A 55,369-nucleotide genomic window follows, 5' to 3' on the forward strand; every position below is an offset into this window, starting at 1 on the left:
GCCAAACCGGCTCCACGACCGGCTGTGCTATCAACGGCGGGCAGGAACGACCACTTGGAATATCCTCAGACTCTGTCCTTGAACAATAGCAAACTAGCAGATCAGAAAAGGCCAAACTTAATGTATTGATTTCTATTCAAAGCATAGAGCTCATGGGATTACCCATTAAGGATTGGCTAGGGGCGGGTTAAAAACATCTGGCTGGCGGAGTTTCTCAGATTTTGATGAGGCGGATTGACCTGGTGTAAATAACGACTGGGCCGAGTATGGAGATACAGGCTCAATTATTGCGGTAGCCAACCCAAGTTCCATCCATCTATCTGATAGGATTGAGGGGCCATAATCCAAAAGAAATGTTAATCTATACTACGCATCATTATTGAGAATTGAGATTTTGGTACTATTGCTCAATTTAGGATCAGGGCAGATCTAGCCGTGGCTATGTACATATCTCTTGACTGCTATCAAATTCTCGGACTTCCGATCCAGGCCACACCGGATCAACTAGAACAGGCCCATCACGATCGGCAACAGCAACAGCCCCATCATCACTTTTCCACAACGACCCTGAGTACCAGAGAAGAAATCATTACCCAGGCTTATCAAACTCTTCGTAATCCCATTAGTCGGAGCCATTACGATCAAGCAGTGATCAGCTATGCCCAAAGCCTGAAGTCCCAGCCTCAGCCCGAAGAACCACCTCCAGGGATTCAGATCGAAGATAGTCAATTTGCGGGTGCCTTACTGCTGCTCTATGAACTAGGAGCCTATAGTCAGGTTGTGGAACTGGGAGAACCCCATGTGGGGGGGGGCAGATTTGACTTACGCCGACCCTATATGGGATCAGCCCTAGCAGAGTCAGATATTTTGCTAACGGTGGCTCTGGCTTACCTAGAACTGGGCCGAGAACAATGGCAACAGGGACATTATGAGCCAGCCGCCTACTATCTTCAGGGTGGGCTGAATATTCTAGTTTCGGAAAACCAATTTACAGATGTGCAAACCCAACTGAAAACCGAGCTTTATCGGTTGCGTCCCTACCGAGTCTTAGAACTGGTTGCCCACCCAGACCTAGAGAGTAATGAACGGCAGCGGGGGTTAATGCTTCTCAAGGATATGTTGTTGGAGCGGGAGGGTATTGATGGCAATCGCAATGATCACTCCGGCCTGGGTATTGATGACTTCCTCAAATTCATTCAGCAGTTACGGGCCTATTTAAGCACCGCTGAACAACAGGAATTATTTGAGGCAGAAGCCCGCCGTCCCTCTGCCGTAGGCACCTATTTAGCCAGTTATGCCCTGATTGCCCGTGGGGTGAGCCAACATCAACCTGCCTTAATTCGCCGGGCCAAGTCCATGCTGAAGCGGCTCCTGCCCCATCAAGATGTTTATTTAGAAATTGCCAGTGCGGCCTTGTTACTGGGGCAAACCCATGAAGCCCTGCAAACCCTCAGTTTGACCCAAGATGTTGATGCCCTTAGCTTTATCAAGGACTATTCCCTTAGTTCTCCCGATCTTCTCCCAGGCCTATATCACTACACGGATCAATGGTTAACTGAGGAGGTTTATCCAGCCTTTCGGGATTTAGTTGGGCAACCTGTGGGCCTGGAGGCCTATTTCGCAGATGACCAAATTCAAGCCTATGCGGATGCCTTAGCTGCAGAAACTGCCACCCGTCCACAGCCAGCAACGGTTACTACAGCCCTTAGCCCCCCTAGCACCGATTCCACCTTCAGTGCTCCATCCTTACCTGCACCATCTCCAACAGTTGATCCCCTCGCAACCCCAACTGTGACCTCTCCTCCTCTCAAGCCCGATTATGCTTGGCCGAGCTTACCCACATTCTCGACAGACTCTGAAGCAACACCAAGTCCCTCACCACTTTCAACGCCAACCTCCTCCTTCCCCTCCCTCAGTGCCCCGACTCTCCCCTATGAACCCATAGCTAACCTTCCTAGCAGTCTGACATCTCCCCGCCCTGCCCATCATCTCAGCCAGCCTGACCTTGCCAGTCCCCCGGATGCGCCGCCGCTAGGGCCGGAAGATTGCCCCACCCCCAATCACAACGCTGTTCAAATTCTCCCCCACCGCCCCCAGGCCAATCCTCGCCGTCTCCGTCATGGCTTACGAATTGCCCAGCCTGGCCGCTTCGCCTCAGTTTGTCTGCTGCTGGGACTGGGTGTTGTTGGGATTGGGTTTGCTGTCCGGGGCCTATGGTTAGACAGGAGTAGCCCGCCCATTTTGACCCGTGAAACACCCTCAACTCCCCTGAGTTCTTCCGCGGGTATTAGTCCCAGCCCAAATCCAGTCCCCCTTAACTCTCCTACGAGTGAAGTAACCGCATCTCCTACTGCTCCAACCGCCAGGCCAGCCCCGATCAATTCTCCAATTCCTAGCCCAAATAATGAAATTCTGACTACGGAAATGGCCCAGGCCCGGATCGTGGATTGGCAAAAAGCGAAGGCCAGTGCCCTTGGTCAAGAATATAACATCGCTTACTTAGGGGACATCCTAGCTGAACCGGCCCTCTCACGTTGGAAAAGTACGGCCCAAACCAGTCAATTTGAACAGTCCCATTGGCAATTTGAACTCAGTTCGATTGAAATTGATAGCCTGCGTCCCTTAGGGAATGATCGCTTTGAGGTGATGGCCCGGATTCGCGAGGCAGCCAAACTCTATCAAGGCAACCAACTGCAAACCAACCAGTCCTATGAAGATGACTATCAGGTGCGGTATGTCTTCATTCGCCAAGGTAATACCTGGTTGATTCGCGAAATGAAAGTGGTTTCCTAACTCTTTCCCCCCAGGCCCCACCCAGAAAGTCAGACCAAACGTTAGGCTGAAAAAGGAGACTCCGCAATTCCTAGAGATTGGCCATGCCCCACTATCCAACATTTTGGCCCCAACCGGATCTGTCCCAGGCTGCCTTTGTTGCCGACACTGCGACCGTCATTGGCCAGCTTGAATTGGATACAGGCAGTAGTATCTGGTACGGGGCTGTTCTGCGGGCTGATGTGGAAAGGATTAAAATTGGTGCCCATACTAATGTCCAAGATGGGGCCGTACTCCACGGTGATCCGGGCCAGCCCACAATATTAGAAGATTATGTGACCATTGGGCATCAGGCTGTTATTCATGGTGCTTACATTGAGCGGGGCTGCTTGATTGGGATTGGGGCCATTGTCCTGAATGGTGTCAGGATCGGTGCTGGCAGCATTATTGGCGCTGGGGCAGTGGTGACTCAGAATGTTCCAGCCGGTTCCCTAGTGGTTGGGGTTCCCGGAAAAGTAGTCCGAGCCGTTTCTGAAACCGACCAGGCCGAGTTAATTACCCATGCCCAAAAGTACGAAAAACTAGCCCAAGTTCACAATAACCAAGGCACAGATTTGGGGTTTTAGATCCGAACCGATGATGTGACTGATTGAAGCTAAGACGGGGACAAGTCAGAAAATGCTTGATGGGCAGTATTTTAAAATTTCTACTCCCTCAGAACAGCCTACGTAACGCTATAGTTCGACATTGATTAGGGTTGAATTATACAGTCGGTCTAAATTACTAAAGATCTCTCGTCCTTTAGCGTCTTTGTAACAGCAGGCTCCCAAATTGACCAGTGGCGATCAGGTCAGGGCAATGGCCGGTTCATGACTGGGATCTCTAGGAGTTGTCAAAAAGCTTGTTTCTGCCAAGGTTTGCCGATGTCCCAGTTCCCGCAGAACAATAATTTGCCCATTCACCAGGCCTTGGAGAAGTTTTGCTAAAATTTGTCGATCCGCGGGGGTGAGTTCACTATTCCACAGGGCCTGGTTCAACTGATACTCCTGGGCAGGGGTGACTAGGCGGGTGGCGAGAATGCATCTAACCAAGTGGGATTGGGAAAAGTTGGGAGTTAAGCTTAACACGGGGAATAATTCCTCAAGCGAAATGCCTACATTCAATAGAGAGATTGAAGATCGATTTTCGAGCCTGAATTTAGGATGACAAACCGCCAATTTCCCAGTGGTGATCCGGTCAACAGCGGGGGGATGACGTTGATCACAGGGAACCATTGCCCGGCCCAAATCGACATATCTGCGGTCAGTCTTTGCGTAAAATAGAGCATCAGTTCACAATCCTGGCTCCTAAAAGTGCTTTTGCCTCGGAAGTAGCGAAGCTGACAGTGGGCTTAACAGTAAGAAATAAATTTTTGTGATTTGAGGAGACTCAGCGATGCTTAAACACCGGTTGCACAGCCTAGGATTACTCACACTCACCTGCTTAGGGTTGGGTTTTGGCTCAGGCCCGGCCTGGGGAAGTCAGTTTGGGCAAAAGGATGTGGATCAGACCAAATATGCTGTGATCGCTATGCCCATTGCCCGGGGCGGATACAAACTCTTGGTCGTCGAGCAGGTCAGTAATAAGCGGCCCTGTTGGGCGGAAAATGGCCTTCAACCCACTGTTATTGATCCCCTCCTAGCCACCTTTGACTTCACCGGAATTTGTGGCCGGAGCATGGATAGTAATGGCTACTCCATCCGGGTTGAACAACAAGATTTAGGGATGGAATATCGGTTGAGTGTAGAGCAGCAGGAGAATGAACTGTATCTGGTGGGAGTCAGGAATCGGGGTGGAGCAGAAGCCAAAATGGTGATCGGCCGTACCAATGGCCTGGTTCCGGGAGCCTTCCTGAAAATTAATTTAGAACCCAATTGGCGGATCACTCGCCGTACCTTTGAAGAGCGCACCCTTGGCCATGTCTATTTCACCTCGGACTCCATGCAAGCGGCCTTTACTCCGGCAGCCATCCAAGCCAACCCAGCCCCCCCCGCAACCCCTGTGGTTTCCCAAACAGATGCCCCCACCAGCCCAAACACCCCTACTGTCCCAAAACCCCAGGCCCCACAACCCATTACCAACTAACCTTGCCTTCCTGGCCCAGCCAACTGACGGAATATGATGGGAACAAGTGGCAAAGGTACAGACATGGTAGTGCGGTTCCAAGATTATGATCCCGGACAATTTTACGACGAGTGGTTCATTGCCCCCGGCCAGGCCCGCCCTTTAGTTCAGCCCCTGATTGAACGGGTAGAATCTTTACCCCCTGGAGAAATGACTCGCCGCCAACAAACCGCCCAAACAGCCATGCTCAATCTTGGTGCCACGTTCAACGTCTATGGGGATGATCAAGGGGTTGAGCGGGCCATGCCCTTTGATATTATTCCCCGCGTTGTTTCTGCCACGGATTGGGCTAACTTAGAGCAGGGTCTCAAGCAACGCATCTACACCCTAAATTGCTTTTTAACCGATATTTATAGCGAACAGAAGATTATCAAAGACGGGATCATTCCGCGGGAGTTGATTGAATCTGCGAAGGGATTTTTGTCTCCCTGCATGGGACTCCTGCCCCCCCAAGGCATTTGGTGTCATGTGACGGGAACCGACCTAGTGCGGGATCGGGAAGGGAAATGGTACGTCCTTGAGGATAATCTCCGGTGTCCTTCGGGAATTTCTTACGTCCTTGAGAACCGGCGGGTGATGAAAAGCACCTTTCCCCTCGTCTTTAAGCAAATGGCGATCCAACCCGTGGATGAATATCCCGGCCATTTATTAGAAACTCTCCTCAACTTGGCCCCAGCCAACCTCCCAGATCCAACGGTGGTGGTGTTAACCCCAGGTATATATAACTCCGCCTATTTTGAACACTCTTTCTTGGCCCAACAAATGGGAGTCACCCTCGTGGAAGGGAGAGACTTGGTCGTGGCGGATGGATATGTCCAAATGCGGACAACGAAGGGACTCAAACGGGTAGATGTGATCTATCGGCGGATTGATGATGACTTTATTGACCCCGCTGCATTTCGGGCCGATTCTATGCTCGGAATTAAGGGGATTACGGAGGTCTATCGGCGGGGACGGGTAGCCTTGGCCAATGCCTTGGGAACTGGGGTGGCCGATGACAAGGTGATCTATGCCTACGTCCCGCAAATGATTAAGTACTATCTGGATGAAGAAATTCTCCTGGATAATGTCCCCACCTACCTCTGTTGGCAACCCCAAGACCTCAAGTATGTTTTGGCGCATTTAGATCAATTAGTTGTCAAAGCGGCAAATGAATCTGGTGGTTATGGAATGCTCATTGGTACCCAATCCACCCAGGCCCAACGGGAGGAATTTGCGGCCCGGATTAGGGCTAACCCCCGAAATTACATTGCCCAACCTACCCTCGCCTTATCCCGAGTGCCGACCATGATTGAGGGAGAACTAACTGGCTGCCATGTGGATTTACGTCCCTATATCCTCTATGGAGAAGAGATTTATGTGCATCCAGGGGGGCTAACACGGGTGGCCATGCGGAAAGGCTCCTTAGTGGTCAACTCCTCCCAAGGGGGTGGGAGCAAAGATACCTGGGTTCTCTGTGAATAGTGTTTAGCGGGCCGCTGGACTCATGGCCTGATTCAGCAAATCCACCGAAATCATATTGCACTCTAGAAGTCGGTTAATTAAGGGCGTACCCAGTTTACTGACTAAAATCCCTTGGAGATTAGGACTGTTTTTAACAGCAATCATCACTTGCCCGAGTAGCGAACTAGGGTCGGGGGGAGTTTGGGGCGTATTGCCAATTTGCTGAATCAGGGTGGCTAAGTCTTGACAGGAGCTAGTGGATATTCTGTTAGCGAGGGAATCACTCAGTTGTGTCACCATGGGGGTTAAACTGCTTTCAGAAAATCCGGGTTGGGCCAGGCCTGGGGCTGTCATGCCTAAACTCAGGCCCAAGGCAGTTAAATAACCCAAGTAGGGTAAAGGATAAGCAGGCATAGGGAAAACTTTGTCAAAACTCTCAGATTGCCCTTATTTTACACATAGCCTAGGGACTTTCCTTCACTAGCTGCCCGGAGAGTTGCTTCCAGGCCTCTGCCCTCAGTACAGTCTCCAAATTGTCCGGCGGCCGGATGGGCAACTGTCACAGTTTTGCATGGGTCTTGGGGTTTTGGCGTAGGGTATTTGGTTGTGAATTTTACTGCTGTTGACCCAAGATCAAGCTGGTGATTGTCCTATGCCTACCTCGGTGCTATTGTCTTCCCCTTTCCGCCTGAAGTTATCCGCCTCTCTATTGGGGCTAGGGCTAGGATTGGGCCTCTGGACAGTTGTGGCTCCCCAGGCCTGGAGTCAAACCACATTGCCAGGCATTGATCAGCGGGTATCTGGAGAAGCGACCTTGACCTTACCGGATGGCACAACCTACAAAGGAGAGGTCTTTAATGGGCGTTTCAATGGCCAGGGTGTCTTGAGTATGTCCAATGGAACCCGTTACGAAGGCAATTTCAAGGATGGGAAGTATCAAGGCAACGGCATCTTAACCCAGGCCGATGGCACTCGCTATGAAGGAGAGTTTGCCGATGGGGTCTTTAATGGTAGTGGGGTGCTCACAAAAGCCGATGGGACACGCTATGAGGGGATGTTTAGCAAAGGGGTTTACGGTGGCCCCGGAATTTTAACCCTCCCCGATGGCACCCGCTATGAGGGTAACTTTGCCGCCGGTGAATTTAATGGCAAAGGGGTGATTAGCTATCCGGGTGGTGTGAGCTATAGCGGGGACTTTAGTAATGGCAAGTTCGAGGGGCCTGGGGTCTTATCCTTGCCCGATGGTTCACGGGTGATTGCAACTTGGCGCAATGGTCAACGATTGCCAAAATAATTTAAATCGAAAGAACAGTAATCAATTAGAAGCTACTACTTTAAATTCTTTCAAACCAATCTGTATCAACTTCCACCGACTCAAATATTGTGATTTTGACACCAAGCCCTAACTCTTTGATGCGTTGGACTAACTGTTCCCCGTCTATCAAATCAATGGGTGGTGCTCCATCTCGTAGTGCTTCCTTAATTGCATCTCTAGTAAATGTTCCAGTGGTAATAAATAGTCCCTTATCAGTATGTCCTTGCATAGCTCCTCGAAAATCTCGAATTTGACCGGATGTAACTGAACCTTGATAACGTTTGCATTGGAAAAGGATATGAAAACTTAAAAAACCATTAATACGGGCAATACCAACTCCATCAATACCACCGTCTCCGGATTTTCCGCTTACTTGAACTTGGATAAAACCAGACTCACGCAGAAGACGTTGCACTAACCGTTCAAATGCAGATGGCTCCATCTCTAAAAGTATTTCATGTAATTGCTGATGCCAGGCTAGTTCGTTAAGAGTCTCAAGTGATTCAGATGCTTTGGTCATGGGGACTGGAAGAATAACCTTGCTCTTACCTGCCTCTCGAACAGTCTTGACAATTTCTTTAGGATCTAGTTCATCATGATTGATAGCGGTTGATCCTAACGACCATACGCCGCGTGCTGAATTTTCCAAGATTCCGTATTTTTTCAAATAGGTACGACTCCAGGCAAGACGATACTCAACTTCGCTTTGTGAGCTATTGCCATGTGGGATTTCAAGCACTTTATCGGGCAAGTTAAGGATTTGTGCTACTTGGTCGTAAATCTCCTCAGTTGTACCCGATCCCCCCAAAATTTGAAGAGCTTGAATTGTAGGGATAAGCATTGAGTCAAATGTAGGTAATAAGGAGGTGAATCGCTTCATAACTAATGATTCCATTTACCTAAATACGCCTTTGTCAAATACTATTACTTTTGTCGCAGTAAGTCTAATCCTTTTAATTGCTCTGATTGCTCTTCTAAGCGATGGGTGAGACGTTCACAGGCTAATTCACACAGAGATCAAAGATTAGCGGATCCACAACCGAATAATAGACACTCACCCCTTGGGGTTGACATTGAATAATCCCGGCCTGGTGCAGTACCTTAAGATGTTTTGAGGCATTCGCTTGCACCAGGCCTGTGGCGGTCATAATTTCACCAACATTTATTGACCCGGATTTCACCATACAAGGCACTTGCAGGCGACTTAGTTCAGATAAGACCTTAAAGTATTCAGCAACTTGGTTGAGTGCCGTAATCGGTATATAGCAGTCCGTCTTCATTTGTGAGAATGACTGATCATCAGAAGCCTTGGTAAAGAATCCCCCCTCGTTAAACCTAGGATAAAACCAAAACTTTGCAGGGATAGATAATTCTGGGTTATTCTCACGAATCATTACTGTTTACCATGGCCGCCACACCTTGCGTTTATAGGCATTTGATTATATGGCATATCCGAATGGGCTGGGGCAATTTTGATAACTCGGGGATATGGCTTGCTGCATCAATGATTGCGCTGGTCTGGAGTTGTCCCCTCAAGTAATTTTATGAATAAGCAAAGACCAGAATTTGTTGCTTCCTTACAAGTGGTTTAAGGTCTTTTGAGTTGAAGATAAGAATAAAAAGAAGTATTACAACTTGCATGGGTCTCAAAGGTTAATGCTAGGATTAAAAGCCGTTATAAAATAATGAGCTTCCCGAACATCCATGGCATCCCTATCCCAGTTATTTAAGCCATATTCCCAACTTTTCAGTAAATTTCGCCTGTTCTTAATCTTCCTAGTCTTACTTCTGATCGGAAGCTCTTGTTGGCTCTTGCCGGCCCTATCTCAATCGAGTCAATGGCACTCCCTCTCAGGGGTGGTCTGGGGCAAAGATTTACCCGCCTTCAGTTACCCATTTCATCAAACCCCCCTCACCCTCTACGACGGCGGTACCACCAAGCAGGTCGGAACCTATAACTTTCCGGTGAGCAAGGGCATGGCGGGGGTTTACATGACCCTGGAACCAGGAGCAATTCGGGAACTTCACTGGCACGCTAATGCGGCGGAATGGGCCTATGTTATCTCTGGCCGGACTCGGATTACCTTGACTAGTCCCGATGGTAACGTCCAAATTGCGGATGTAGATCAAGGGGGGTTATGGTACTTTCCGCGGGGCTGGGGGCATAGCATTGAGGGTCTGGGGCCTGAGACTGCCAAATTCATTCTGGTCTTTAATGACGGCACATTTTCAGAAGGGGCTACGTTCAGCATTACGGATTGGGTCTCCCATATGCCCATTTCCTGGGTACAAGACGCGCTCGGTTTAACGGCGAGCCAAGTTCAAGGCTTACCGAATAAACAAGTCTATATCTCTCGTCGTCCGCCAGCCCCAGGCCCGCTTGCGACTACCCAACCCCGCAATCCCAACATCCCCCGTTTGGAAGTCACTCACGTTCACGACTTAGCGGCCCAACCCTTCTTTGCAGTTGAAGATAAAAATACAATTTTGTTGGCCAGTAATAAGGAGTTTCCGGCTAGTTTCAATATGGCTGGGGGAATTATTCATTTAGAACCGGGAGCGATTCGCCAACCCCACTGGCATCCTAACGCCGATGAATGGCAATATATTCTAGATGGAGAAATGGAACTGACTGTTTTCGCCTCTGAGGGTAAAGCCAGTATCAGCACGCTCAAAACTGGAGATGTGGGCTATATTCCCAAAGGCTATGGCCATGCGCTCCGTAATCCAAGTCATAAACCGATGGATGTGCTGCTAGTCTTTGATGCTGGGGAGTACGAAAGTATTGAACTGACGGGTTGGATTGCCAGTAATCCTGATTCAGTGGTTGGGAATACGTTTCAAGTCCCAGCTAATTTATTGTCACAGTTACCACGGCAGAAAAAACTCTTTGCCAGGCCTGGGAAGTAAAAGTGATTGGACTCACTCTGTTGCGAGATGTGATTTTAGAAGAGACCAAACAAGACTCGTCTCAATCTTTCAGCACTATTGCTACTTAACCGACTGAGCTCGTGGCCATAATATTTTTCGTGGCAATTCGTCATCATCCTGGTTATCCCATGGCCTCGCCAAGAAAAAAGTAACCTTGCCCTGGGGATACTATATGCTTATATTTCTTTAGAGAATTCATTTTCCAGACTGCAAACTACTACCCTTTATCCCTCAGACAGAACCCAGTAGTGCGGACGTTTTGGGCACATTCAGGCTCAGCCACCCGATCCTGGGAAAAATTGATTTGAAATATCTAGACAATCCAGGCCTGGATCACTTATAGTTAATGATTGCGGCCGAAATTAGATACTGAGTCATAACTTAGTCTTAATTTTATGGTTCAAGTCTAGGCTGCCCCTCTCTTCAAGCACAGTTAGTCTCTACTATTTTGATGGTTTTCGCCTCCTGTGTTTGGAAATAGCTTGATCACATAACTTTGGTCTCCAGGGCCTGGTTAACCGCCACCCTACCAAGTTAGCTCCGCAAAACAGACTCCTTAGACGCTTCCAGGCCCAAATTCCTTGGAAATGCCTATCCCTGTCTAAAAATTGCACCTGTGGTCATGAGTCGGGTAAACGGTAGCTGATAGAACGAGGTAAGGACAGTGGCCATTGGCATTTTAGGGACAAAACTGGGGATGACCCAAATATTTGATGACAGCGGCAAAGCCGTGCCAATCACGGTTGTCCAAGCTGGCCCCTGCCCTGTCACCCAAATTAAAACTAAAGCCACCGATGGTTACACAGCGATTCAATTGGGCTACGGTGAAACCAAGGAAAAAGCCCTCAGCAAACCAGAACTGGGGCATTTGGCTAAAAGTGAATCTAATCCCCTACGGCATCTCCAAGAATATCGGCTTGAGGATGTGAGTGGTTACCAACTAGGCCAACCAATTACCGTGGATATTTTTGAAGCCGGAAAATTGGTGGATGTAGTCGGCACCAGCATCGGGCGTGGTTTTGCTGGCTACCAAAAACGCCACAACTTCAAGCGGGGGCCGATGGCCCATGGTTCTAAAAATCACCGCCTTCCGGGTTCGACTGGGGCTGGAACCACACCGGGTCGTGTCTATCCAGGCAAACGGATGGCAGGACAAATGGGGAACTGCCGCGTCACCGTCCGTAAATTACAAATTGTCCAAGTTGATCCCACACGCAACTTGTTATTGATCAAAGGGGCCTTACCCGGCAAGCCCGGCGCTTTAGTGAACATCCTTCCCGCTACTATCGTTGGACAGAAATAGGCAGGCAGAATCATGGTTTCATGTGTTGTAAAAGACTGGCAAGGTACTTCAGCGGGAACGGCAGACCTAGAACTGGCCGTGGCCAAAGAAACAACCGCAAGCCACATTCTTCATCGAGCAGTTGTGCGTCAACTGGCCAATGCGCGCCAAGGGACTGTTTCCACCAAGACTCGGGCAGAAGTTAGTGGCGGTGGTCGCAAACCCTGGAAGCAAAAAGGGACAGGTCGGGCCAGAGCAGGCTCAAATCGCTCCCCCCTCTGGCGCGGCGGTGGTGTCATCTTTGGCCCCAAACCCCGTGACTATTCCCAAAAAATGAATCGGAAAGAGCGGCGGTTGGCTTTACGCACGGCCTTAATGAGTCGCAGTGAGGCATTAATTGTCGTCCAAGATTTTGCCGAGCAACTGCCTCGTCCCAAAACCAAGGAATTGATCAGTGCCCTAACTCGTTGGGGTGTTAAAGCCGGGGACAAGGTTCTTCTAATTACGACAGAGCGGCAAGAAAACATTTATCTCTCGGCTCGCAATGTTCCCCGCTTAAAACTGATTGCAGCGGATCAACTCAATGTCTTTGATCTGCTCCATGCCGACAACATTGTGGCCACCAGTGCAGCCATCGCCAAAATTCAGGAGGTTTATGGTGAGTAGAATTAACAACCCTCGCTCATTAGCAGATCTGGTTCGCCGCCCAATTGTCACCGAAAAGGCCACCATTGCCCTCGAAAACAATCAATACACCTTTGATGTGGATCCACGGGCCAACAAAATTCAAATCAAAGATGCCATTGAAGAGCTTTTTTCAGTCAAGGTAACAGCGGTTAATACCTATAACCCTCCCAAGAAAGCAAGGCGTGTGGGTAAATTTGCTGGCTTTCGGCCTCAGTACAAGCGGGCTATTGTCACCTTAGCTGCTGGCGACACTATTACCCTCTTCCCCGACGTTTAGGAGCGTAACAATTCATGGGCATTCGAGCTTACCGACCCTATACTCCCAGTACTCGCCAAAAGTCTGTCTCTGATTTTGCTGAAATTACGACAGACTCACCGGAGAAGTCTCTAACGGGTAGCAAACATCGCAAAAAAGGGCGCAACAACCGGGGTGTCATTACTAGCCGGCGGCGGGGTGGTGGCCACAAACGTCGCTATCGGGATGTGGACTTTCGCCGGAATAAAGTGGATGTGCCCGGAAAGGTGGCAACAGTGGAATATGACCCTAACCGGAATGCCCGGATTGCCTTAATTAACTATGAAGATGGGGAAAAACGTTACATCCTGCATCCTCGCAATTTGACCCCTGGCACCAAAATTATTGCCAGTGCCGAAGCTCCCATCGAGATTGGTAACGCCATGCCCTTAGGCAAAATTCCTTTGGGAACTTCTGTCCATAATGTGGAAATCACCCCAGGTCGGGGTGCGCAGATGGTACGGGCAGCCGGAGCGATGGCCCAAGTGGTTGCGAAGGAAGGGGATATGGTCACCCTGAAACTACCCTCGGGAGAAGTGCGCCTGTTCCGAAAAGAATGCTTTGCCACCATTGGTCAAGTCGGAAATGTCGATCACAGCAACCTCAGCATGGGGAAAGCGGGCCGGAATCGTTGGAAAGGGCGGCGACCGAAAGTCCGGGGTTCTGTGATGAATCCGGTGGATCACCCCCATGGTGGTGGTGAAGGACGCGCGCCCATTGGTCGCAGTGGCCCCGTCACACCTTGGGGTAAACCAACCCTGGGTTATAAGACCCGCAAGAAGAAAAAACTTAGCAATGCTCTGATTGTGCGGCGGCGGCGGAAGTCCTCTAAACGGGGTCGCGGTGGGCGGCAATCCTAACAGATGGTAACGATGACACAGGGAAATGCTTAGGGAGTAAAGATTATGGGACGTTCACTCAAAAAAGGGCCATTTGTTGCCGACCATCTCTTGCGGAAAGTCGAAGCTCTCAATGCTCGCAATGATAAGCAAGTGATTAAAACTTGGTCACGGGCCTCCACGATTTTGCCGGAGATGATTGGTCACACGATTGCAGTTCACAATGGCCGTCAACATGTCCCCGTCTTTGTTACGGAACAAATGGTGGGTCATAAGTTAGGTGAATTTGCCCCGACTCGCACCTTTCGCAGCCATGTCAAAGGCGATAAAAAAGCTCGCTACTAAATTTCTAAATACTGCTCGGAATTGACTCCCAGAGATTACATTATGTCAACACCAACCATCACTAAAATTGGCAGCAAGGCGATAGCCCGGTATGTGCGGATGTCTCCCCATAAGGTGCGTCGGGTTCTAGACCAACTGCGGGGGCGTACCTATCGGGAAGCTCTGATTATTCTCCGGTTTATGCCCTACCGGGCCTGCGAGCCAATTACCAAGGTTTTACGCTCAGCCGCTGCCAATTCTGAGCACAATCAAGGGATAAACCCGGCTGATTTGGTCGTTTATGAAGCGTATGCTGATCAAGGCCCAAGCTTGAAGCGGTTCCGGCCTCGGGCCCAGGGACGCGCCTATCAAATTCGCAAACCAACTTGCCACATTACAATCTCCGTGGCTGAAGCAAAGTCTGAAGAGTAATCCATCTTAGGTATTGAGTAGGTAATAAATCGTGGGACAAAAAATTAACCCTATTGGCTTTCGCCTTGGCATTACTCAGGATCACCGCTCCCGTTGGTATGCCGATGCGAGTCGCTATCCAGATCTCCTCCAAGAGGATCACCGCATTCGCCAGTATATTGAAAAAACCTTAGCGGGCGCGAGTATTGCCGATGTTCGCATTGAACGCAAGGCCGATCAGGTAGAGTTGCAGGTGCGTACCGCCCGGCCTGGTGTAGTAGTTGGGAAAGGTGGGGCTGGGATTGAAAATTTGCGCTTGAGCTTGAAAAAACTTTTGCCCCCAGGCCGCAGCGTCAAAGTCAATGTTGTTGAAGTGACTCGGGTGGATGCGGAGGCCGGCCTCTTGGCTGAATACATTACCCAGCAATTAGAACGACGGGTTGCGTTTCGGCGGGCAGTTCGCCAGGCCATTCAACGGGCCCAGCGTGCAGGTGTAGAGGGGATCAAAATCCAAGTTGCGGGTCGCCTAAACGGGGCAGAAATTGCTCGGACGGAATGGACTCGGGAGGGGCGTGTTCCTTTGCACACCCTGCGGGCCGATATTGACTACGCCTATCGGACTGCCAAGACTATTTACGGAATCCTCGGGGTAAAAGTGTGGATATTCAAGGGTGAAGTCCTCCCTGGCCAGCAGCCCGATCCCGACTTCGGCCGGGAACAACCCCGTCAACGTCCCCCACGGCAACGGCGTAACTTTGAAGATCGTTCTTCCCGTAATGAATCCTAAGGCCTCCTCCAGAATATTTAACCGTCAAGGATCGGAATCATGTTAAGTCCTAAGCGTACTAAATTTCGCAAACAACAACGGGGTCGGATGGCAGGCCTGGCAACTCGGGGCAGTGATATCAGCTTCGGTAAATTTGCCTTGCAAGCCCTCGAACCGGCCTGGATTACCTCTCGCCAAATCGAAGCAGGACGGCGAGCTATGACGCGCTACATCCGACGGGGTGGCAAAATTTGGATTCGCGTTTTCCCGGATAAGCCAGTCACAATGAGAGCTGCGGAAACTCGGATGGGTTCCGGTAAAGGCTCTCCTGAGTTCTGGGTAGCGGTGGTTAAACCCGGCCGGATCATGTACGAAATTGATGGGGTTCCGGAAGCAACGGCTCGAGAAGCCATGCGCCTAGCAGCCTTCAAAATGCCGATTAAAACCCGCTTTATTGTTCGCCCAGAGGTGGAGGCTTAAGAGATGGCACTAACTAAAATGTCAGAATTTGTCGATTTAAGTGACCAATCCCTAGATGAAAAAATTGCGGAAATTAAAAAGCAACTCTTTGATCTGCGGTTTGCCCAGGCCACCCGTCGGGAGGTTAAGCCCCACCAGTATAAACATTTGCGTCATACTCTGGCCCAACTCATGACCCTCGAACGTCAGCGGCAACTGGGTATCACTCATTCCAGCACAGGAGAAGGTTAATCATGGCAGTTAAAGAACGGGTTGGCGTTGTTGTGAGCGACAAAATGGAAAAAACTGTGGTGGTGGCGGTGGAAAATCGCTCCTCTCACCCCAAGTACGGCAAAATCGTCGTCAAAACCAACCGCTACAAAGCCCACGACGAAGAGAACCGCTGCAAAGTGGGTGATCGAGTCCGTATTCAAGAAACTCGTCCCTTGAGCCGTACCAAGCGGTGGACGGTGATCGAAATCCTGACAGCGACAATATCGGCTTAGGAGACAGTCATGATTCAACAGGAAACCTATCTCAACGTGGCGGACAACAGCGGAGCGAAAAAACTCCTCTGTATCCGTGTTCTTGGTGGTGGTAACCGTCGCTATGGCAGCGTCGGGGATGTAATTATCGCAACAGTCAAAGATGCCACACCTAACATGGCCGTGAAAAAATCTGATGTGGTGCGGGCGGTGATTGTCCGGACTCGGAAGACCATTCGGCGTGACAGTGGCATGAGTATTCGCTTTGATGACAATGCGGCTGTTTTGATCAACGCTGAAGGCAATCCTCGGGGGACTCGGGTTTTTGGCCCAGTGGCACGAGAATTACGGGATAAAAACTTTACTAAAATCGTTTCTCTGGCTCCGGAGGTACTCTAAATGGCTACGGCAAAACCACCGATCCGTTATCGGATGCATGTCAAAAAAGGAGATACCGTTCAAGTCATTGCTGGTGACGACAAGGCTAAGGTTGGAGAGGTGCTAGCAATTTTCCCAAAAAAAAGCCAAGTTGTTGTCAAGGGTGTCAACATTAAAACTAAGCACGTTAAACCCCAGCAAGAAGGTGAAGCAGGACAGATTATCAACAAAGAGTTTCCCATCCACAGTTCTAACGTCATGCTCTACTCCAACAAGCAGAACGTGGCCAGTCGGATTTGTTATACCTACACCGAAGCTGGCAAAAAAGTACGGATGCTAAAGAAAACCGGGGAAATTATTGATTAGTCTTTTGATTGAAATCTAAGTCTCTGACCCAGCCCAGAGCCTATTAAGGAGAGCCAGTTATGAGTTCACGCATGAAAACCCTATATCAAGAAACTGCTGTCCCCCAACTTCAGCAGCAATTTAAGTACAGCAATGTTCATCAAGTTCCCAAAGTGGTCAAAGTAACGGTCAACCGGGGCTTGGGAGAAGCAGCTCAAAACGCAAAATCCCTAGAAGCAACCTTAGCCGAAGTTGCTCGGATTACGGGGCAAAAGCCGGTTGTCACTCGGGCTAAAAAAGCAATTGCTGGCTTTAAGATCCGTCAAGGTATGCCGGTTGGGGTGATGGTTACACTGCGGGCTGATCGGATGTATGCCTTCTTAGATCGGCTGATAAACTTGGCTTTACCTCGAATTCGTGACTTTCGGGGTATCAATCCCAAAAGCTTTGACGGCCGCGGTAACTTTACTCTTGGCCTGCGGGAGCAACTCATCTTCCCAGAAGTTAACTATGACGATATCGATCAGATTCGCGGGATGGACATCTCAATCATCACTACCGCTAAAACTGATGAGGAAGGGAGAGCCTTACTTAAGGCGTTGGGTATGCCCTTTCGTGAGAATTAATCACCCCCAGGAGGTCAGAATCTTTTAGGAGTACCTATGGCAGTAAACGACACCATCAGCGATATGCTTACCCGGATCCGCAACGCGAACCTGGCCCGGCATCAAACGACAACTATCCCCGCCACTCGGATGACCCGTAACATTGCTCAAGTCCTTAAGGCTGAAGGGTTTATTGAAGACTTCAAAGTCGAAGGGGAAGGGATCAAGCAACAACTTGTGGTGGGACTCAAGTACCGTGGTAAGCAGCGGCAACCAATCATCACAGCCCTAAAACGAGTCAGCAAACCAGGCCTGCGGGTTTATGCGAATCGTCAGGAATTACCACGGGTTTTAGGTGGGATTGGGATCGCCATTATCTCAACTTCTAGTGGGATTATGACTGATCGAGAGGCTCGGAAGCAGGGCATCGGTGGTGAAGTCCTTTGTTATGTCTGGTAAACGTGGGAGTTAATTATGTCTCGTATTGGTAAACGGCCCATTCCTCTCCCCGACAAGGTTTCACTGGCATTAGCCGGGCAAGAGGTGACAGTGAAAGGCCCTAAGGGGCAGCTTAGTCGTGTGCTACCTGCTGAAGTTGAGGTGAGGCAGGAGGGCAGCACAATTCTGGTCAATCGGCGCGATGAATCCCGCCCCGCCCGCCAACGACATGGTCTTTGTCGCACCTTAGTGGCCAATATGGTTGAAGGTGTGGCTCAGGGTTTCAGCAAAAAACTGGAAATCCAAGGAATTGGCTATCGGGCCAACCTTCAGGGGACAAAACTAGTCCTGAGTGTTGGCTACAGTCATCCTGTGGAAATCGAGCCCCCCAGTGGCATTTCCTTTGAGTTGGAAGACAACACGGGTAAAAAGGTCACTCAAGGGACACTGATTCTCGTTTCCGGGATTGATAAAGAACAGGTGGGTAACTTGGCGGCCCAAATTCGGGGAGTTCGCCCGCCTGAGCCTTACAAAGGTAAGGGCATTCGGTATGTTGGGGAAGCCGTTCGTCGTAAGGTCGGAAAGACAGGGAAGAAATAGATGAAACAGTCACGCACAGAAGCAACTCACAGTCGGCATCGGCGGATTCGGCGCAAAGTCTCAGGAACTGCCGCTCGTCCTCGTTTAGCTGTTTTTCGTTCTCATCAGCATATCTATGCTCAGGTGATTGACGATAATCAACAGCACACTCTTGTTGCTGCTTCTACGGTTGAACCTGAACTCAAGGAACAATTTAGTCATGGTCGGAGTTGTCAAGCGGCGGTGTCCGTAGGCCAATCCCTCGCCAAACGGGCTTTAGCTGCTGGTATTAAGGAAGTCGTATTTGATCGGGGTGGCAATCTGTATCACGGACGGGTTCAGGCCCTAGCGGATGCAGCAAGGGAAGCAGGTCTGGAATTTTAGAGGATAAGTTGATGGCAAGTCGTCGCAAAGGTTCACGCAAAGCAGAGAAAGAAACAGACTGGCAAGAGCGGGTTGTCCAAATTCGTCGGGTCTCTAAGGTCGTTAAAGGCGGTAAAAAGCTTAGTTTCCGAGCCATTGTTGTTGTTGGCAATGAACGGGGTCAAGTTGGTGTGGGCGTGGGTAAAGCCGCTGATGTGATTGGGGCTGTCAAGAAAGGCGTAGCCGATGGTAAAAAGCACCTCGTAGAAATTCCAATTACTAAAGCCAATTCAATTCCCCACCCAACAACGGGGGAAGGGGGTGCAGCCCGTGTTTTGATTCGCCCAGCAGCCCCAGGAACAGGGGTAATTGCCGGTGGTGCCGTTCGTACCGTTTTAGAATTGGCCGGGGTTCGGAACGTGCTTGCCAAGCAACTCGGCTCCAGCAACCCTCTCAATAATGCCCGGGCTGCGATTGAAGCCTTAGCATCCCTGCGGACTTTGGCAGAAGTTGCGGAAGAGCGGGAAATTTCCATCCAACAACTCTATAGCCAATAACTTCGAGGAAAATCAACCATGCGACTTACGGATATTCAACCACAAGCTGGCTCTCGGAAACGGGGCAGACGGATTGGGCGGGGAATTGCAGCTGGGCAAGGGGCTAGCGGGGGCTTTGGCATGCGGGGGCAAAAATCTCGCTCCGGCCGGCCGACTCGCCCAGGTTTTGAAGGGGGCCAAAATCCTCTCTATCGGCGGGTTCCAAAACTGAAACACTTTACGGTCGTGAATCGCCAGGCCTACACTACGATCAATGTCGGTCGCCTCAATGACTTAGCTGCGAATAGTGTGATCACCCTTGATTCCCTAATGGAAGCTGGGATTGTCACTACTAATGATGGCCCCCTCAAGCTTTTGGGAGATGGTGAATTGTCTGTAGCCCTCCAGGTCACAGCCACAGCCTTTACCCAATCAGCCCAGGCCAAGATCGAGCAAGCAGGTGGTTCTTGTACGGTGACTGGATAATCCAAAGCAAAGCAAGTTAGGTGCAGAGGTAACAGGTATGGTTGTCAGTCGCGGTAAAACGCCATCAGCCCAAGAAACATTCATGCAAATGGCCCAGGCCGCGGGATTACGCAGTCGGGTCTTAGTCACACTAGGGTTATTGATCCTAGTTAGGCTAGGGATTTATCTACCTGTGCCGGGCATTGACCGACAAGTTTTTGCAGCAGCCGTACAAAATAACTCGGTAATTCGCTTTTTAGATATTTTTTCTGGGGGTGGCATCTCAGCTTTAGGTATTTTTGCTCTGGGGATTCTGCCCTATATCAATGCTTCGATCATCATGCAGTTGATGACTGCGGCTTTACCATCCTTAGAGCGATTACAAAAGGATGAAGGGGAAGCTGGACGGCGAAAAATTTCCCAAATCACCCGCTACGTGGCCTTGGGTTGGGCGATCATTCAAAGTACAGGAATTGCCATTTTTGTTAACTCCATCCCAGGCGCAGCCCTGACACCAGGTCCTCTATTCTTAGCGGAAACTGCCTTAGCCCTAACGGCTGGTTCCATGTTTGTGATGTGGGTTTCGGAACTGATCACTGAGCGAGGCATCGGTAACGGGGCTTCCTTGCTAATTTTCTTGAGCATTGTTGCCTATCTCCCCAGTTCTGTGGGACAAACCATCGCCTTGGCCGAAAGTGGCGGCAGCATTGGTGGGATCATTGTCCTAGCCTTGGTCTTCCTGGTCATGATTGTCGGAATTGTCTTTGTTCAGGAAGGTACCCGCCGAATTCCGATTGTGTCAGCCCGGCGACAAGTTGGACGGCGATTATATCGGGAGCAAACTAGCTATTTACCCTTGCGACTGAATCAAGGTGGGGTGATGCCGATTATTTTTGCGTCGGCAATGCTGATTTTACCCTCCACCCTAGCCCAATTTAGCCAAAACGCCGTTGTTGCCCAGATTGCCGCCTATCTCTCTCCAGGGGGGCCAACACCTTGGGTCTATGTGGTTTTTTATCTGGTTCTAATCCTTTTCTTTAGTTACTTCTATGCCTCCCTAGTGGTGAACCCCGTCGATATGTCCCAAAACTTGAAAAAAATGGGGGCCAGTATTCCGGGAATTCGCCCCGGAAAAGCCACATCAGATTACATCGAAAAAGTCTTAAATCGCTTGACATTGCTGGGGGCTATTTTCTTAGGGCTAGTGGCCATTGTGCCAACGGCTGTCGAAAGTGCAACCCGGGTAACAACCTTCCAAGGCCTGGGGGCAACCTCTTTGCTGATCTTGGTGGGTGTGGCTATTGATACGGCTAAACAGATTCAAACCTATGTGATCTCCCAACGCTATGAAGGGATGGTGAAACAGTAATGCGCTTGATTTTGTTTGGCGGCCCAGGTTCCGGGAAGGGAACACAGGCAACATTTTTAGTAGATCACTTCCAAATTCCCCATATTTCCACAGGGGATATTCTTCGAGCCGAGCGAGCTAACAACAGCGAACTGGGTCAACAGGCCCAAACCTATATGGACAGCGGCCAACTGGTTCCCGATCAACTGGTGGTGGATATGGTGGAAAAACGCTTGACCCAGGCCGATGCTCAGTCGGGTTGGCTCTTGGATGGATTCCCCCGTAATGCCAACCAAGCCACAGTTTTGGAAGAGATGCTCCAGCGGACTGAACAGGGCTATGACTATCTCCTATTTCTGGAAGTACCGCCGGAGATTCTCAGCCAACGCTTGCTGGGCCGTCAGCGTCAGGATGATGATCCCAAGGTGATTCAGGATCGTTTACGGGTCTATGCCGAAGAAACCTTACCGATGATTCTCAGCTACCAGGATCATCCAAAGTTTGTCCAGATTGATGGCATGGAACCCATTGGGACTGTAACAACGGCGATTAAAACAGCGATAACCTCATAATCATAAAAAGGAGATGGCTTGTCTAAACAGGATGCGATTGAAATTGAAGGCACCGTGACCGAGTCTTTGCCCAATGCGATGTTTCGGGTTGACTTAGATAACGGATTTAATGTCTTAGCCCATATTTCTGGCAAAATTCGCCGCAACTATATCAAAATCCTCCCTGGGGACCGGGTCAAGGTGGAACTCACTCCCTATGACCTCACAAAGGGGCGAATCACCTATCGTTTACGGAAAAAATAATCAAAACTGGGTTCACCGTTGATCCGTAGATCAGGGCTGTATCAGGGGGGAGTGACCCAATCCAAACTAAACTCTTGATATGACCTGTAATCTTTGCTACAATCCTATATTTGCGACTATATAAGCGATCATTATGAAAGTTAGAGCCTCTGTCCGCAAAATTTGTGAAAAGTGCCGTGTTATTCGCCGCCGCGGACGCGTCATGGTGATTTGTACCAACCCCAAGCATAAGCAACGGCAAGGTTAATTTTGTTTATTCATTCAGTTTAGGGAGAACGACTTGTGGCCCGGATTGCTGGCGTAGATTTGCCCCGTGACAAGCGGGTAGAAATTGCCCTCACCTATATTTATGGCATTGGCCTAACCCGTTCCCAGGAAATCTTGGCTAAGACGGGGGTCAATCCTGACACGCGGGTCAAAGACCTCGGGGATAGCGATGTTTTGTCTTTGCGGCAAGCAATTGACGAATACGATGTCGAAGGGGACTTACGGCGGATTGAGGCCATGAACATCAAACGATTGATGGATATTGGCACTTATCGGGGCCGGCGGCATCGGATGGGCTTACCCGTGCGGGGGCAGCGGACTCGGACTAATGCTCGGACAAGGCGGGGAGCCCGGCGGACTGTGGCCGGTAAGAAAAAAGCCGCCGCCAAGAAATAGGACTAGGGAGCAATTGATGTTCCCTTGGCCCAGTTTGATCCCCCTTTTGACCGTCAACTACTGCACATGATTCAGGTTTAAGTTATGGCTCCATCCCCCAAACGTTCCGGCCCGCGCAAGCAAAAGCGCAATGTTCCCAGCGGCGTGGCCCACATCCAATCCACCTTCAATAACACAATTATTTCGATTACGGACACCAACGGTGAGGTCATTTCTTGGGCCTCTGCCGGTTCCAGTGGCTTTAAGGGGGCCAAAAAAGGGACTCCCTTTGCGGCTCAAACTGCAGCGGACAGTGCGGCCCGGTGGGCGATTGACCAGGGAATGCGCCAGATTGAGGTGATGGTCAGTGGCCCAGGCTCGGGACGGGAAACTGCAATTCGCGCCCTCCAAGGCTCAGGCCTGGAAATTACCTTGATTCGGGATGTCACCCCCATTCCCCACAACGGTTGTCGGCCCCCCAAACGGCGACGAGTTTAGAGCTAACAGCAGGAGAATTTGGCTCAATGTCTTATCAGATTGAATGTGTAGAAACTCGGGTTAATCCCGATTCCAGCCATTATGGCCGCTTTGTCCTCCAACCCTTAGAACGGGGGCAGGGGATGACTGTTGGCAATGCCTTACGGCGTATCCTCTTGTCTAGCTTGGTGGGAACAGCAGTCACCGCCGTCCGAATTGCAGGTGTCACCCATGAATTTATGACCATTCCGGGGGTGCGGGAAGATGTCATGGATATTCTCCTGCAAATGAAGCAGCTTGTTTTGCGTAGTTATACCAATGAACCCCAAATTGGTCGCCTGCATATCCAAGGGCCTGCAACCGTCACAGCCGATGATATTCAACTGTCTTCCGATGTTGAAGTCATTAATCCAGGCCATTACATTGCCACCTTAATGCCGGAAGCGACCTTGGAAATGGAATTCAAGATTGAGCGGGGAACTGGCTACCGGAGCATTGATCGCAGTCGAGATGACCGTTTGGCCCTTGACTATTTGCAACTCGATGCGGTGTTTATGCCTGTCCAGAAGGTGAATTACACCGTTGATGATATTCGGGTTGGGGGGCCTGGAGAGGATGATCGCCCCTTCAAGGATCGTTTGACCTTGGAAATTTGGACGAATGGCAGTATCAGCCCCCAAGAAGCATTGAGCCAATCGGCAAGCATTTTGGTGGAATTATTTAATCCCCTCAAGGAAGCTCCCCTCCATACGGCGGAACTTACCCGTGGGGATGACAATGATGAAGCTGGTCAAATTCAAATTGAAAGTTTGAATTTATCGGTGCGGGCCTACAACTGCTTGAAGCGGGCCCAAATCAATTCGGTGGCCGATCTCCTGGAATATTCCCAGGAAGACTTGCTTGAAATTAAGAACTTTGGGCAAAAGTCAGCGGAAGAAGTGATCGAAGCCCTGCAAAAACACTTGGGGATTACCTTGCCACCCCAGAAACCAGCCCGTAATTAGTGGAGTCTTGGAGGTATTATTATGCGTCACCGTTGTCGTGTCCCCCAGTTAAGTTTGCCTGCGGATCAACGTAAGGCCCTGTTGCGGAGTTTAACCACGGAGTTAATTCGCCACGGTCGGATCACCACCACCAAAGTTCGAGCTAAAGCTGTTCAAGCCCATGCGGACAAAATGATCACCCTGGCTAAGGATGGATCACTAGCAGCGCGACGGCAGGCCTTGGGATACATTTTTGACAAGAACTTAGTCCATTCCCTCTTTGCCCAGGCCCCTGAACGCTATGGCCAACGGACTGGTGGTTATACCCGGATTATCCGCACCGTCCGCCGCCGGGGTGATAATGCGGAAATGGCTGTGATTGAGTTAGTTTAACGAGCAACTATCATGGCAGGCCTGGTCGGAGATACACAACAGCGAATCGCCTTGGTTATTCAATACCTGGGGACTCACTATCATGGCTGGCAATGGCAACCCCGACAACGGAGCATCCAGTCCGAAATTGAGTCGGCTATTAGTGGAGTGCTCGGTGAACCGGTTCGTTTACATGGGGCCGGTCGCACTGATACTGGGGTACACGCCGCTGCCCAAGTCGCCCATTTTGATACCAATGCTGTAATTCCTGCCCATCGCTGGCCAGCCATCCTCAATGGTCGGTTACCCAAGGACATTTTAGTTCGGGGGGCAGTGGCGGTTTCTTTGCCCTGGCACGCAAGGTTTTCGGCGATTTGGCGGCGGTATCGGTACACCCTCTATACGGATCCGCTGCCGAATTTGTTTTTAGCTCCCCTGGCCTGGCATTACTATCACCACGATCTTGATGTCAGTCAAATGCAGGCAGCTTTAGAGCCACTCCTTGGGCAGCAAAACCTGGCCACCTTTGAACGGGCTGGATCAAGTCGTCCCCATACTTGGGTGGAAGTTCAAGAAGTCTCCTGTCAACGGCGGGGGGCAGTAGTAGAAATTGAAGTCCAGGCCAGTGGCTTTCTTTACGGGATGATGCGGCTATTAGTTGGCCTATTGGTACAGGTTGGCTCTGGGCAGCGTTCTAGTTTAGACTTTACCCGGATTTGGCAGCAAAATTGTCGCGATGAAGTCAAGTATTCGGCTCCGGCCAAGGGACTTTGCTTATTGCGGGTTGGCTATCCAGATTTTCCTCTATCCCAGGAGGTGTGGTTTGATACCTTGCCTCGCTGGTGTCTATCCCCGGCTCATCCAGATTTGTCCATTGCTTGATCCCTTGCTTAGTCACTGCCTAATCACCATGAGAATAATCCTATGACCACAACGAATCTAAATAAAACCTATTTACCCCCTGTCGCGGAACTGGAACCCCAATGGTACGTCATTGATGCTGCCGATCAGCGGTTAGGGCGTTTGGCAACCGAAGCAGCCCGCGTGTTACGGGGAAAAAACAAACCCACCTACACCCCCCACATGGACACAGGTGACTTTTTAGTGATTATCAACGCGGAGAAAGTGGCGGTTACGGGGAAAAAACGGAGCCAAAAAGTGTATCGCCGCCATTCGGGTCGGCCCGGCGGGATGAAAACGGAGACCTTTACCCAACTCCAGGCCCGGATTCCTGAGCGGATTATTGAGCAAGCGATCAAAGGGATGCTGCCCAAAAATTCCTTGGGACGGAAACTGTTCACTAAACTGAAAGTCTATGCTGGCCCCAATCATCCCCACACGGCCCAAAAGCCAGAAACTCTAACCATTTCTACAATCCCAGGAGTGTAATTCCATGCAAATTGCCGAATCTAAGCGGGCTGTTTATCTTGGTACGGGCCGGCGGAAGTCTTCGATTGCCAGGGTGCGTCTTGTCCCCGGTACGGGTCAACTGATCATCAATGATCGCCCCGGTGAGCAGTATCTCAATTTCAACCCCGGCTATATTGCCCTCGCCAAAGCCCCCCTAGAAACCCTGGGGCTGGAAAGTAGCTACGATATTCTTGTGAATGCCCATGGCGGTGGTTTAACCGGCCAGGCCGACTCCATTCGCTTAGGTGTTGCCCGGGCCTTATGCCAGTTGGATGGGGAAAATCGTAAACCCCTGAAAGTGGAAGGCTATCTCACTCGGGATCCACGGGCTAAGGAACGGAAAAAATATGGATTGCGGAAAGCGCGCAAAGCCCCGCAATATTCCAAACGTTAATTTGGCAATTCGCAACCTTTTAAAAATCAGCCAATCTTTTCTTTCAGTACATCGGAGCCTAACTATGCCCAAAGCAAATATTCATCCTGAGTGGTATCCCGAAGCCAAAGTTTACTGCAACGGCGAACTAGTCATGACCGTTGGCTCAACCAAACCGGAACTCCATGTGGATGTCTGGTCAGGGAATCATCCCTTCTTTACTGGAACTCAGAAAATTCTCGATGCTGAAGGTCGGGTCGAGCGATTCCGCCGGAAATATAGTCGGGAAGGGGCGGTCAAGGGCAATCGGCCGACCAAAGCTAAAGCGAGTCAAGACAAAAAATAAGCCTTGCCAAAAACCTAAATTCCAGTCTGGCTGTCTTTAGGGATGAATTTGTTCGAGAATTCCCCGGAGGCGGTCATAGTCTTCTTTTAGGAGAGTATTTAAGTTACGGCCGGCTTGGATTAACCAGGCCTGGTCATAGTTTTGCTGCTGATACATTTGTCGTAAGGTGGCTGCGATGACGGCATCCACTGGGCCGCCCCTGAAATGCAGAATTGTCCGTAAAAATAGGGGATTTTGGGCAAAGGGGCTGAGTTCCAGACCAGTGCAGGGATAGACGGCCTGGTGGAGTTGGGGGGGCTGAGGTGGGAGATGCTGATAAGTTTGTCCATTGCCTTGAAAGCCCATAATTGCGGCCCGAAATTCAGCTTTGATCATCGCAAAAATCTGGGGCTGCTCTAGGCGCAATTGCTGGAGGCTCAGTCCCAAGGCCTGGGCCCGATGAATAGAGTCCATCGGAGCAGCCGCAGCATAACAGACAATGGCATAAACCGTTTGCCCGCTCAGTTCATCAATGGTCTTAACCCAACTTCCTAGGCCTGGTAAAACCGGAAAATCTAAATTTGGACTCTCTAGACATTGGGCCGTAAACTCAGCCGTACTGGTGGCAATCACCTCCGCAAAGGGGGATATCGGTGTATCCTTTTTTTTCAAGTTCATGGATGAGTTGTCAGACCAAGATATTTAACGAAGGTCAGAGTGCTAGCCATTATAACGTTACTCAGATTTTCTAAGAGAAAATAAGCCTCAAAAGCATTGCCGACAAAGTATTTTCTGCCCGACCTCTACTTAGTCCTGAGTGAGTTATCTCAACCATCTAGAGTAACCCTCAGTAACCGTGTTTATTAAGAAAGCCCAGGTAGCATTTTTCTTTGTTGCCTCGTCTCAGATATCTAAGTTCTCAGTTAATAGTTCTATTTCTTAAGTTAATTTATGTTTGCCGCCAATCCATTCTGTTAAGTTGTGGCGGTCGGCGGAGTTAAATTTCGGACTAAACTAGAGGAAGCTGTTAAAAGTCATTGCCTATGACATGACTGATGGGCATCCTCAGCTTTCCTAGGGTCTCTCTAGGGTTAGGGTTTAACATTACCTATGGGTTGATGGGCATGGCCCTAGGCTATAAGCATCCCGATAGTTCTTGGCAATCTTGTTAGGGCAAATGTTGTGGACAGTTATCGCCCCCTGTTCCAGTTGGCTGATGTGCGACCGTTGATTCAGTCTCTGGCGCGGGTTATGCGGGTTGGGGTGATCGGTGTGATGTTAGCCTGGGGACAGCCAATTCTTGTATTTGGGGCAGAGCGGGTTGTCGTCAGTTACTTCATTCTCGAACGCTCCATTAGCTTGTCAGAGTTAACCCACTACGCTGAAACTGGAAAGACCTCTAGACGTTTACGAGCCTATTTAGACGCTTTGGCCCCTCATCAACGGGAACAGCTACGCACAGCATTGCAAGAACGATTAATCTTGGAGCCTGTGGCAGTGGCCCAGTTACTCTATTCACCCTTGGGTGAGGCAATGTTGGAACAGGTCAGTACGGTGGTTCAGTCAGAATCGCGCCAGGCCAATGCCCAAGCCTTACGGGCCGCCCTGATTCTCGCCGCTACAGATCCCCAAGGACTTTCGGCCTTGAGCTTAATTCGTCACTATCCAGCTAAAGCAATGCGGGTAGATTTAACCAAGGGCTTAGAAATCCTGAAAACCTTTCAACTGCTAGTGCGGCAGAGTCAATCTGTTTTGGCTAGTGTCCGTCAACAAAGCCAGGCTGAGGCGGCTAACCAGGCCCCGATTTCGCCCCAATCCATGCAGGCCTTAACGGAGCCGGGGCCTTGGCGTGTCCAGGTTCTTTCTTGGACGGTTACTGATAATTCCTCAATCCGATTGGCGCGCACAGGCCAACCCCGCACCCTCAATGTAGAAGTCTATCTACCCACGCCACCCCCACCCACCCCGATTCCCCTCGTGGTGATTTCCCACGGTTTAGGTGCCGATCGCTACAGTTATGCCTATTTGGGGGAACACTTAGCCTCCCATGGTTTGGCGGTGGCAGCGATTGAACATCCGGGTAGCTCAATGCAACATTTATTGTCCTTTTCAGGGGGAGACTCGGACAGTCTGCGGGCTGGGCAGGAATTTATTGATCGTCCCTTGGATATTTCATTTATTTTGAATCAGTTAAGCCAATATCCCGCCTATTTACGGCCTTGGCCAGGACGCGTCAACCCCCAAGAAGTGCTAGTGATTGGGCAATCCTTTGGTGGATATACGGCCTTAAGATTGGCAGGCGCAGCCTTAAATCGGGCCAAACTGAAGCAAAATTGTCCACCATCCCTCAGTGCCTCCCTGAATGTCTCACTCCTCCTCCAATGCCAGGCCCTGTCGCTTCCTCCAGATACAGATAACTTGACTGACCCTCGCGTCAAGGCCGTTTTGGCTATCAACCCCATCAGTAGCAAAATTTTTGGTCCGGCTGGATTAGCGGCGGTACGCGTTCCCGTGATGATAGTTGCTGGGAGTGCCGATACCATTGCCCCAGCCCTAGCCGAACAGGTACTTCCCTTTACTTGGCTCAAGACTCCCCACCGCTATCTGGTCTTGATGGATGAGGCGACCCATTTTTCTACCATTGGCCAATCCCAAGCTGATACCACAGGGATGCCGATCCCAATAGCTCTAATTGGCCCGACTCCACGCCAATCGCGATATTATTTACGGGCGTTGAGTTTAGCCTTTGTGAATACCTATCTCCACCAGGATCAATCGATGGAGGTCTATCTGAGTGCGGCGGCGGCCCAGGCCTTGAGTCAACCTCCCTTAACCATTCACATTACTCAGGCCTGGAATGCGACAGCCCTCAATTCCGCGTTGCAAAACCTAGATCAACCTGTTTCGCCCCCTCCTGTTATGCTGGCCCACTAGAGCTTATTGTTTTCATGCGCACCATTGCCGAAATTAACGCCAAAATCCAAGCTGGCAGAGCAACTGTCTGGACAGTCGATCAGGTGAAAGCCCAGGCCAAGGAGTTGGGGATTCCTGAAATTGCCAACCGGGTGGATGTGGTAACTACCGGCACCTTTGAAGCAATGGAAGCATCAGGGGGGATGATCAACCTGGGGCCAACGGATCCGCCGATTAAGCTGCGGCAATGCTGGTTAGATGGGGTTCCGGCCTATACGGGGTTTGGGGCTGTGGATTTGTACATTGGGGCAGCCAAAGCAGTGGAATCTCCCCTCGAAACAGACATGGAAGAACGGGGCGGGGGGCAGGTCATTGCCAATCTCATTGCCGGGAAGCCAGTACAACTGCGGGCGACGGGCCAAGTGACGGACTGTTATCCACGGGCCAGCTTTGAAACCACAATTACCAAAGACACCATCAACCAGTTTTATCTCTATAATCCCCGGAATCTTTATCAAAATTTTATTGTTGGGGTGAATGGCGGTGAACGGTTACTTCATACTTATCTAGGCCCTCTACAACCCCAACTTGGTAATGCGGTTTATGCCCATCCAGGGGCTTCGGCTCCGTTGCTGAATGATCCTCACTTGCGTTTGATTGGGATTGGAACACGGATCTTTTTAGGGGGTGGAATTGGTTATGTGGCCTGGGAAGGGACGCAACATTTTCCCTTACAAAAACGCCTCGAAAATCAAACTCCCATTGGCCCAGCGGCGACTCTGGCTTTAATTGGTGATGCTAAAACCATGACACCTGAATGGGTGCGGGGCTGCTATTTTAAGCATTATGGTTCCTCTTTAATGTTAGGAGTGGGAATTCCCTTACCTGTGTTGGATGAACGGGTCATTTATCACTGTGCGGTACAAGATGAGGAGGTGGTGGCCCCGGTGGTGGATTTTTCAATTCCGCGTCGAGTCCGTCCCACCTTTGGCCTGGTCAGTTATGCGCAACTTAAGTCTGGGAAGATCAAAATTGAAGGAAAAACCGTCCGTACTGCGCCATTAAGTAGTATTTATCTCGGTCGGCAAGTGGCCAAAGAACTCCAGGCCTGGATCCAAACCGGAAAATTTTTATTAACCGAACCCGTTGCCCCTTTGGCTATGGATCGGGCCTTTCTACCCCAAAACCTCTGGGAAAGCTAGACCGCCGGTCGGAAATTTAACGAGTTGTTGGTGCAGACGGCTATCCGGGGGATAATCAAAGGGAATGGCCGTTCACCGCCAAATGCCTGATGACTCAAGGCCGTGATGGTACTGTCAAGCCATAATTTCTAGAGGAGTCAAAATCTGGCCATTATTTTATTAATTGTTGTGGTTTCTGATGATTGTTCAAGAGGATTTTTGTGATTTGGGCTGTGGAGAATGTTTGCACGGGGCGGATTTGGGCTTTGACTTTACCATGGCCTTCCAACCGATTGTAAATATTCAAACCCAGAGCATTTTTGCCTACGAAGCCCTTGTGCGCGGCCTTCATCAAGAACCAGCCGGGATGATTTTAGAGAAAATTAATCAAACCAATCGCTATCGCTTCGACCAGGCCTGTCGGGTCAAGGCCATCAAGCTGGCATCAGAGTTACAAATGCCCTGCTACTTGAGCATTAACTTTCTGCCCAATGCCGTATATCGCCCAGAGTTATGTATTCGGACAACATTAGCCGCTGCTGACGAATATGGGTTTCCCATTGACCAAATTATTTTTGAAATTACGGAAGGGGAACGGGTTGAGGACCAGGCCCATTTACGGGAAATCATTGAATACTATCAAAAACGGGGCTTTAAGACCGCCATTGATGACTTTGGGGCCGGCTATGCGGGGCTGAACTTGTTAGCAGAGTTTCAAACAGATTTTCTCAAGTTGGATATGGCCCTGATTCGCCACATTGAAACGGATCCGATTCGCCAGGCCATTGTTAAAGGAATTTTGCACGTTTGCCGGGATTTAGGCATTACTCCAATTGCGGAGGGAATCGAAACTGCGGCGGAATTGACCTCAATCCAAGAGATGGGTATTGAATTGGTGCAAGGCTATTTCTTTGCCAAACCGGCCTTTGAAGCTTTGGGAGAACCGCAGTGGGGTTCAGAGCTATCTCCAAAAACGTAAAAGTATTTCAAATTATATTATTCTTGCAAAGTTTATATGGTGATAATTGACAGTATCCTAGTTTGATTTGACCCTATCCAGAAACCAATCTTTATACCTGATTTGAAACAGTCCTCAGTCATAGTTAAAGTAAAGATTCCCATCGCGAGGATAAATCAGATCGTGGACAGAAATGAGATGGAAAGAGCGAATTGGAAACTTCATCGGGAGTACAAAGATGCTCAAGGAAATGTTCATGTAGAGTATCGAGATCCGGAAGGAACTGTTCATGCTTATAGCAATGGCTACATGGATGGTCAACTGATTGAGGAACAACGGCAAAATCAGCGAGAAAATCAGGCTGATAGAAATATCTCTAAAGGGGTTTTGATTGGGATTATTGTGGCTTGCGTGGGAGGTTTGACCGCTGGCACCATTTATATGATGACTCGTCCCAACACCCCTCAGCCTGCTGCTGTATTAGTCCCTAACTATGCCAAGTCTCCTGCACCGCAAACCCAGGTGAATGAGAAACCCAACGTGACGATTGTGAATGTTCCCCAGGCCCCGAGTACACCCTCAACTACTACTGTGATCAATCAGCCCATTGCCGCCCCCAAGCCAACCACGACTAATCCCAGTTCTGCTGTGCCTAAACCTACCGTTGCGACTGCGCCAGCCCTCACTGCCGGCCAAATTGATAGCAACCTGAAAAATACCGCGATTAAGCAACTGCAAGCATCTTTCCCGAATAATCAGTTAGTGGTTGACGTGAAAGATACAAACATCACGATCTCTGGAACAACAGAAACTTCAGCCCAACTGCAACAGGTTCAACCCATGCTTTCGACTATTCGAGGTATCGGTAAAATTACGGTTAATGCCACCGTCAAGGAGAATCCAACCAACAGCGGTAATTTGTAATCCGGTCAAGTTGTGCCTAAAAGTATCCACCAACAAGCTCCTGCCACCAGGCCAAGTCCGAGTTGATGGGGCAACAGCAGTTTTAATGATTGTCGGGTAATCCGTTGACTTAACCAGAGGCTCACCCCCAGGCCAAAGAGAATCACAACCCCTTGTAAAAATGCAATCACTGCCGGATGGGCTACAAGGATCGGTAAACTAATGCCATTAAACCCAATCGTTGCTGCGGCCACTGGTAAAAGTTTGCCCCCTTCTCCTAAACCCCAGGGTAAATAATGGGCTAAGTTTCCGGCCCAAACTAACGGCAAATACCCATAGGCTAATTCCAACCAGGGACGCGGTTTAATGTTTCCTGAGAATAGCCAGGTTACGCCATAGGCCAAAATCGGAATCAACGCCGCTATACCTAAAACCGCTACGGAAGCCAGGCCATGGAACCAAAAATTTTCCAGATGCCAGTTAAAGCCGCTCAAGTATTCTAAATCCGGTAAATGATGCAGAAAAATTCCCCCTAAGAGTAACAACAACAGGGCAATTTCGGCCGGGCGGGGGGTATGGGTCGTCCAAAGTTCAATGCCGGGGGGACGCAAATTCAAGGCAACAGACCGATGGGGACAGGCCTGGAGGCAGGTCATACATAAAACACAATCCCGGTTATCGACTAATTGGGCTGGATGGGAATAGAGGGGACAGCCATTGGTTTCTAACCCTTCCCCCAGGGCAGGCCCGCCTTTATAGCATTGGTAGGTTGAACATTCTGCCCCACAAGTCCCCTGCTGGGCCCGGAGTTCCGTCATGGAAAGCTTGGCAAACAGGCCATTCATCCCGCCAATCGGGCAGAGATAGCGACACCAAAATCGCCGTTCAAAGCGCAAGGAGCCAATCACCGCCCCGCCTGTAATCAAAAGTAAAAGCCAACTGGACAGATAGGCCGTATTGGGTAAATCCCAGAGTTCTTCCCATAAAAAAATGAGGGCAAACAGGGCAAATAAAAACCAGGCCCCGTATTTTTCCGCCGTTTGTCTTGGCCATTTTTCTAGGGTGCGGGGAAAGAGCCAGAGGGAAAGTTTTTGGGTCAGTTCGCCATAAATCATGAATGGACAAACCGCGCACCACAGCCGCCCAACAAAGGGAAAGCCAATCAGGATCAATGGCCACCACCAACACCAAAACAAGTTCAAGGCAAAATTCTGATCCCGTGTTTGTGGCCCACAAAAGAGAATCGCCACCACTGCCGCAAAGACCCAGGTTGTGATCCCATAGTTGAGCCAGTTGGGCCAGGCCGGACTTCTCAGGAAACTGCGCAACCTGGGATAGACATTCAGTAGATTGACCCGAAAGCGGCGTTTTTTCCCTTCAGCAGCCCAGAATACTTCTTCCGTTAAGTCTGCCCGCTCCCCGCGTTGATTCACAGCCCGCTCCACCAGGCCCGCCAATTCCCTTAAATTTCCGGGAAAGTCATAGCTCTGTAAGCGGCGGAGGGCTTCTGGGGTGAGGGATACTCGTTCGCAACAACGGGCCCGACAAATCAAGCTGATGTAATAGTCCACATGGGCTTCAATATCGGCCTTGCGAACCCGTAAGGGAGGTACTTTAATCCTGGTGGCAATCACCTTGTCCAAACGCGTATCGGCTTTTTCAGCAATTAAAATAATCCGGGCCTGGTTGCGGCTAAAGGTCACTTCAGGGCTAGACTCCGTTGCCCCAACTGGTTGATAGGTATTGGTTTTTAAGAGATTGAGAATTGCTGGCCATAGGGGGGCGGGTAAATCTTGAATATTGTTGAGGATGATGGTTCCCGTACCCACCCAGGCCAAGAGTCCTGTTTTTCCCCCAGATCGGCCAAAAAGTTCGGCTCCACTCAGTTGCAGTTTGTCACAGGCAATTTTGATTAGGGGTTGTCGCCGTTGCCGGGAGCCGAAGTGGATCAGGGCTGCAATATTATCTTTTTCCAGGCCTGGTTCGCCAAAAATCAGCACATTCTCCTGGCCTTGGGCGGCGGTTTTAATCTGTTGCCGGAGTTGGACTGCATAGCGACTTTTGCCAATAATCCCACGCTTGGCCTGGGGAACAATATAGGGGCGGAGAATCTGTTGGCGTTCCTGCTCGCGGCTGAGTTGGTTGGTAAGAGTTGTCACCGCGACGGCTAGTTGTTGGGAGAGGGCCTGGGACAGTTCCGGGTGCTGGTTAATCAGTTCGGTTAATTTGGCCTGGGGTAATAGCCAGAGTTCCGCAGCCGTGAGGGCAGTAATTGGGTTGGCAATCGGTTGCTGGAGGAGAAGTTCAGCCCAAAATAAAACTGCGCCCGGAAAGAGAATTTCAGTTTGTCCCAGGCCTGTGCTGGTTTGACTTTCTAACTCACCCGCAATTAATAAAAATAATCCCGGTGGCCTGGTGTTGGGAGGAGTAAGGCGTTGATCAGCCCCCAAAAAAACTAATTCTAAGTGAGTTGCAATGGTTTCTTGCAAGGAATCACTGAGGGCAGCAAACGGGGGGTGTGATTGGAGCCAAACCAAAGCAGTATCAGGAGTCATGGCAAATCCAGGCCAAGGGTATCTCCATTATCCCAGGCCGGAAGAGTGATGTATTATCTCCTCCCAGGGGGAGATGCCGGTTGTTTGTGGCAGGGGTTCAGATTAGGGATGCATCGTTCTTAGAACAAGGAAAGTTGACTAACCAGGCCAGGGTCTTCAATTGCTGCTCTCCTTAGCATCAGAAGTCATGATCAGTTTGATCAAATTCAAGGGCAGAGAGTCGGTTTCGCCCAGTTCATCTACATAAATCTGATGGACATTTCCACTTTCTATAGCAATACCCATTAATAAGTGAGCTATAATTAAACTTATCTATTGTCAAGTAAGATGAGGGAGACAACCATGAGTTACAGCGAAGATTTACGGAAGAAAGCCTTAGAAGCAGTCGCTAGAGGAGCAGTAAAAGCGCAGCTATGTAAAACTCTAAATATTAGTCGAAATACTCTAGATTCTTGGATAAAACGTTATGTAGAAACTGGCTCATATACTCCTCCTTCTTATCATCATCAAAGACGTAAACCCAAAATAGATAATCTGGATAAATTCAGAGAATTTGTTCTTGAGAATAATGATAAGACTCAACAGCAATTAGCAGATTTATGGGGTCATAATATTACTCAGCAAGATGTTAGTCGCGCTCTGCAAAAGTTGAATATAACCCCAAAAAAAAGACCTACACCTATGCAGAAAAAGATGAAGACGAACGCAATAAATTTACGGCTCAGTTAAAAGAAACAGCCCCTTGAACCATCCTATACATAGACGAAGCTGGGATTGTAGACCACAGGTCATGCGTAGCTAATCGAGATCATTACCCTTATGGTTACAGTCTCAAAGGAACCCGATGCTATGGCGTTAAATGCGGTCGCAAGCGTGAGCGAGTGAGTTGGGTCGCTGCTCTATACAATCACCAGTTAATTGCCCCCTTAGTTTTTTCAGGGTCATGCAACCGAATTTTAATAAAAGAGTGGTTTAAAACCAAGTTATTACTTCAACTTAAACCCAACACTAAAATTATCTTAGATAATGCCTCTTTTCATAAAGGACAAGACTTAGAACAAGTAATTGAAGAAGCGCATTGTCAACTCTGGTATTTGCCTAAATATTCACCAGACCTCAATCCAATCGAACGTTGTTGATCTACATTAAAGAATAGCATGAAGAAATCGCTAAATGCCTTTGATTCGATTCATGAATGTGTAAATAATGCATTTATAAATAGTCCTATAGCAGTTGGGTAGTGCTATAGAACCATGTTAGGAGATGAGCGAATAAAATCACTAACCGATTCTTAATTTCGTTTTTTTCACGAATCCCCATAGATATTAACTCTTGGGCGAGATGTTCCCAATCTAAAGGTTTAATCTGATGTTGGGCTAAGGCCTGAGCTTGCTCATTAACCCATGCATAAAAATCCTGCTCATATAATGATTGCTTAAGTATCATGGAACTGTCCTAAAATACGACCCGTTGGTACAAAGACTGTATCGAAATCTGGAAATTAATTGACATTAAAGCCAACACACTCTCTTGACCTTCAATTGGCTGGAATAACCATTGCCCATCATCCCGTTTACTAAATTGCTCGACATAATAGGCGGATTGGGAAATGAGAATATATTCCTGCAAACTGGGTAACAACCGATAAAATCCAAACTTTTCAGTCCGGTCATAATTCGCTGTCAAGTCTGATAACACCTCAATAATCACCTTGGGGTTTGTCACCACCACCGGATTGTTACCTTGATAAATAGGTTGACCCTCGGTAATTAAAACATCAGGATAGGTATAGACTCGGCAAGGTTCAATCCAAACTTTGACATCATTGATATAGGTGTAATAGTCCTGATCATCAACGGTGAGGGGAAAAAGGCGACAAAAGTTGAGGGCAATTTGGTTATGATATGTTGTCCCGCCGGTCATGGGGATAATCTCTCCGTCAATGTATTCATTTCTGAACTCAGCGGTTTCCTCTAGGGCCAGATACTCTGCCGGACTATAGTGCTTAACGTCTGGTTGGGCAATCATGGTCTTTCTCCCTAACACCCCTGGCAAAAATTTTGGTTCATGGCTATGGCGTTACGCATTCAAGGCGAGACGGGGACAGTGCTTGATGGGCAGTCTTTTTGACATTTCTCTTCTCTCAGAGCAGTCTGCCTAAGGCTATATCCCATAACTTAACATTTTCATTCCCAGGCCTAGGTCTAATTTAATGCAGCAATAATAAAATTTTCTAGCTCTGTAACTTAAGCACTTAGCCTTTACCGTTGCGTTGGCCATAGTGGTTGTTGTAGTGAATCCTCGCGCCGGCCCAGTGGAGTTTTTCCCGCAGTGTTTGATAAAAAGAGTAATGATCTTTCAAAACAATAAATCGGGCTTCACAATTAGCCATGAAAACATCCACCCGCTGGCCTGGCCAAATCGAGGTGGCTAAAACCCCATCCATCCAGAGTTTGGTCGTTAAGTTGCGATCTTCGAGGGGCCAAATGCTAACAACCGAGCGGGCCGGTAAAACAATCGGGCGACTGGATAAACTTAAGGGACAAATCGGGGCAACGGCAATTGCTTCCATCCCCGGATGAATAATTGGCCCATTGGCGGCGACTGTATAGCAAGTGGATCCAGTCGGAGTCGCGACAATCATCCCATCCCCTTGATATTGATCCACCACATCCCCATCAATTTCCATTTCCAAGATGGCGGTCAACATCCGGTCGGCTGATGCGGGTTTAATGCACATTTCATTTAAGGCTAAGTATTTTTCTCCCACAGGTTCAGATTGGGGTCGCGGCCCTTCATAGGCCTGGGCCTGGAGCATCATCCGTTGTTGCATGGCATATTGATCGTCTCGGAGTCGCTGCAGGAGGGTGGCTGTATCTTGAAACAGTTCAAAGGGTTCCGTCAAAAATCCCAGATGTCCCCCCACATTCACCGCCAATATTGGAATACCTTCAGGGGCTAAATGTCGGGCTGCGGCTAGGGCTGTGCCATCTCCCCCCAAAACAAAGGCCAAATCTATCGGGCGATTGACTGAGGCCATAAACACGGGATAGGGATTATCCTGGGGGCCACTGGGGCCAACGAGAATCCGACACCCTTCTTGTTCGAGGATCTGCCCCAAGGTTTCGGCCCAACGTTGACTAAAGGCATCTCCAGCTTTGTAAACAATCAAGGCCTGGGCTAATTCCACAGCAAACACTCCTGAGACTGACTCAGTTTTTAGGGGGGTGTAAGTACAGTTATAGTCTGGACAAATGCAAGGCAATACTAGAGTTCTAAACTAAGGCTCTCAACTAAATCTCCAAACTAAAGAGTAGGGAGTCTAAAACTTCGCCGTTGATGGTTTCTGAAATTGTCGCCAGGATAGCAGTCAGCTTGGCATGAAGCGTATTCAGCAAGGCCTGGTGGAGGTCAAAGCGGGAATTGATTTCCGAGCTAAGGCTAATCAGGCGAATATTTGGCAACTCGGCATCAATTTTTAAAACCCCAGCCGCGCGCCAGACATAGAGGGAGCGTCTAATTTCATTGTCCGAGGCCTGGAGATCAGGGGGCAACTGAATTTGATGGAGGAAAGTATTCATGTCTTGGTGGCTGGGGCGAAGTTCAAGCAGGGCCTGGCCAATGATTGCCAAAATGGACGCGCTAGGTAAGTTTTCCTGAAATAGGTCGCCATTGGTGTTAAACAGTTCGCCAAAGTCTGTGGCCAGGATCTGCCGATAGGTGTCGGGATGATGAAGGGGCTTAGGTATAACATCCGGTTCAAGGCTAAAAGGTTCGGGTATATAAGAGCGGCAAAAGAGTTTTAAGCAATTTCCAGCCCGTGCCAAACAAAATTCTGAGTCCTGGCAGGCAAAACGCAGGTATTCATTAAAGCGGACAATTCCCAAAGGGAGAAAAATTTGCTTGAGGTGAGGAATAATCGCATAAATAATTGGCTCAACTAGGCTGGGGAAAATGCCTTCCGCTTGAAACGTCTGCGATTTAGGGGAGAGATAAAAATAGGCGTTTAGAAGTTCTTGAATTTTGCGCGCCGCTTCAATTGGCTCCCTAGAGGTGAGGGGGGAGAGTTGAGCGACCAGGCCATCCGCAAACACCACCATTGCTTTTCTTGAGCTAGGGGTTGGACTGGCATTAGAGGGTTCGGAAGTTTTTGCGCCAGTGCGTTTTCGTCTTCTGCGGGGTTTGAGGGGTAGCTGGGGATCGCCAGTGGGATCGGTGAGGTTGGTGCCGTTTAGGGGTGTGGGTGGGAGAGGGGGTAATTCCAGATCAGCCGTTTTAGGGGGAGCCTCTTGACTATCTGGGGAAAGGTTCGTTATGGTTTCTGCTGCTGCTTCACTGGTGCGGTTCTGGCTACGCAGGATTGGTCGGGGGGGGCTGGAGGAGAGTACTTCACCATTGGGACTGACTGGGTTCCGTTGGCGTTGATCAACCGGATAGGGAATCTGAATAAAGTGATGACACATGGCCTGGAGTTTTTTACTGGCAGAATTGTCATAGGCACAACCGACCAAAACTTTTCCATACCAGCGGAGTTTCTCAGCCAGGGAGGCAAAGCCACCATCCCCGGAGACAATCACCACACATTCAATAATCGGGTTTTGATGGACTAGGTGAATCGCATCCACAGAGAGTTGAATATCTGTGGCATTTTTCTTGATGTCATGTTCAAAGTTAATAAATTGCTCGGGTTTAATCCCCAACTGACTGATTTGTTGACGAATGCTTTTAAGAGCATCATTACTCCAATCCGCATAGGCATATTGACCGACAATTTCCCCAACAATTTCGACAGCGGTGATCCGGTCTAAAATATCCTTGATGGAAACGCGATAGATATGGCCGTTACGATTTTTATAGCCTTCTGTTAAATTTTCAATATCAAATAAAATAACGGTCTTCAATTTAGAAATAGTCCCTTGCTGGGGGGGAATTTCTGGGGCAACGGGATTACCATGGACAAGAGTCACCCGGCCTGGTTCGATCCCATTTGGGTCTGTTGCTTGGGATGGACGATCTTTAGGAGTTGATTCCTCTTGTTTCCGAGATTGGGTAATTGCACTGCTTCCCAAGGCCCCCAGGCCACTGCTGAAAATAATCGCCACTGGGTCTTTCAACGTCAGGGCCAGAGTAGAAATGGTGCCAGCAGCCAGGGTACTGAGGGTAATAATTAACCAAGATTGAGTTGGGGAGCGAAACAGATTCATAAAACGAGTCTAAGACTTGCGTAAGTCCTTAGCCATATTGCGGAACATATCCAAATTGTTATCCCGTTGCCGCCGTTCGGAAAGCTCTGGGGCTGGTTGATTCACTTCTTCCAGGGTAGGCTCAATGGTGGCCCGATTCTGGGCTTCTAGATCCACTTTTTCCAAGGATGAAACCACTTCAATCACCTCGGCTCCCTCTTTGGCTCCTCCGGTGGCGGGAAAGGTTTTTCGGACTGCCTTGGCCGTGCGCATATAGTCAATATTGCCAAAGGTCTTTGCTTCATCGGGATCTAGAAAAAACTCTTGGTTTGGCTTGTCTGGCTTAGGATTGGCCGCCTTGGCTGCTTTCTTGCCCCCCAACAACCCATCAAATAACCCCATACCGCTACCTACTCTTAAGAAAAGAATCAACTCCCCATAGTTTAATGTCAAATCCTAGGTTTTACAAAGGTTTACAGTAAGTCGGTAGCCGGATTGGTGCAGAAATTCTCTCCAGTCTGAAAAAGCAGAAAATGCCGTTGGTTACAATGGACAGTACTGTGCTGCGAGATTCAGTTCCATGGCCCCACCAATTTCCCTAGTTGGCTTAAAGGCAGATCAATTTCGCCATCCCCTTGATCAGCAGGCAACCCAGGCCCTGAAGCAACTCCCTGGCATGGATCTCCTCGTGCGTAACCTCCTGGCCCCCGTGGCTGAACCAGTTTTTTACCTGGAAAATATTAGCTCGAGCCTCCTAGTCGGCCCCAACCAACTCCCGGAACTCCACGCCCTCTTGGGCCAGGCCTGTGAAATTTTAGATGTGGAAGTGCCGCAACTCTATGTCCGCCAAAATCCAGTTCCCAACGCCTACACCCTGGCCATGCGCGGCAAGCAACCCTTTATCGTCATACACACGTCTCTGTTAGATCTACTCACTCCAGCGGAAATCCAGGCCGTGCTTGCCCATGAACTCGGTCATCTTAAATGTGAACATGGGGTTTACCTCACCTTGGCTAATTTGATTCTCTTGGCTGCGGGGCAACTTAATCCCTGGGGAACGATCTTGGCCCAAGGCCTGCAAACCCAACTCATGCAGTGGTTACGCTGTGCCGAATTAACCTGTGACCGGGCGGCGTTGTTGGTGGCTCAGGATGCGCGGGTTGTGGCTTCGGTGTTGATGAAACTCTGTGGGGGAAGTCGCACCTACCAGGATCAACTGAACTTGGATGCCTTTCTGGCCCAGGCCCAGGCCTACAGTCAATATCGAGATCAATGGGGTGATCTGTATAAAGATGTCCAAACAGCCCAACTCACCCATCCCTTACCGGTGCTGCGGGCCTGGGAACTCCTAAATTGGTTTGATAGCCCCGCCTATGGGCAACTGTTGCGCACCTACACCCGTAAATCACTGATCTAGTAGGATAGGGCCAGCCTTCTTAGAAATTATGGAGAATACAGGCGTAATGGTTTCGCGACGGGTCAAACGCGGGGGACGGCAATTTTGGCAGGAGTTTCGGGATTTTGCAGTCAAGGGTAATGTGATTGATTTATCCGTAGCCGTCATTGTGGGAGGTGCCTTTGGGAAAATTGTTTCCTCCTTTGTGGCCGATATTTTAATGCCCCTAATTAACCCCTTAATTCCGGGTGGCAATTGGCGCGAGATTGTCATTGGGCCGGGGGTGAAGATTGGCAGTTTCGCAGGCAATGTCTTGGATTTTGTTGTGATTGCCCTGGCTATGTTTTTGATCATTCGCGTCGTGATTCGTCAAAGCCCGCCCCCACCCCCACCAGTTTCTGAACGGGAATGTCCGTACTGTTTGGAACTTGTTCCCATTGCTGCAATCAAATGCCGGGCCTGTGCTTCAGAACTTCCCCCGAAAAGTCAGTCCTAAGGTGGGCGACAGGACAACTTTATTCCCCAAAAAATTAGTCTGATGGATAAATTTCTGGATTGGATTTAGTTCGGGGCCTGGGTGAAGCAGTTATCGAGGTCGTTGGTGTTCTGAAAGTCTAACAGGGCTTCAGCCAAACTTTCTAGTTGGGGAATATCAAGACTGCGAATTTGTTGCTGGAGACTATCCGAAAGGGGGCCAAATTTATGGTTAAGGAGCCGCAGGGTTAGCTCAATCTCACCTTCTTGCCGCCCTTGCTGGATGCCTTGCTGAAGCCCATGTTGAAGTCCGCTCTGCTCGCTGGTTTCCACTAAGTCCCGATAGGTGACAGATTCTCGCATAATCTCCTCCCGTAGTAGTTGCTGCAACATTTCTTTCCTAAACTTTAGCCCACCCAATAGATAGGTGTATGTGGTTAAGCTGAGCCGCTCTTCTCGGTTTTCTAAACTCTCTAATCGCTGGGGCACATCAGTAAGCAGATATTCAGGATTTGCGGTTTTGGCTAGAATTGCGAAGGGCCAGAGAGTCGGAAAGGCGAGGAGTTCTGATGCTTCTACTTCCCAGAGACGAATAACTTGATAGCGATGGCGGGTGCTGGCGGTTTCAAAAGAATCTACTTGCACAGCGGTTGAGGTCGTTTCTCTCAAAAATAAGACAATTTGCCTGACTGGCCGGTGATATTGGCGATAAAGCCGGGTGTAGTAATCGAGCATTCTTAAGGACATATCTGGGTCGGCTTGGGTTTGAAACTCCAGATGCAAGATTTGATTCCCGACTCCTAAAAAGCTGACAAAATCTGCCCGGATCGGTTCTACGGAAAGTTCTGTTTTCAGGATGTTTACCTCAGCCACCGATTCCCCTAATAGCCATGTGACAAAGGGCCTAGGATTACTCTCCACAAGAGATTTACAGAGGTTGTCGGAGGTCATGATGAGACCAGGAATATCTTGATTCTGAACCTACTGGGTTTACAGGCCCGGTATGACTTGTAATAATCGTTTGGTTTGCTTATCCCAGGCCCAGTCGGTCATAAACTTGGCGGCGGCTTGACCCCGTTGTTGGGCTTCTGAAGGATTCTGGTAAATTGTCTCTAAGTGATGGATAATTTCGGCAACCTCAGATTCTCCCCAGCCGTCTGTGCCGCGAAATTGGGCGGTTGGAGTAACTGGGGCCTGGGTTTTGAGCGGATAGCAATGAGTAGGGTTTTCTAAACGCCCGATCAAATCCAAATGTCCAGTGTTAGCAGACAAAATGGTTGGGACTCCACAGGCCAGGCACTCCATCGCGACTAGGTTTGTCCCCCCCTCACCGCGATTTGGGAAAATGGCTACATCTGCTTCTCGGTAAATCGGCGGCATTTGTGGGTTCGGCACAGCCCCAATATCCACTACAGCCTGGGGCGGAATGCCATTTTCACCAAGCCAGCGAACCACATCCAAACGCCCATTTTTGTGAGAAGGTATGCCCTGGACATGGCCGACCCGCTCAATTTCAGCCATCGTTTTCGGCCAAGGATTATGCCAGGCCGTGACTAAAAGAGCATCCGGGTGGCAGGCCAAAAATTCGCGAAAGGCCGCAATGACAATATCTTGACCTTTTCGGTATTCCAGTTTTCCACCAGAAAAAATAACAAATTTATCCCCGAATAATCCTGCTTTGGGGGCCGAGTGAAAGAGGGTGGGATCAATGCCTTGATGAACAGTTGTCACGTTTTTAATCCCGACGCTTTGGAGAATTTCAGCATTCCAGGCCGAACCCGCCACAATTTGGTCATAACAATTTGCTTTGGTCACTGCTTCAGCTTCCCAGGCCGTGTCTTCGGAAAAAATCACTCCGATATTGGCTTGTCCCCGGAGTCGTTCCATGAGTGGCAAAGAAGCACAGTTATTTCCTAAAGCATGGAGACAAACAAAATTGGCCTGGAGAACCTCGTTGGCGGGGTGTTGACTGAGAATTTGTCGGAGTTGGGTTTGATGGTTGAGAGTTGGCTCAATCAGAGTCCGATGGAGCGGGTTCAGGGCCTGGGCTTCCGGTAAGGGAGTCAGGGGCAAGGGAAAATATTGTTCAGTTTTAAGAAGAGATAATGTTAAGTTCAAGCCATACACTCGCCAACCGGTTGTGACTCCGATTTCCCAACTAATGCCAATGGCCGGACGGGGCGGATGAGTCCTTAAGGGGGCTGGCAGGGTGGGGAAAGTAATCGGGACTGGGGGAGGCAAACTGGCAGATTGTAACTTTTGTTTTAAGGCGGTGATCACCTCGGCCATAACACTATCCCAATCTTGAGACCGGGACTGGCGGAAAATTCGCACTGTCGGATACCAGGGGCTATCGGTGCGATTTTGCAACCACCGCCAATCACTGGCACAGGAGAGTAATAACCAGACCGGCTTACCTAAGGCCCCCGCCAAATGCACCGGCGAAGAATCCACACTAATAATCAAATCCAATTGAGCCATCAACGCTGCCGTATCCGCGAAGGTTCGCATCCGTTCACTCAGGTTTTGAACTTTCCCCTCATGAAATAAGGTGTGCATTTCTCGCAGGCGTGGACCTTTATAGAGATTGTAAAATTCTATCTCTGGAAGGTTTAACAGGGGCAGCCAGTGATGTAGGGGGCAAGAGCGGCGGTGATCATTCCGGTTTCCCGGACTACCGGCCCAAGCAATCCCGACTTTGAGGCGGACTGGTTTTTGGGGGGCTGGTAAGGGTAGAAAAACACCATCAGCCCGGAGATAGGGGACTTGGTTAGGAATCGTTTCAACCGTGGTTTTGAGAATGTAGGGTAAAGACAGGGTCGCGGCATGGGTATCAAAATCGGGTAAATCAGCCCCGCGGGGAATCACGGCAGCGACTCCTAGGACAGTGCGGACTAAACTCACCAGTGGCCCCTGACATTCCACAATCACCCGTCCCCCTTTGGCTGCGGCAATCGTGGCATAGCGGACAAATTGAATTGTGTCACCAAAACCTTGCTCAGAGTGAATCAGGATGGTTTTGCCATTGAGGTCTTGGCCGGCCCAGATAGGCTGTGTAAACGGACGCGGGGGGCGATTATCGGGGCCTTTAGCTTGCCAGCGCCATTCATATTCTTGCCACCCCTGGGCATAATTGCCTGCCAACAACAATGCTAGGGAATAGTTTTGATGTCCATTGGCATAGCTGGGATCAATCTCTAGGGCTTTTTCATAGGCTCTCAGGGAAGGTTCGACTTGTCCGAGATCGTAAAAGGCCAGGCCCATGTTGTTGTAGGCCATGGCATAGGTGGGATCAATCTGGATGCAGCGTTGATAGGTAAGAATTGCCTCTTCTAGACGGTCTTGGGATTGAAAGGACTTCCCTAAGTTGTAGTAGGTATGGGGGTAGGTGGGTTCAACTTGAATGCCTTGGCGATAGGCAGCCTGGGCTTCTTCATAACGTCCTAAGTCTTGATAGGCGACCCCTAAGTTACTGTAGGCCTGGGCATGGTTGGGCTTGAGGGCAATGGCCTTTTGGTAGCAGGGAATGGCCTGGAGAACGTTTTTGCTGCGTTGGAGGGCATTACCCAGATCGTTGTAGGCGGTGTGGTTATCGGGCTGGAGTTGGATCACCCGCTGATAGTGTTGGATTGCATCCGGGTATTTTTCCTGTTGATCAGCAATTAACGCCAAAAGATAAAACGCACCGGGGGTATTGGGGGCAATATTGAGTACCTGCTGGCAGAGGGCTTGGGCCTGGTCAAATTCCCGTTTTTGGAGATGTTGCTGGGCTGTTTTCAGGGCCTGGGGAATGTCTGTGATGGATGGATTGGTCATTTTTATATCATTGAGGAACGAGGGGAAAAACAAAATATGCAGGGCAGTCGGGGCTAATTCAATCAACCTGTCAACTTAACACTAAAGCCCTCTCGATCCATTTGATTGCCCCAAAAGTAGCTAAATCATCTTTCTGACAACTTCCACACTAAAGTAATTGATATTTTGTCTCTGCCAAGCGATAGAGTCGCCGCCAAACTAAACGATTGGTTAAAACCACGACCAAAGACATGACAATGGTTGCGGCTAATAACAAGGGAAAATCCCCACTGGCACTGGCCTCCGAAATTAATGCCCCCAAGCCATTGGTAGTCTCAACTCGCCCCTGAAATTCCACATATTCACTGACAATGCTGGCATTCCAGGCCCCGCCAACCGCCGTAATAATCCCAGTAATCAGGTAAGGAAAAATTCCCGGTAAGATTAGTGTCCGCCAGCGTTGGAGCGTTCCTAATTGATAGACGGTTGCCGCTTCAAACAGTTCGGTGGGAATGGCCTGGGCCCCGGCAATCACATTAAACAGGATGTACCACATCGTCCCCAGCATCATCAGGGCAATCGAACCAATTTCTAAGCCACCCCCCAAGTGAGCCAAACTCAACAGCAACACCGGAAACAGAGCCGTCGCAGGGACTGAAGCTGCAATTTGAACAATCGGTTGCAGGAGTTGAGCCGCTCGCGGATTTCGCCCAATCGCCACTCCCACTGGAACTGTCCACAACAGGGAAAGAACTAAGGCAACTAATACTCTGATAGTGGTTAAACCCGCCCCCAGGCCAATGTCTTGCCAACGATTTAAGGGAACTTGGCCCATCAAGAGGATGGCGTGGATCGTCCCCCAAACAACCCCCAGGCCCAGGCCAATCAGGATCAGCCAATTCAACTGTTTACGCCAACCACTGAGACCCTGCCCTAAAGAATCTGTCCGTCCCCGTTTAACCCACTTGACAATCCGCCGATCCAGAGTTTCTTGCAGGGGTATTGTCCAGGTTTGATTAAGCCAGCGCAGGGTTGGGGAACGGCGGAGAAAATCTAAAATCCGCGATTGGGGGACATTGGTTGCTTCTACCAACTGAAACTTGAACCGCTCACCCCAGGCAATTAAGGGCCGCCAGGCCAGAATGTCAATCAGAATGATGACTCCAATCAGCACCCCCAGGCCGTAAAGGAGTGCCGGATAATCCCCTGCATTGGCCGCAGTTCCCAAATAGGAGCCTAAGCCAGGGAGGGTAAAGTTTCTCTCGCCCAGTGTAAATGACTCAATCGCAATCAGGAAAAACCAGCCCCCGGCCACAGACATAACACTATTCCAGATCAGCCCAATCGCCCCCGCTGGTAAATCCACTGTCCAAAAACATTGCCAGGGATTGAGCCGATAAATTTCTGCCACTTCCCGTAATTCCCGCGGCACCCCGGTCAACGACTGATAAAAACTAAAGGTCATATTCCAGGCCATACCCGTAAAAATCAGCAAAATCGCTGCCAGTTCAATTCCAATCCGTTGGCCAGGAAACAGGGCAATCAGTGCCAAGACCACCCCCGGTAAAAACGAGAGCACAGGAATGGACTGGAGAATATCTAATAGCGGTAGGAGCACCCGCTCAGCAACTCGGTTATAAAAGGCAAAGTAGGCATAGATAATACTAAAAAACAGGGAAATAAAATAAGCCACTACCATCCGTAACAAGGTTTGGGCCGTATAACTTGGAAGGCTATTAGGACTGAGGTCAATTTGAATTTCCGGATCGTAAACCCCCGTAAAGCGCGAGGCTGTACTGACGACAAAAAAGGCCAAAGTAATCACGGCCAAAATAATTAGGCCATCCTGCCAAGTCCAGGCGACACGATCAATGGTTTGGTTCTCTGGCGTTAAGGGACGGGTCAAGGCACTATACCTCAGTTGTGGTTAAGGCCAACGGATCATCTAAGACTGGGGTTTCTAGGAAAATCTCCTTCGCGGGTTCGTCATAGCCAAATAATTCCCCATAGCGGCCCCAATCAATGGCCGTATCCAGTTGGCGGTTGGCCTCTTGGGGGGTGAAATAACGCTCCAAAATATCAAGGACTAAACTTTCCGGGATACGGGAATTTTGCTTGGCATTCAAAAAGGCAAAAATCTGCTGGACGAGGCGAATATGATTTAACAGTTGTTGCCGAATAATCAACTTGCGTTGGTCAATGTCCCCGGCAATAAAGGCTTGTCCCAACGCTGTGACGGCAATATCCCCCTCATTTAAGGCCACCAGTTGCATTAACTTGGCCCCCTCCACAATCGGTAAAATATCATCCAGTTCAAGCTGAAGTTCTTGCCCAAGGCGATATAAATCCTCTTGGCGGTTCTCTAGAAGTTCCAGTAAGCCCGCAATCGAGCCAATTCGCACATGGGGCAATAATTGATATTTCGGAGTTTGGGGTTCACTGCCCGTTTGTCCGGTACTCATCGGCTCTGGTGTTTCTTCTTCCGGCTCATCTAAATCGGGATTGGTGAGAATTTTATAAACCCGATCCACAATGGCCTGGAATGCGGCTTGTTTGCGATCCCGGTAATGGGGCAACGTCATCGGAAAATCGGCCCGCACCCGGCCTGGGTTACTGCCCAAAACGATGATCCGATCCGCCAAAATCACCGCCTCTTCAATGTTATGGGTGACGATCAAAATGCTCTGGGTCGGAATCTTTTTCTCTAACCACAAATCCAGCAACTCAAACCGCAAGTTTTCCGCCGTCAACACATCCAAGGCCGAGAAGGGTTCATCCATGCACAGCAGTTCTGGTTCCACCGCCAAGGCCCGCGCAAACCCCACCCGTTGCCGCATCCCCCCCGATAGTTCTTTCGGATAAGCATTTTCAAAGCCATCCAGGCCAATAATGTCAATCATTCTCAAAGCTTTGCGTTTGCGCGAGCGTGGCCCTTCCCCAATGGCTTTGAGACCCAACTCCACATTTTCCAGCACCGTTAACCAGGGATACAACGCCGAATTTTGGAAAACAATCGCTGCCCCTGGATTTAAGCCCCGCATCGGTTCTTGTCGGTAAAGCACCTGTCCTTGGGTCGGAGTCACCAGTCCGGTAATAATCCGCATTAACGTCGATTTCCCGGATCCCGATGGCCCCAACAGCGCAACAATTTCCCCGGTTCTTAACTCCAGGTTAATTTGCTCCATAATCGTAATTACTTGACCATTGGGCTGCCGATAGGATTTTTCGATGTTAATCAATTTAATTAGGGATTCGTTCTGCACCTTGGTCGGCATCGGTTCCCTCCCAAATTTATCTAGATGGTCAAAATTAATCCAACTTGATTGTATAGCCTCAGATAGACCGAGATGAACGACTCAAAATTCCCAACCCCAGGTTATCTCTCCCTGCCATTGATAACAGCCAAGCAGAAAAAAGATTACTATCCTTAGGGATACAGCTATGTTATAGTTAGAGACCGGTTCATATAATTACGGAGTTTTCTGCCGCTGGCATGATTAAACTGAGATTGAAACGATATGGCAAAAAACGCAATGCGACCTACCGTATTGTGGCGATCAATAGCCGGGATCGGCGCGATGGGCGACCCTTAGAAGAATTAGGGTTTTACGATCCAATTCGGGAAGTCACCCGTTTAGAAACAGAAGCCATTCATCGCCGTTTAGAAGCCGGGGCCCAACCCACGGAAACCGTGCGGCGAATTCTCGAGAAAGCAAGCATCCTCACTCCGGCGAAGGCATAAGTTATCCATGACTGTTGCTGTCTCCGTTGACTACAGGGCCCTCGTTGAGTTTTTGCTCACTCCCTTTTTAGATACGCCCCAGGCCTTACGGGTACATACGGAACTCCGAGCCCAGAATACCAAGGCCTGGATTCGAGTTGCCTTTGATCCCACAGATAAAGGGCGAGTTTTAGGGCGGGGTGGGCGCACAATTCAAGCCATTCGGGCCATTGTTGAAGCCGCCGGGCAAACTCAAGGACAGCAAGCCTATCTGGAAGTTTTTGGTGAACGCGATTTTAAGTCTAGTTCTCGTTCTCGGGAACCGGACAGTGAAAGTTCCAAGCGGCGGCCCCATCGAGATCATCCCCGTCCCACCCCAAGGAGGCAAAGTTAATCTGTGTCTGAAGTGCGTTTAGGTGAAAATGAGTCCATTGAGTCTGCATTACGGCGATTCAAGAAAAAAATTCAGAAAGCTGGGATTCTCTCGGAAGTCAAACGCCGGGAGCGCTACGAAAAACCCAGTCTCAGACGTAAACGTAAGCAAGAGGCCGCCCGCAAGCGGAATCGCTAAACTCTGCCTATGCCAGAGGTCTTGACAATTCAACTCCCGACTGCGGCGGCTGCGGTAGCTTTAGCAGGTGAAAATCAGGGGAACTTAAAGCTATTGGCCGCTCAAACCGGAGCCAAGTGGGTTTTGCGCGGACAAGATTTGCTGATTTATGGAACTGAGCCTCAACAAACCCTCAGTCAGTCTCTGCTGCAATCCCTCAATCATCTTTGGCAGGAGGGTAAATTCATCACTCAGGTAGATATTCTTACCGCCCGCCAGGCCCTGGATACCCAACGCACAGAAGAACTCCGAGACCTACAAGCGGATGTGTTGGCCCGCACTAGACGGGGAGAGGTAATTCGGGCCAAGACCTTTCGACAACGGCAATATATTCAAGCGATTCGTGACCATACCCTCACCTTTGGCATTGGCCCGGCCGGTACAGGCAAAACCTTTCTGGCCACGGTCTTGGCGATTCAAGCCCTCCTCAGTAATGAATTTGAACGCTTAATCTTGACCCGGCCAGCGGTGGAAGCGGGAGAGAAGCTCGGTTTTCTACCCGGGGACTTGCAGCAAAAAATTGATCCCTACCTCCGCCCCCTCTATGATGCTCTCTATGAATTTGTTGAGCCGGAGAAAATTTCCAACCTGATGGAGCGGGGCGTGATTGAAGTGGCTCCCCTGGCCTATATGCGCGGTCGGACGTTGAACAATGCCTTCGTGATTCTGGATGAAGCGCAAAATACGACCCCAGCCCAAATGAAAATGGTTCTAACCCGGATTGGCTTTAACTCCAAGCTCGTGGTCACCGGCGATGTCACCCAGACAGACTTACCCCAACATCAACCCTCTGGCCTGGTGGTGGCGGAACAAATCCTCGGGCAAGTGGCTGAAATTGCGTTTTGCTATCTGACCAAGGGCGATATTATCCGGCATCCCCTCGTGGAGAAAATCATTGCAGCCTATGAACGACACCAGGCCTAGGCTGGCTACTGGGCAATGACGGCTTCAACATTACCAATGGCTTCTGGGCTGGGGGTTGGGGTTGGAGAGGCCAGATTTGGATTATTCAAATTTTCTACCTCTGGAGAAGAGTTTGCTGTCACCGCTGGTGTTCCTTCTGGGGGTGGAGAATTGGCATCCAAGCTAGGACTGGTGGCTGTTCCATTGGGGGGTGTAGGATTGGTCTCAGGGGCCGTAGCTTGCCGAGTCTGGGCATTCTGAACTAGGGGAGCGATATTTTGGTGGTAATAGTCGGAGTCTTCGGGAACTGGCTGGCCATTCAAACGCACTTGTTGGGCTAGGGTAATGGCTTCGGGCCAGCGTTGTTGATCAAAGGCCTGCCGAGCCTGGGCCAGGGTGGCTTGATTGGCGGCAAATTCGGCGCGCCAACTGGCTAGAGCTGCTTGGGCAATCCCATGACTGGGGCTTTGGGCGGGGATAGCTTGGATGAAGGCCTGGGCCTGGTCGAGATTGCCACTTTGATAGGCCTGGTTAGCCTGGACAAGGAGGGCATCAGACCATAGTCCCAACAGTTCTTGAGCCGCAATATAGGCAGGGTCATCTTTAGGAATTGCAGCCAAAAGTTGCAGGGCCTGGGGGCGTTGACCGTCTTCATCTAGGGCTTTGGCGGGATCTAGCCGACATTGAATCATCAAGGACTGGGCCTGGCCATAGAGCTTGTCAGTACTGGGGATCTGTTGGGCTAGTTTGAGACAGTCATCAAAGGCTCCGGTTCCCCGCCGTTGGTGGGCTTGGTCTAGGGCCGTTTGCGATTGGGAGGGTGTGGTGACAAAACCTACACCGCCAACCATGCCCGCAATGCCCGCCATGAGAGCCAAAATCATGCCCCCAAATATCAATATTTTTTGTGGCCCTGTCAGGGGTGGCAGTGTTAATTGGGCAGTGTCGCGCGTCGAGGTCTGCTCTTCAGTGGTATCTCCAGGTAACCAAGCATCAATGTTGGCCAGTTCAGTATCCGTCAGTAGTCCACCATGAACTGAAGTTGCTGGGGGGATATCTACCGTTGTTGTCAAAAGAACCGGTGGAGACTCTAGTAAGGCGACATTACTAGCTGTATTGGCGGCCAAGACTGCTACGCTGACCGGGGCATAGAAATCTGTTAGATGCAGCAGGCCCCGTAAAGCTTCACTGGCATTACTAAACCGTTCTTCTGGGAGCGGGTGGGCGAGTTTGCTAATGAAGGCTTCTAATTCAAAATTGGCTAAGGCCAGGGATGACCAAATGACTTCTCCAGTTTCTTGATCGCGGGGTAAGGCGGCAATGGACATCCCCGTCAAGGCGCGTATCCCGAGATAGCCCACGGCCTGGACATCACGCCCATAATCAGGAATCACTGTGCCATCGGCAGCTGCTGTATAGCCCGGTGTGGAAACAGCAATACTGACATGGACATCACCATCGGGGGCTGTAAATTGAGTTTGCTCCTGTTTAACAGTGCCGAAATCAACTAAGACAATCCGGTTATCTCGATATCGCCGCACCAGATTTTCCGGCTTAACATCCCCATGAATTACCCCTTGACTATGGGCAAAGCTGAGGATTTCGAGCACATTTTTGAGTAATTCTGTGGCCTGAGACTCGCTCCAGCGTTGATCAGTTTGAAACTCTTGATCAAGGGTATGCCCTTCGGCGTAGTCATGGACAATGAAGAAGCCCCCGTCCTGCTCAAAGTAACTGACTAGCTGTGGCATTTGATCATGATGACCCAACCGTCCTAATATCTCAGCCTGGCGTAGGAACAGTTGCCGGAGTTTTTTGAGAAATGCGGCGGTTGTACTCGCTGGTTTGAGGTACTTGATAATGCAGAGGGGATTACTGGCCCGGCCAATATCTTTAGCCAAGTAGGTCTCTCCAAACCCCCCTGTGCCAAGAAGTTTGAGGATGTAATAGCGATCCTGGATGAGTTGATGAATCACAACACGATGCAGGCCATTGGGTTACGGTTGATTACTTAGCAAACCTAGGGAATAGACTCAGTTGAATAATCAAGACCGAGTGCAAAACCCATTACCATTAAGAATAATTTTTATTACAAAAAACGATGTTAACTTCGCTACATTTCTAAACTTTTAAGTCAGAACTAATTCCCCAATCACCTCGAGGCGGGTAAAGCGGGTGATATTCAAAAAAGTTTCCGCTAAGGTTTCCGCAATAGCCGGGGTAATCCAGCCCATTTGCCGTAGCAGATGAATGGCCACTGCATACTTCGCTCGTTTGGCTCCATCGGTAATTTTGATTGCCAGGCCCATGCCTTCCCCAATCCGTCCGATGCATTGAATCCCTTCTGCCCCTGTTTTGCTGACCAGTTCCCCTTGGGTGAGACGCATCAGTTCCGTATCAAATTGGCCATCCCCCGCCACCATGATCGGATGGTGAGTCATGGCCCGAATCACCCGCTCCATGGCCCAGTCTTCCCCAGAGGTGAGTTGAGCATAGAGAGTGGCCATGTCCGCCAGTTGCATGAAGTAGGTGGGGGCCCCGCAGTCATCATGGGCATAGATAAATTCCACCGCAGGCATCCGTAACAGTTCCGCCACTTTGGCCAAAATTAACTCTTGGACGGGGTGCTGCCGATTCAAGTAGGTGTTGAGGGGCCAGTTCCGTTGTTGACAGACCGCCAGCATTCCAGCGTGTTTCCCAGAACAGTTGTGGGCTAAGGGGCCTTGTTGACCAGCAGGTGTGGGACATTGGAGATTTGTCGGGTCAACATCAGATCGCCAGAGAATATTAAATACTTGCCGTAATTGTTCGACTGTGCCCCGATGGGAACTGCAAATCACTGCCAGATCCCGATCACTGAGATCAAAACGCTCAAGGGTACCACTGGTGGTAATAGCCAAGGCCTGGAAAGGTTTGAGGGAAGAACGAATAAACGCCGCTGTTTCCGCATCTCCAGCTAGGGAAAGAATCCGTCCCCGTTGATCACAGACGACGGCATGACCTCGATGGACAGATTCAACGATACCTTCGCGCAGGAGACGAATTTCAAAGTCAGGGGCCTGGGTACGTTTGGACATAGATTTTCTGGCAACTTTTTGCACTCTAGCATTTTGACATTTTGAGTTTTACATAGGAAATAGAGTTTTCAAGGTGGGGCCAAGCTAAATCGTCAAATCTACCGCTGAGGACTGAAGACTAAACAAGTTTAGGGGCGTGAACGACTCCTGAAACAGTCAGGGAACCCATGCCCTAATCCTGAAAAAACCTTGGAGAATCCCCAGGCCTGGAGTAGAATCTAGGCCAATTAAGCTCACCCCATCACTCGTTTGCGCTGCTTCTATGGATAGTCCGTCCGCCGATCTCCACCCAGGCCAGGCCAAGCGACCCGTTGTTGAAATTAAGCAACTGCGTAAAACCTATCGGACTGGATTTTGGCTCCAACAGAAAATTACACCCATGAAGGGCTATGACCTGACCATCTATGAGGGGGAAACCTTTGGCTTACTGGGCCCCAATGGCGCAGGCAAAACGACACTCCTGAAAACACTTCTGGGCCTGGTGCGTCCGACAGCCGGAACTGGCTCGATTCTCGGGCATCCCATCGGTGACAGACGGATGAAAGAAACCATTGGCTATCTACCGGAAAATCCCTACTTTTATGACTATTTGACGGGCTGGGAATTTTTAGAATTTACGGCTGGGCTATTTCGGATTCCCCGCGCGATTCAAAAACAACGGATTCCAGTACTCCTGGAAATGGTTGGTTTATCGGTCAAAGATACCCGCAAAAAACAAATGCGCCGCTATTCCAAAGGGATGCTTCAACGGGTTGGCATGGCCCAGGCCCTGATCAACGACCCAGAACTGGTGTTCTTAGATGAACCGATGTCCGGCTTAGACCCCCTCGGTCGGTATCAGATTCGGGAAATTATCCTCTCCCTTAAGAAACAAGGCAAAACCATCTTTTTTAACAGTCATGTTCTCTCGGATGTGGAAGCCATTTGTGATCGAGTGGGGATTCTCCACCAGGGTGAACTGATCTGTGAAGGGGGGATTGATCAACTGCTGGGCAGCACAAATACTTATCATGTCGAGGGTCGGGGCGGTCACATTGAAGGAATGCAGGAGTGGCTAAAACAGTTGGAAGTCCA

66 protein-coding genes and 1 pseudogene (2 of these 67 cut by a window edge) are annotated in these 55,369 nt (G+C 49.7%); 50 read left to right on the top strand and 17 right to left on the bottom strand.

What is annotated here, in order from left to right:
• From pdxH to RIF25_RS01380, 3 genes are all read left to right on the top strand, one after another.
• Window positions 1-82, top strand: the 3' end of a protein-coding gene (gene pdxH, locus RIF25_RS01370) for a pyridoxamine 5'-phosphate oxidase (protein WP_322876777.1). The gene continues 566 nt to the left of window position 1, outside the view; the window shows 82 of its 648 coding nt (coding positions 567-648); the start codon falls outside the window, past its left edge; it ends in the stop codon at window positions 80-82.
• A 359-nt stretch (window positions 83-441) separates the two neighbouring features.
• On the top strand, window positions 442-2,793 hold the full coding sequence (locus RIF25_RS01375) for an IMS domain-containing protein (RefSeq protein WP_322876778.1): 2,352 nt from the start codon (window positions 442-444) through the stop codon (window positions 2,791-2,793).
• A gap of 83 nt (window positions 2,794-2,876) precedes the next feature.
• Window positions 2,877-3,398: a gamma carbonic anhydrase family protein gene (locus RIF25_RS01380; protein ID WP_322876779.1), complete on the top strand. Its 522-nt coding sequence runs from the start codon at window positions 2,877-2,879 to the stop codon at window positions 3,396-3,398.
• Window positions 3,399-3,617: 219 nt separating this feature from the next.
• Here RIF25_RS01380 and RIF25_RS01385 read toward each other — a convergent pair whose 3' ends face one another.
• Window positions 3,618-3,899: a hypothetical protein gene (locus RIF25_RS01385; RefSeq protein ID WP_322876780.1), complete on the bottom strand. Its 282-nt coding sequence runs from the start codon at window positions 3,897-3,899 to the stop codon at window positions 3,618-3,620.
• 307 nt (window positions 3,900-4,206) lie between these two features.
• Here RIF25_RS01385 and RIF25_RS01390 point away from each other — a divergent pair, with 307 nt between their 5' ends.
• Window positions 4,207-4,896 carry a DUF3747 domain-containing protein gene (locus tag RIF25_RS01390; RefSeq protein WP_322876781.1) on the top strand — a complete coding sequence of 230 codons (690 nt, stop codon included), beginning with the start codon at window positions 4,207-4,209 and terminating at the stop codon, window positions 4,894-4,896.
• Between the two features lie 36 nt (window positions 4,897-4,932).
• Complete coding sequence (locus RIF25_RS01395; protein ID WP_407682294.1) at window positions 4,933-6,399, top strand: circularly permuted type 2 ATP-grasp protein; 1,467 nt, start codon at window positions 4,933-4,935, stop codon at window positions 6,397-6,399.
• Between the two features lie 3 nt (window positions 6,400-6,402).
• Here RIF25_RS01395 and RIF25_RS01400 read toward each other — a convergent pair whose 3' ends face one another.
• The gene (locus tag RIF25_RS01400; protein WP_322876783.1) at window positions 6,403-6,792 is read right to left on the bottom strand and encodes a hypothetical protein; all 390 of its coding nucleotides are present in this window, start codon (window positions 6,790-6,792) and stop codon (window positions 6,403-6,405) included.
• A 238-nt stretch (window positions 6,793-7,030) separates the two neighbouring features.
• On the opposite strand from RIF25_RS01400, the gene RIF25_RS01405 reads away from it, so the two are divergent.
• Entirely contained in the window at window positions 7,031-7,672 is a 642-nt protein-coding gene (locus RIF25_RS01405) for an MORN repeat-containing protein (protein ID WP_322876784.1), read from the top strand.
• Between the two features lie 40 nt (window positions 7,673-7,712).
• Here RIF25_RS01405 and RIF25_RS01410 read toward each other — a convergent pair whose 3' ends face one another.
• Together RIF25_RS01410 and RIF25_RS01415 are read right to left on the bottom strand one after the other, a co-directional pair.
• Window positions 7,713-8,573, bottom strand: coding sequence for a restriction endonuclease (locus RIF25_RS01410; protein ID WP_407682295.1), 861 nt, complete (start codon window positions 8,571-8,573; stop codon window positions 7,713-7,715).
• Window positions 8,574-8,617: 44 nt separating this feature from the next.
• Window positions 8,618-8,973, bottom strand: a pseudogene (locus RIF25_RS01415) (ArsR/SmtB family transcription factor).
• Window positions 8,974-9,505: 532 nt separating this feature from the next.
• On the opposite strand from RIF25_RS01415, the gene RIF25_RS01420 reads away from it, so the two are divergent.
• From RIF25_RS01420 to rpmE, 31 genes are all read left to right on the top strand, one after another.
• On the top strand, window positions 9,506-10,603 hold the full coding sequence (locus RIF25_RS01420; RefSeq protein ID WP_322876787.1) for a cupin domain-containing protein: 1,098 nt from the start codon (window positions 9,506-9,508) through the stop codon (window positions 10,601-10,603).
• A gap of 685 nt (window positions 10,604-11,288) precedes the next feature.
• Entirely contained in the window at window positions 11,289-11,927 is a 639-nt protein-coding gene (rplC, locus tag RIF25_RS01425; protein ID WP_322876788.1) for a 50S ribosomal protein L3, read from the top strand.
• Between the two features lie 12 nt (window positions 11,928-11,939).
• Window positions 11,940-12,572 (top strand): 50S ribosomal protein L4, encoded by a 633-nt coding sequence (gene rplD / locus RIF25_RS01430; RefSeq protein WP_322876789.1) that lies wholly within the window; start codon window positions 11,940-11,942, stop codon window positions 12,570-12,572.
• Entirely contained in the window at window positions 12,562-12,870 is a 309-nt protein-coding gene (locus RIF25_RS01435) for a 50S ribosomal protein L23 (RefSeq protein WP_015125777.1), read from the top strand. The genes rplD and RIF25_RS01435 overlap by 11 nt, the downstream gene beginning before the upstream one ends.
• Before the next feature lie 14 nt (window positions 12,871-12,884).
• The gene (gene rplB / locus RIF25_RS01440; RefSeq protein WP_015125776.1) at window positions 12,885-13,748 is read left to right on the top strand and encodes a 50S ribosomal protein L2; all 864 of its coding nucleotides are present in this window, start codon (window positions 12,885-12,887) and stop codon (window positions 13,746-13,748) included.
• A 45-nt stretch (window positions 13,749-13,793) separates the two neighbouring features.
• A complete protein-coding gene (gene rpsS, locus RIF25_RS01445; protein ID WP_015125775.1) occupies window positions 13,794-14,072 on the top strand; it encodes a 30S ribosomal protein S19 in 279 nt (92 codons plus the stop codon).
• A 42-nt stretch (window positions 14,073-14,114) separates the two neighbouring features.
• Window positions 14,115-14,483 (top strand): 50S ribosomal protein L22, encoded by a 369-nt coding sequence (gene rplV / locus RIF25_RS01450; RefSeq protein ID WP_407682270.1) that lies wholly within the window; start codon window positions 14,115-14,117, stop codon window positions 14,481-14,483.
• A 31-nt stretch (window positions 14,484-14,514) separates the two neighbouring features.
• A complete protein-coding gene (gene rpsC, locus RIF25_RS01455) occupies window positions 14,515-15,249 on the top strand; it encodes a 30S ribosomal protein S3 (RefSeq protein ID WP_322876790.1) in 735 nt (244 codons plus the stop codon).
• A 39-nt stretch (window positions 15,250-15,288) separates the two neighbouring features.
• Entirely contained in the window at window positions 15,289-15,708 is a 420-nt protein-coding gene (rplP, locus tag RIF25_RS01460; RefSeq protein ID WP_015125772.1) for a 50S ribosomal protein L16, read from the top strand.
• A gap of 3 nt (window positions 15,709-15,711) precedes the next feature.
• On the top strand, window positions 15,712-15,939 hold the full coding sequence (gene rpmC / locus RIF25_RS01465) for a 50S ribosomal protein L29 (protein WP_015125771.1): 228 nt from the start codon (window positions 15,712-15,714) through the stop codon (window positions 15,937-15,939).
• A 2-nt stretch (window positions 15,940-15,941) separates the two neighbouring features.
• Window positions 15,942-16,193: a 30S ribosomal protein S17 gene (gene rpsQ, locus RIF25_RS01470; RefSeq protein ID WP_015125770.1), complete on the top strand. Its 252-nt coding sequence runs from the start codon at window positions 15,942-15,944 to the stop codon at window positions 16,191-16,193.
• A 9-nt stretch (window positions 16,194-16,202) separates the two neighbouring features.
• Window positions 16,203-16,571 carry a 50S ribosomal protein L14 gene (gene rplN, locus RIF25_RS01475; RefSeq protein ID WP_015125769.1) on the top strand — a complete coding sequence of 123 codons (369 nt, stop codon included), beginning with the start codon at window positions 16,203-16,205 and terminating at the stop codon, window positions 16,569-16,571.
• Entirely contained in the window at window positions 16,572-16,916 is a 345-nt protein-coding gene (gene rplX, locus RIF25_RS01480; protein ID WP_407682271.1) for a 50S ribosomal protein L24, read from the top strand.
• A 59-nt stretch (window positions 16,917-16,975) separates the two neighbouring features.
• Window positions 16,976-17,521: a 50S ribosomal protein L5 gene (gene rplE, locus RIF25_RS01485; RefSeq protein WP_015125767.1), complete on the top strand. Its 546-nt coding sequence runs from the start codon at window positions 16,976-16,978 to the stop codon at window positions 17,519-17,521.
• A gap of 36 nt (window positions 17,522-17,557) precedes the next feature.
• A complete protein-coding gene (gene rpsH / locus RIF25_RS01490) occupies window positions 17,558-17,959 on the top strand; it encodes a 30S ribosomal protein S8 (RefSeq protein ID WP_015125766.1) in 402 nt (133 codons plus the stop codon).
• A gap of 15 nt (window positions 17,960-17,974) precedes the next feature.
• A complete protein-coding gene (gene rplF, locus RIF25_RS01495; RefSeq protein WP_322876791.1) occupies window positions 17,975-18,538 on the top strand; it encodes a 50S ribosomal protein L6 in 564 nt (187 codons plus the stop codon).
• Window positions 18,539-18,901, top strand: coding sequence for a 50S ribosomal protein L18 (rplR, locus tag RIF25_RS01500; RefSeq protein ID WP_322876792.1), 363 nt, complete (start codon window positions 18,539-18,541; stop codon window positions 18,899-18,901).
• Window positions 18,902-18,912: 11 nt separating this feature from the next.
• Window positions 18,913-19,437 (top strand): 30S ribosomal protein S5, encoded by a 525-nt coding sequence (gene rpsE / locus RIF25_RS01505; protein ID WP_015125763.1) that lies wholly within the window; start codon window positions 18,913-18,915, stop codon window positions 19,435-19,437.
• Between the two features lie 18 nt (window positions 19,438-19,455).
• Entirely contained in the window at window positions 19,456-19,902 is a 447-nt protein-coding gene (gene rplO, locus RIF25_RS01510; RefSeq protein ID WP_322876793.1) for a 50S ribosomal protein L15, read from the top strand.
• A gap of 37 nt (window positions 19,903-19,939) precedes the next feature.
• Window positions 19,940-21,250 carry a preprotein translocase subunit SecY gene (gene secY / locus RIF25_RS01515; protein ID WP_322876794.1) on the top strand — a complete coding sequence of 437 codons (1,311 nt, stop codon included), beginning with the start codon at window positions 19,940-19,942 and terminating at the stop codon, window positions 21,248-21,250.
• On the top strand, window positions 21,250-21,801 hold the full coding sequence (locus RIF25_RS01520; RefSeq protein WP_322876795.1) for an adenylate kinase: 552 nt from the start codon (window positions 21,250-21,252) through the stop codon (window positions 21,799-21,801). The genes secY and RIF25_RS01520 overlap by 1 nt, the downstream gene beginning before the upstream one ends.
• A gap of 18 nt (window positions 21,802-21,819) precedes the next feature.
• The gene (gene infA / locus RIF25_RS01525; RefSeq protein WP_011055956.1) at window positions 21,820-22,044 is read left to right on the top strand and encodes a translation initiation factor IF-1; all 225 of its coding nucleotides are present in this window, start codon (window positions 21,820-21,822) and stop codon (window positions 22,042-22,044) included.
• Between the two features lie 133 nt (window positions 22,045-22,177).
• Complete coding sequence (gene rpmJ / locus RIF25_RS01530) at window positions 22,178-22,291, top strand: 50S ribosomal protein L36 (protein ID WP_015125759.1); 114 nt, start codon at window positions 22,178-22,180, stop codon at window positions 22,289-22,291.
• Between the two features lie 35 nt (window positions 22,292-22,326).
• Window positions 22,327-22,707 (top strand): 30S ribosomal protein S13, encoded by a 381-nt coding sequence (rpsM, locus tag RIF25_RS01535; protein WP_322876796.1) that lies wholly within the window; start codon window positions 22,327-22,329, stop codon window positions 22,705-22,707.
• Window positions 22,708-22,791: 84 nt separating this feature from the next.
• Complete coding sequence (rpsK, locus tag RIF25_RS01540) at window positions 22,792-23,184, top strand: 30S ribosomal protein S11 (RefSeq protein WP_322876797.1); 393 nt, start codon at window positions 22,792-22,794, stop codon at window positions 23,182-23,184.
• Window positions 23,185-23,210: 26 nt separating this feature from the next.
• Window positions 23,211-24,167, top strand: coding sequence for a DNA-directed RNA polymerase subunit alpha (locus RIF25_RS01545; protein ID WP_322876798.1), 957 nt, complete (start codon window positions 23,211-23,213; stop codon window positions 24,165-24,167).
• Window positions 24,168-24,188: 21 nt separating this feature from the next.
• Complete coding sequence (rplQ, locus tag RIF25_RS01550) at window positions 24,189-24,539, top strand: 50S ribosomal protein L17 (RefSeq protein WP_322876799.1); 351 nt, start codon at window positions 24,189-24,191, stop codon at window positions 24,537-24,539.
• A gap of 12 nt (window positions 24,540-24,551) precedes the next feature.
• Window positions 24,552-25,400: a tRNA pseudouridine(38-40) synthase TruA gene (gene truA / locus RIF25_RS01555; protein WP_322876800.1), complete on the top strand. Its 849-nt coding sequence runs from the start codon at window positions 24,552-24,554 to the stop codon at window positions 25,398-25,400.
• 42 nt (window positions 25,401-25,442) lie between these two features.
• Window positions 25,443-25,907, top strand: coding sequence for a 50S ribosomal protein L13 (rplM, locus tag RIF25_RS01560; protein ID WP_322876801.1), 465 nt, complete (start codon window positions 25,443-25,445; stop codon window positions 25,905-25,907).
• A gap of 4 nt (window positions 25,908-25,911) precedes the next feature.
• Window positions 25,912-26,322: a 30S ribosomal protein S9 gene (rpsI, locus tag RIF25_RS01565; RefSeq protein WP_015125752.1), complete on the top strand. Its 411-nt coding sequence runs from the start codon at window positions 25,912-25,914 to the stop codon at window positions 26,320-26,322.
• Between the two features lie 64 nt (window positions 26,323-26,386).
• A complete protein-coding gene (gene rpmE / locus RIF25_RS01570) occupies window positions 26,387-26,647 on the top strand; it encodes a 50S ribosomal protein L31 (RefSeq protein ID WP_322876802.1) in 261 nt (86 codons plus the stop codon).
• Window positions 26,648-26,683: 36 nt separating this feature from the next.
• Here the strand turns inward: rpmE and RIF25_RS01575 are convergent, their stop codons facing one another.
• On the bottom strand, window positions 26,684-27,304 hold the full coding sequence (locus RIF25_RS01575) for a hypothetical protein (protein ID WP_322876803.1): 621 nt from the start codon (window positions 27,302-27,304) through the stop codon (window positions 26,684-26,686).
• Window positions 27,305-27,808: 504 nt separating this feature from the next.
• Between RIF25_RS01575 and RIF25_RS01580 the strand changes: the two genes are divergently transcribed.
• The 4 genes from RIF25_RS01580 to RIF25_RS01595 all read left to right on the top strand — a co-directional run bounded on the left by RIF25_RS01580 (window position 27,809) and on the right by RIF25_RS01595 (window position 32,602).
• Window positions 27,809-29,560, top strand: coding sequence for an alpha/beta hydrolase (locus RIF25_RS01580; RefSeq protein ID WP_322876804.1), 1,752 nt, complete (start codon window positions 27,809-27,811; stop codon window positions 29,558-29,560).
• A gap of 14 nt (window positions 29,561-29,574) precedes the next feature.
• Entirely contained in the window at window positions 29,575-30,741 is a 1,167-nt protein-coding gene (locus RIF25_RS01585) for a homocysteine biosynthesis protein (RefSeq protein WP_322876805.1), read from the top strand.
• Window positions 30,742-30,919: 178 nt separating this feature from the next.
• Entirely contained in the window at window positions 30,920-31,699 is a 780-nt protein-coding gene (locus RIF25_RS01590) for an EAL domain-containing protein (RefSeq protein WP_322876806.1), read from the top strand.
• A gap of 177 nt (window positions 31,700-31,876) precedes the next feature.
• Window positions 31,877-32,602 carry a hypothetical protein gene (locus tag RIF25_RS01595; RefSeq protein WP_322876807.1) on the top strand — a complete coding sequence of 242 codons (726 nt, stop codon included), beginning with the start codon at window positions 31,877-31,879 and terminating at the stop codon, window positions 32,600-32,602.
• A 5-nt stretch (window positions 32,603-32,607) separates the two neighbouring features.
• Here RIF25_RS01595 and RIF25_RS01600 read toward each other — a convergent pair whose 3' ends face one another.
• Window positions 32,608-35,136 (bottom strand): sigma 54-interacting transcriptional regulator, encoded by a 2,529-nt coding sequence (locus tag RIF25_RS01600; protein ID WP_322876808.1) that lies wholly within the window; start codon window positions 35,134-35,136, stop codon window positions 32,608-32,610.
• Window positions 35,137-35,478: 342 nt separating this feature from the next.
• Between RIF25_RS01600 and RIF25_RS01605 the strand changes: the two genes are divergently transcribed.
• Both RIF25_RS01605 and RIF25_RS17050 read left to right on the top strand, forming a co-directional pair.
• Window positions 35,479-35,865, top strand: a complete 387-nt coding sequence (locus tag RIF25_RS01605; RefSeq protein ID WP_322876601.1) for a helix-turn-helix domain-containing protein — start codon at window positions 35,479-35,481, stop codon at window positions 35,863-35,865.
• A 44-nt stretch (window positions 35,866-35,909) separates the two neighbouring features.
• Entirely contained in the window at window positions 35,910-36,275 is a 366-nt protein-coding gene (locus RIF25_RS17050) for a transposase (RefSeq protein ID WP_407682277.1), read from the top strand.
• Window positions 36,276-36,360: 85 nt separating this feature from the next.
• Here RIF25_RS17050 and RIF25_RS01610 read toward each other — a convergent pair whose 3' ends face one another.
• The 5 genes from RIF25_RS01610 to RIF25_RS01630 form a co-directional block, all read right to left on the bottom strand.
• Window positions 36,361-36,582, bottom strand: coding sequence for a DUF29 domain-containing protein (locus RIF25_RS01610; RefSeq protein ID WP_322876809.1), 222 nt, complete (start codon window positions 36,580-36,582; stop codon window positions 36,361-36,363).
• Between the two features lie 9 nt (window positions 36,583-36,591).
• Entirely contained in the window at window positions 36,592-37,164 is a 573-nt protein-coding gene (locus tag RIF25_RS01615) for a Uma2 family endonuclease (protein WP_322876810.1), read from the bottom strand.
• A gap of 226 nt (window positions 37,165-37,390) precedes the next feature.
• Window positions 37,391-38,326: an NAD(+) kinase gene (locus RIF25_RS01620; RefSeq protein ID WP_407682296.1), complete on the bottom strand. Its 936-nt coding sequence runs from the start codon at window positions 38,324-38,326 to the stop codon at window positions 37,391-37,393.
• Between the two features lie 103 nt (window positions 38,327-38,429).
• Window positions 38,430-40,340: an NYN domain-containing protein gene (locus tag RIF25_RS01625; RefSeq protein ID WP_322876812.1), complete on the bottom strand. Its 1,911-nt coding sequence runs from the start codon at window positions 40,338-40,340 to the stop codon at window positions 38,430-38,432.
• A gap of 9 nt (window positions 40,341-40,349) precedes the next feature.
• Entirely contained in the window at window positions 40,350-40,721 is a 372-nt protein-coding gene (locus RIF25_RS01630; protein ID WP_322876813.1) for a hypothetical protein, read from the bottom strand.
• A 178-nt stretch (window positions 40,722-40,899) separates the two neighbouring features.
• Between RIF25_RS01630 and RIF25_RS01635 the strand changes: the two genes are divergently transcribed.
• Window positions 40,900-41,736: a M48 family metallopeptidase gene (locus RIF25_RS01635; protein WP_322876814.1), complete on the top strand. Its 837-nt coding sequence runs from the start codon at window positions 40,900-40,902 to the stop codon at window positions 41,734-41,736.
• Between the two features lie 46 nt (window positions 41,737-41,782).
• Entirely contained in the window at window positions 41,783-42,211 is a 429-nt protein-coding gene (gene mscL, locus RIF25_RS01640) for a large conductance mechanosensitive channel protein MscL (RefSeq protein WP_322876815.1), read from the top strand.
• A gap of 65 nt (window positions 42,212-42,276) precedes the next feature.
• Here mscL and RIF25_RS01645 read toward each other — a convergent pair whose 3' ends face one another.
• The 4 genes from RIF25_RS01645 to RIF25_RS01660 form a co-directional block, all read right to left on the bottom strand.
• Window positions 42,277-43,140, bottom strand: coding sequence for an Rpn family recombination-promoting nuclease/putative transposase (locus RIF25_RS01645; protein WP_322876816.1), 864 nt, complete (start codon window positions 43,138-43,140; stop codon window positions 42,277-42,279).
• Between the two features lie 39 nt (window positions 43,141-43,179).
• Complete coding sequence (locus tag RIF25_RS01650; protein ID WP_322876817.1) at window positions 43,180-46,005, bottom strand: tetratricopeptide repeat protein; 2,826 nt, start codon at window positions 46,003-46,005, stop codon at window positions 43,180-43,182.
• A 148-nt stretch (window positions 46,006-46,153) separates the two neighbouring features.
• Complete coding sequence (locus tag RIF25_RS01655) at window positions 46,154-47,890, bottom strand: ABC transporter permease (protein ID WP_322876818.1); 1,737 nt, start codon at window positions 47,888-47,890, stop codon at window positions 46,154-46,156.
• A 4-nt stretch (window positions 47,891-47,894) separates the two neighbouring features.
• A complete protein-coding gene (locus RIF25_RS01660; RefSeq protein ID WP_322876819.1) occupies window positions 47,895-49,259 on the bottom strand; it encodes an ABC transporter ATP-binding protein in 1,365 nt (454 codons plus the stop codon).
• 218 nt (window positions 49,260-49,477) lie between these two features.
• Here RIF25_RS01660 and rpsP point away from each other — a divergent pair, with 218 nt between their 5' ends.
• The 4 genes from rpsP to RIF25_RS01680 are packed head-to-tail and all read left to right on the top strand — an operon-like array spanning window position 49,478 to window position 51,239.
• Entirely contained in the window at window positions 49,478-49,726 is a 249-nt protein-coding gene (rpsP, locus tag RIF25_RS01665; protein WP_015126243.1) for a 30S ribosomal protein S16, read from the top strand.
• Window positions 49,727-49,733: 7 nt separating this feature from the next.
• The gene (locus tag RIF25_RS01670; protein WP_322876820.1) at window positions 49,734-50,099 is read left to right on the top strand and encodes a KH domain-containing protein; all 366 of its coding nucleotides are present in this window, start codon (window positions 49,734-49,736) and stop codon (window positions 50,097-50,099) included.
• Window positions 50,100-50,102: 3 nt separating this feature from the next.
• Complete coding sequence (gene rpsU, locus RIF25_RS01675; protein WP_015126245.1) at window positions 50,103-50,276, top strand: 30S ribosomal protein S21; 174 nt, start codon at window positions 50,103-50,105, stop codon at window positions 50,274-50,276.
• Window positions 50,277-50,285: 9 nt separating this feature from the next.
• Window positions 50,286-51,239, top strand: a complete 954-nt coding sequence (locus RIF25_RS01680) for a PhoH family protein (RefSeq protein ID WP_322876821.1) — start codon at window positions 50,286-50,288, stop codon at window positions 51,237-51,239.
• A gap of 5 nt (window positions 51,240-51,244) precedes the next feature.
• On the opposite strand, the gene RIF25_RS01685 is transcribed toward RIF25_RS01680, so the two are convergent.
• Both RIF25_RS01685 and RIF25_RS01690 read right to left on the bottom strand, forming a co-directional pair.
• The gene (locus tag RIF25_RS01685; protein ID WP_322876822.1) at window positions 51,245-53,194 is read right to left on the bottom strand and encodes a protein kinase domain-containing protein; all 1,950 of its coding nucleotides are present in this window, start codon (window positions 53,192-53,194) and stop codon (window positions 51,245-51,247) included.
• A gap of 153 nt (window positions 53,195-53,347) precedes the next feature.
• Window positions 53,348-54,295: an asparaginase gene (locus RIF25_RS01690; RefSeq protein ID WP_322876823.1), complete on the bottom strand. Its 948-nt coding sequence runs from the start codon at window positions 54,293-54,295 to the stop codon at window positions 53,348-53,350.
• Window positions 54,296-54,557: 262 nt separating this feature from the next.
• Between RIF25_RS01690 and RIF25_RS01695 the strand changes: the two genes are divergently transcribed.
• Window positions 54,558-55,369 carry the 5' portion of an ABC transporter ATP-binding protein gene (locus RIF25_RS01695; RefSeq protein WP_322876824.1) on the top strand. It continues 163 nt past the right edge of the window, so 812 of the gene's 975 nt are visible here — the first part of the coding sequence; its start codon is at window positions 54,558-54,560; its stop codon lies beyond the right edge, outside the window.

This window comes from Pseudocalidococcus azoricus BACA0444 (assembly GCF_031729055.1).
In the GTDB taxonomy this organism is placed as follows: domain Bacteria; phylum Cyanobacteriota; class Cyanobacteriia; order Thermosynechococcales; family Thermosynechococcaceae; genus Pseudocalidococcus; species Pseudocalidococcus azoricus.

Bases quoted from the DNA above. Each gene is read 5' to 3' on its own strand.
- truA (WP_322876800.1), top strand. From the start codon at position 24,552: ATGGCAGGCCTGGTCGGAGATACACAACAGCGAATCGCCTTGGTTATT.
- rplN (WP_015125769.1), top strand. From the start codon at position 16,203: ATGATTCAACAGGAAACCTATCTCAACGTGGCGGACAACAGCGGAGCG.
- rplF (WP_322876791.1), top strand. From the start codon at position 17,975: ATGTCTCGTATTGGTAAACGGCCCATTCCTCTCCCCGACAAGGTTTCA.
- RIF25_RS01545 (WP_322876798.1), top strand. From the start codon at position 23,211: ATGTCTTATCAGATTGAATGTGTAGAAACTCGGGTTAATCCCGATTCC.
- RIF25_RS01520 (WP_322876795.1), top strand. From the start codon at position 21,250: ATGCGCTTGATTTTGTTTGGCGGCCCAGGTTCCGGGAAGGGAACACAG.
- RIF25_RS01600 (WP_322876808.1), bottom strand. From the start codon at position 35,136: ATGACTCCTGATACTGCTTTGGTTTGGCTCCAATCACACCCCCCGTTT.
- RIF25_RS01670 (WP_322876820.1), top strand. From the start codon at position 49,734: ATGACTGTTGCTGTCTCCGTTGACTACAGGGCCCTCGTTGAGTTTTTG.
- RIF25_RS01585 (WP_322876805.1), top strand. From the start codon at position 29,575: ATGCGCACCATTGCCGAAATTAACGCCAAAATCCAAGCTGGCAGAGCA.
- RIF25_RS01645 (WP_322876816.1), bottom strand. From the start codon at position 43,140: ATGACCTCCGACAACCTCTGTAAATCTCTTGTGGAGAGTAATCCTAGG.
- RIF25_RS01435 (WP_015125777.1), top strand. From the start codon at position 12,562: ATGGTGAGTAGAATTAACAACCCTCGCTCATTAGCAGATCTGGTTCGC.
- rpmE (WP_322876802.1), top strand. From the start codon at position 26,387: ATGCCCAAAGCAAATATTCATCCTGAGTGGTATCCCGAAGCCAAAGTT.
- rpsQ (WP_015125770.1), top strand. From the start codon at position 15,942: ATGGCAGTTAAAGAACGGGTTGGCGTTGTTGTGAGCGACAAAATGGAA.
- rpsI (WP_015125752.1), top strand. From the start codon at position 25,912: ATGCAAATTGCCGAATCTAAGCGGGCTGTTTATCTTGGTACGGGCCGG.
- rpsK (WP_322876797.1), top strand. From the start codon at position 22,792: ATGGCTCCATCCCCCAAACGTTCCGGCCCGCGCAAGCAAAAGCGCAAT.
- RIF25_RS01390 (WP_322876781.1), top strand. From the start codon at position 4,207: ATGCTTAAACACCGGTTGCACAGCCTAGGATTACTCACACTCACCTGC.
- RIF25_RS01375 (WP_322876778.1), top strand. From the start codon at position 442: ATGTACATATCTCTTGACTGCTATCAAATTCTCGGACTTCCGATCCAG.
- RIF25_RS01615 (WP_322876810.1), bottom strand. From the start codon at position 37,164: ATGATTGCCCAACCAGACGTTAAGCACTATAGTCCGGCAGAGTATCTG.
- RIF25_RS01610 (WP_322876809.1), bottom strand. From the start codon at position 36,582: ATGATACTTAAGCAATCATTATATGAGCAGGATTTTTATGCATGGGTT.
- RIF25_RS01690 (WP_322876823.1), bottom strand. From the start codon at position 54,295: ATGTCCAAACGTACCCAGGCCCCTGACTTTGAAATTCGTCTCCTGCGC.
- secY (WP_322876794.1), top strand. From the start codon at position 19,940: ATGGTTGTCAGTCGCGGTAAAACGCCATCAGCCCAAGAAACATTCATG.
- rplX (WP_407682271.1), top strand. From the start codon at position 16,572: ATGGCTACGGCAAAACCACCGATCCGTTATCGGATGCATGTCAAAAAA.
- rplV (WP_407682270.1), top strand. From the start codon at position 14,115: ATGTCAACACCAACCATCACTAAAATTGGCAGCAAGGCGATAGCCCGG.
- rplP (WP_015125772.1), top strand. From the start codon at position 15,289: ATGTTAAGTCCTAAGCGTACTAAATTTCGCAAACAACAACGGGGTCGG.
- rpmC (WP_015125771.1), top strand. From the start codon at position 15,712: ATGGCACTAACTAAAATGTCAGAATTTGTCGATTTAAGTGACCAATCC.
- RIF25_RS01605 (WP_322876601.1), top strand. From the start codon at position 35,479: ATGAGTTACAGCGAAGATTTACGGAAGAAAGCCTTAGAAGCAGTCGCT.
- RIF25_RS01650 (WP_322876817.1), bottom strand. From the start codon at position 46,005: ATGACCAATCCATCCATCACAGACATTCCCCAGGCCCTGAAAACAGCC.
- rplB (WP_015125776.1), top strand. From the start codon at position 12,885: ATGGGCATTCGAGCTTACCGACCCTATACTCCCAGTACTCGCCAAAAG.
- RIF25_RS01575 (WP_322876803.1), bottom strand. From the start codon at position 27,304: ATGAACTTGAAAAAAAAGGATACACCGATATCCCCCTTTGCGGAGGTG.
- RIF25_RS01590 (WP_322876806.1), top strand. From the start codon at position 30,920: ATGATTGTTCAAGAGGATTTTTGTGATTTGGGCTGTGGAGAATGTTTG.
- mscL (WP_322876815.1), top strand. From the start codon at position 41,783: ATGGTTTCGCGACGGGTCAAACGCGGGGGACGGCAATTTTGGCAGGAG.
- rpsS (WP_015125775.1), top strand. From the start codon at position 13,794: ATGGGACGTTCACTCAAAAAAGGGCCATTTGTTGCCGACCATCTCTTG.
- rplM (WP_322876801.1), top strand. From the start codon at position 25,443: ATGACCACAACGAATCTAAATAAAACCTATTTACCCCCTGTCGCGGAA.
- RIF25_RS01405 (WP_322876784.1), top strand. From the start codon at position 7,031: ATGCCTACCTCGGTGCTATTGTCTTCCCCTTTCCGCCTGAAGTTATCC.
- rplO (WP_322876793.1), top strand. From the start codon at position 19,456: ATGCGACTTACGGATATTCAACCACAAGCTGGCTCTCGGAAACGGGGC.
- rpsE (WP_015125763.1), top strand. From the start codon at position 18,913: ATGGCAAGTCGTCGCAAAGGTTCACGCAAAGCAGAGAAAGAAACAGAC.
- rplQ (WP_322876799.1), top strand. From the start codon at position 24,189: ATGCGTCACCGTTGTCGTGTCCCCCAGTTAAGTTTGCCTGCGGATCAA.
- RIF25_RS01380 (WP_322876779.1), top strand. From the start codon at position 2,877: ATGCCCCACTATCCAACATTTTGGCCCCAACCGGATCTGTCCCAGGCT.
- rpsH (WP_015125766.1), top strand. From the start codon at position 17,558: ATGGCAGTAAACGACACCATCAGCGATATGCTTACCCGGATCCGCAAC.
- RIF25_RS01635 (WP_322876814.1), top strand. From the start codon at position 40,900: ATGGCCCCACCAATTTCCCTAGTTGGCTTAAAGGCAGATCAATTTCGC.
- RIF25_RS01630 (WP_322876813.1), bottom strand. From the start codon at position 40,721: ATGGGGTTATTTGATGGGTTGTTGGGGGGCAAGAAAGCAGCCAAGGCG.
- RIF25_RS01625 (WP_322876812.1), bottom strand. From the start codon at position 40,340: ATGAATCTGTTTCGCTCCCCAACTCAATCTTGGTTAATTATTACCCTC.
- rplD (WP_322876789.1), top strand. From the start codon at position 11,940: ATGGTTTCATGTGTTGTAAAAGACTGGCAAGGTACTTCAGCGGGAACG.
- RIF25_RS01410 (WP_407682295.1), bottom strand. From the start codon at position 8,573: ATGAAGCGATTCACCTCCTTATTACCTACATTTGACTCAATGCTTATC.
- RIF25_RS01395 (WP_407682294.1), top strand. From the start codon at position 4,933: ATGGGAACAAGTGGCAAAGGTACAGACATGGTAGTGCGGTTCCAAGAT.
- RIF25_RS01680 (WP_322876821.1), top strand. From the start codon at position 50,286: ATGCCAGAGGTCTTGACAATTCAACTCCCGACTGCGGCGGCTGCGGTA.
- rplE (WP_015125767.1), top strand. From the start codon at position 16,976: ATGAGTTCACGCATGAAAACCCTATATCAAGAAACTGCTGTCCCCCAA.
- RIF25_RS01595 (WP_322876807.1), top strand. From the start codon at position 31,877: ATGGAAAGAGCGAATTGGAAACTTCATCGGGAGTACAAAGATGCTCAA.
- rpmJ (WP_015125759.1), top strand. From the start codon at position 22,178: ATGAAAGTTAGAGCCTCTGTCCGCAAAATTTGTGAAAAGTGCCGTGTT.
- rpsP (WP_015126243.1), top strand. From the start codon at position 49,478: ATGATTAAACTGAGATTGAAACGATATGGCAAAAAACGCAATGCGACC.
- rplR (WP_322876792.1), top strand. From the start codon at position 18,539: ATGAAACAGTCACGCACAGAAGCAACTCACAGTCGGCATCGGCGGATT.
- RIF25_RS01660 (WP_322876819.1), bottom strand. From the start codon at position 49,259: ATGCCGACCAAGGTGCAGAACGAATCCCTAATTAAATTGATTAACATC.
- RIF25_RS01400 (WP_322876783.1), bottom strand. From the start codon at position 6,792: ATGCCTGCTTATCCTTTACCCTACTTGGGTTATTTAACTGCCTTGGGC.